The organism is Enterobacter sichuanensis, from assembly GCF_002939185.1.
In the GTDB taxonomy this organism is placed as follows: Bacteria; Pseudomonadota; Gammaproteobacteria; order Enterobacterales; family Enterobacteriaceae; genus Enterobacter; species Enterobacter sichuanensis.
Map to the genome: position 1 here is coordinate 1 of NZ_POVL01000029.1, position 54,035 is coordinate 54,035.

A 54,035-nucleotide genomic window follows, 5' to 3' on the forward strand; every position below is an offset into this window, starting at 1 on the left:
TTCTGTTGTGATAGCCTTATCCTGACAGGCGCATGAGAAAAGCGTTTGCCTGCATCTGCCAGATTATTTGTCAGTCTTGCCAGGTTAAAAAAAGAGCGGGGATACATCACATCCCCGTGATAACGACCCCATGCGATTAGTCAGCGGATCTATCGAGATGAATAGGTACATCGAACCCAACTGCAGTGAAAGCGTAAATATTTCCGCGAACGCGTAGATAAATTTCTCCGTTGGTAACCGTTCCAGTGGCTTTAGCATCGTCGGTAATCATGACAGGCTTGATGTCTGACAGGTGAGACATAAACTCTTCAGTGCTTTTTCTCGCATCATAGAGATAAAAGTGAAACGTATTTTTGGATAAAGAACTCGCTTCAACCTGGGTGATATAGAGAGTTAATTGATCGTTAACGCTAATCTTTTCCTGAATATTTTCATACACGGTGAAAAGATTACGGAACGGATACATGATAAACACCAGGAAAATGACAACCACTATCCCGGCTCGCCAGTTAAAAACCCGACCGTCGCGCATAATCTATTCCTGCCCTAATCCATAACTGATCGACTGGGTCATCGCCATATGCATAGGCACCCTGATATTTTGCAAATTCTACCGGATCGCTTGTGCCAGCAAGGATCTGCGCAGTACCAGCGCCCCGAAGCAGCACACCATCAGGGATGCCTGCAGCCGCGCCAACCGCACCGTAGTGGAAATTTCCAAAGTTGGCATATTCTGCACGGCCTTGCTTATAATCCCAGGGGCCATGGTTTCTAACCATCTGATAAAACCATACGTAAGTCATCAATGATGCACCGCCATGAAAACGAGCTATTACCATATGGCTTACAACGTCAACGCCCGGCGGTGAAAATGAAGCAATATCATACGGAGTAGAATACAAAGGAGTACGCATAATTAACGATCTACCCAGCTATCCGCGAACTGCAAGTTACCGTCGCAATACGTCCAGGTTATTTTATCGTAGCGTAGTTCCACGACTTCAAGATGATTGTGTTTTTCTTTTGTCGGGTCTTTAGTGTCATGCATCAATGGCGTAACAGAAACGACGTGAATATTATCGAGATGCATATTGTAATATTCGACTTCCTGCCCGGCATCATTAATGCGATACCACCTGAATTCTGCAGTTTTAAGGGTTTGGCCAGTGGCGACGGCTTTCATCAGGTAAGGAGAAGATGAGTCAATTTCTTTTTGAAAAACGATTGGTGCATGATTGCGTTTACTGGTGATTTTACCCGTTAATGGATCCGTTGGCAGGCGGAGGTTATGTGTAAAGCCAGTGACTTCAATACTTCCCTCACGGTTACGAATATCTACCGAGCCTGTGATTTTTGAGCCGCCATCGTCAGTTAAGAAAAGGTAAACAGGAATTGCCATAGTCTATTAATCTTCCATGTAATTTAATCCGGGAACATTCCTGGCACCAAATAATAACCATGCTAACTATCTGGTCAATTTGCTTAATGTTTCTGGTTGTAACTTATCCAGACTACGTTGACTGGATGGTTTGCTTAACCAAATCCATCCAGTCCTTTTCTCTGTAGGTGGTGTTGCTGCAGATTAAAAATCACCCTGCTGGCGCGCCACCAGCGTCAGAATGGAGTAGAGCGCCACCGCCTGCTGGTCCTGGTTGAAAATCTCAACCGCCCATTCCACCACGCCGGTGGGTTTTTCTTCTGCGGTACGCTGTTTCTTCAGCGTTTTACGTTTGCAGGTCAGACGTACCTGAATGGTATCGCCCGGTTTCACCGGCTCGATAAAGCGCAGGTTTTCCATACCGTAGTTGGCAATGACCGGCCCGACGCCGGCGTCGACAAACAGGCCTGCCGCGGCGGAGATCAGGAAGTAGCCGTGCACCACGCGCTCGCCAAATATCGACTCTGCCGCGCCGATCTTGTCCATATGGGCGTAGAAGTGGTCGCCGCTCAGGCAGGCAAAGTTCACGATGTCCGCTTCCGTCAGGGTACGACGCGGCGTCAGCAGGCTGTCGCCCGGCTGCAGCTCCTCGAAGTATTTGCGGAACGGATGCACGCGATCTTCCTGCACCGTTGCGCCGCGCACCCACTGTTTACCAATGGCGGCCAGCATGGTCGGACTGCCCTGGATCGCGGTGCGCTGCAGGTAGTGCTTCACCGCGCGCAGACCGCCAAGCTCTTCGCCGCCGCCCGCGCGGCCCGGACCGCCGTGAACCAGCTGCGGCAGCGGGGAGCCGTGGCCGGTAGACTCTTTTGCGGATTCCTCGTTAAGGATCTGAATACGGCCGTGGGCGCGCGCCGCACCGGCAATAAACTGGCGGGCAATGGCCGAATCGGCGGTAACCAGCGTTCCCGCCAGGCTGCCGCCGCCGGCGCGGGCAAGCTGCATCGCGTGCTGCGCATTGCGATATGGCATCAGAGTTGCAACCGGGCCGAAAGCCTCTGTCGCGTGGACCGCAGGGGTTTCATCCGGCTGCGGACAGAACAGCAGGGTCGGTGGGAAGAATGCGCCAGCGGCCTGCATATCCGCTTTTCCACCCAGACGGATCTGACAGCCAGCGGCGATCAGCTGATTCACCTTCTCCTGCACGTCCGTGCGCTGTTCAGCGTTGACCAGCGCGCCCATCTTCACCCCTTCCTGCGCCGGGTCGCCCACCACCACCTTTTCCAGCCGCGCAATCAGCGCCTGGCTGACGGCTTCAATCTGGTTTTGCGGGACGATAATGCGGCGGATTGCGGTACATTTTTGTCCGGCCTTGGCGGTCATCTCACGCACCACTTCCCGGATGAACAGGGCGAACTCCGGCTGTTCCGGGGTGACGTCTTCACCCAGCACGCAGCAGTTCAGGGAGTCGGCCTCCATGGTGAATGGAATTGAATTCGCCACAATATTGGGGTGCACGCGCAGGCTTTGTCCGGTGCTGGCGGAGCCGGTAAAGGTGACCACGTCCTGGCTGTCGAGCTGATTCAGCAGATCGCCCGCGCCGCCGCAGATCAGGCTAATGGCGCCGTCCGGCACCAGTCCGCTGTCCACGATGGATTTCACCATCGCCTGCGTGACCTGCGCGGTAGCGGTCGCGGGTTTGATAATGGCGGGCATGCCGGCAAGCCACGTCGGCGCCAGTTTTTCCAGCATCCCCCAGCAGGGGAAGTTAAAGGCGTTGATATGCACCGCCACGCCGGCCTTCGAGGTCAGAACGTGACGCGCCGCAAAACCACCTTCTTTTGACAGCGGGATCAGTTCATCCTCCGGCCACAGCGTGTCATCCGGCAGTTCACGGCTGCCCAGGCTGGCGTAAGTGAAGAGGGTGCCGATGCCGCCTTCAATATCGACCCAGCTGTCAGCTTTCGTCGCCCCGGTCTGGGCGGAGAGGGCATAAAACGTCTCTTTCTCACCAAGCAGGTGCTTTGCCACCGCCTTCAGCATGGCCGCACGTTCGATAAAGGTCATCCCGTGAAGTGCTTCGCCGCCGCGCTCAATTGCATAGCGTCGGGCGGCTGCCATATCCAGCCCTTCGCTGGTCACGCTCCACAGCGCTTCGCCACTGATGGCGTGATGAATAGTGCGTTCACGTCCCCGGCCAGACTGCCAGGTACCGGACAAGAAGCTGGCTAACTGCTGCATCGCTTATCTCCAAATGTTACGTAATTTCACTATTAATAGTTTGATCGTGAATCATAAAAATCAAGCTAAGTTTTAATGAATTGTTAACATTGTGATCCGGGATGACGAATCATTGCGCTCACAGCACAGTGATGAGAGGCGCTCAGGTAAAGCCTTGCGAGCGACATCACAAAACCAGGAAACAATTCTTGGGGTTATATTTAACCTTTGTGTAACTTTTAAAAAACAAAGTGATTCAATATTACGCTTTAATTTGCAAACTAACGAATCATAAAGGTGATGACGTGACGCAAGAACAACGGTTTGAGCAGCGCATAGCGCAGGAGACGGCGATTGAGCCTCAGGACTGGATGCCTGACGCCTACCGTAAGACGTTGATCCGCCAGATTGGTCAGCATGCGCACTCCGAAATTGTCGGCATGCTGCCGGAGGGGAACTGGATCACCCGCGCGCCGACGCTGCGTCGAAAGGCGATCCTGCTGGCGAAGGTGCAGGACGAAGCCGGACACGGGCTCTACCTCTACAGCGCAGCCGAAACGCTGGGCTGCGCGCGGGAAGATCTCTACCAGAAGATGCTCGACGGCAAGATGAAGTACTCCTCCATTTTTAACTATCCGACCCTGAGCTGGGCCGATATCGGCGTGATTGGCTGGCTGGTAGATGGTGCCGCCATCGTCAACCAGGTGGCGCTGTGCCGCACCTCTTACGGGCCCTATGCCCGGGCGATGGTGAAAATCTGTAAAGAAGAGAGCTTCCACCAGCGTCAGGGCTTTGAAGCCTGCATGGCGCTGGCGCAGGGGAGTGAGGCCCAGCGCCAGATGCTGCAGGACGCCATCAACCGCTTCTGGTGGCCGGCGCTGATGATGTTCGGGCCGAACGATGACAACTCGCCGAACAGCGCCCGCAGCCTGGCCTGGAAAATCAAACGTTTCGGTAATGACGAACTGCGCCAGCGCTTTGTCGACAACACGGTGCCGCAGGTGGAGATGCTGGGCATGACGGTGCCCGATCCCGATCTGCGCTTTGACGAAGAGAGCGGTCACTACCGTTTCGGCGAGATCGACTGGCAGGAGTTTGAAGAGGTCATTAACGGACGTGGGATCTGCAATCACGAACGCCTGGCGGCCAAGCGTAAAGCCTGGGAAGAGGGGGCATGGGTGCGGGAAGCCGCGCTGGCGCATGCTGAAAAACAACGCGCCCGTCAGGCCGCATAAGAGGAAATAACCATGAGCAATGTCTACTGGCCGCTGTACGAGGTGTTCGTACGCAGCAAACAAGGGTTGTCCCACCGTCACGTGGGCAGCCTGCATGCCGCCGACGACCGCATGGCGCTGGAAAATGCGCGCGATGCCTACACCCGGCGCAGTGAAGGATGCTCTATCTGGGTGGTTAAGGCGAGCGAGATTGTCGCCTCCCAGCCGGAAGAGAGCGGCGAGTTCTTCGACCCGGCGGAAAGCAAGGTTTACCGCCACCCGACGTTTTACACCCTCCCCGACGGCATCGAGCACATGTGAGGCAAAGAATGAATTCAGTGACTGCCTATGCCCTGCGTCTGGGCGACAACGGTCTGGTGCTCTCCCAGCGCCTGGGCGCCTGGTGTGGCCACGCCCCGGAGCTGGAAATTGACCTCGCGCTCGCCAATATCGGGCTTGACCTGCTGGGCCAGGCGCGCAATTTCCTGAGCTATGCCGCCGGGCTGGAAGGACAGGGCGATGAAGACACGCTGGCGTTTGGTCGTGACGAGCGTCAGTTCCGCAATCTTCTGCTGGTGGAACAGCCGAACGGCAGCTTCGCCGACACGATTGCCCGCCAGTATCTGATGGATGCCTGGAACGTCGCGCTGTACGAACGCCTGACCCAAAGCCGCGACAGCCAGCTTGCCGCCATCGCCGCCAAAGCGATTAAAGAGGCACGCTACCACCTGCGCTTTAGCCGCGGCTGGCTGGTGCGGCTGGGTGACGGCACCGAAACCTCCGCGCAAAAAATGCAGCAGGCCATCAACAACCTGTGGCGTTTTACGGCGGAGCTGTTTGAGGCGGATGACGTCGAGCTGGAATTGATTGACGCAGGCGTGGCGGTTGACCCGCGCACGCTGCGTCAGCCGTGGGAAAGCGAAGTCTTTGCCGGTCTGAATGAAGCCTGCCTGCGGGTGCCCGAAGAGGTGGCGTACCGCACCGGGGGCAAGAAAGGGCTGCATACCGAACATCTCGGTCCGATGCTGGCGGAAATGCAGTATCTCCAGCGCGCATATCCCGGTCAGCAGTGGTAAAGGAGAACGCTATGCAACGCCTCGTCGACATCGCGCCTGCGCAAATTCCGCAAATCTGGGCGCTGTTAAGCCAGATCCCGGACCCGGAAGTGCCGGTACTCACCATCACCGATTTAGGCATGGTGCGCAGCGTGAAGGCGCAGGGGGAAGGCTGGGTTATTGGCTTCACGCCCACCTACTCGGGGTGTCCGGCAACGGAACATCTGCTGGGGGCGATCCGCGACGCGATGACCGCCCATGGCTTTACCCCGGTGCATATCGTGCTCCAGCTTGAACCCGCCTGGACTACCGACTGGATGACCCCCGACGCGCGCGAGCGCCTGCGGGCATACGGTATCAGCCCGCCCGTGGGCCATAGCTGTCACGCGCACGCGCCGGCCGGGGTGAGCTGTCCGCGCTGCGCCAGCACCGACACCTCGCTTATCAGTGAATTTGGTTCGACGGCGTGCAAAGCGCTCTACCGATGCAATGCCTGCCGTGAGCCCTTCGACTATTTCAAATGTATTTGAGGCTGCCATGACAACGTTTCATTCATTAACAGTGGCAAAAGTGGAACCCGAAACCCGCGACGCGGTGACCATCACGTTCGCGGTGCCGCAGGCGCTGCAGGAAGCCTACCGCTTTCGTCCCGGCCAGCACCTGACCCTGAAAACGACGCTGGGCGGGGATGAGCTGCGCCGCTGCTACTCCATCTGCCGGAGTACCGCTCCGGGCGAGATCAGCGTGGCGGTTAAAGCCATCGAAGGCGGGCGCTTTTCCCGCTATGCCCGGGACGAGATCAAAGCGGGGATGGCGCTGGAGGTGATGGTTCCCCAGGGGCAGTTTGGCTACCAGCCCCAGGCAGAGCGCGAAGGGCACTATCTGGCGATTGCGGCAGGCTCCGGGATCACCCCGATGCTGGCCATTCTCTCCGCGACGCTTGCGACCGAACCGAACAGCCATTTCACGCTGATTTACGGCAACCGCAGCAGCCAGAGCATGATGTTCCGCCAGGCGCTGGCGGATCTGAAGGACAAATACCCGCAGCGGCTGCAGCTGGTCTCCATCTTCAGCCAGGAGCGGCTGGACAGCGACCTGCTTTATGGCCGCATCGACGGGGAAAAGCTTCAGGCGCTGGCAAAAAAACTGATCAACTTCCGCCAGTATGACGAAGCGTTTATCTGCGGCCCGTCAGCGATGATGGACGACACCGAAGCCGCGCTGAAGGCGCTGGGAATGCCGGATAAATCGATTCATCTTGAGCGCTTCAATACCGCCGGAATCACTGTTAAACGCGCGGTGCACGTGCAGGCAGAAGGCCAGAAAGTGACCGTGCGCCAGGACGGACGCGACCGTGAAATCACCCTGACGGCGGACGACGAAAGCATCCTTGATGCCGCCCTGCGTCAGGGGGCGGATCTCCCGTATGCCTGCAAGGGCGGCGTGTGCGCCACCTGTAAATGCAAAGTGCTGCGCGGGAAGGTGGACATGGCGACCAACTACAGCCTGGAGCCGGACGAGCTGGCCGCCGGGTATGTGCTGAGCTGCCAGTCGTTGCCGCTTACCGCTGATGTGATCGTGGATTTTGACGCGAAGGGGATGGCATGAGCGAACTGACTGTCACCCGTCATGGCCGCGTGCTGCAGCTGACGCTGAACCGTCCGGCGGCACGCAACGCCCTCAACAATGCGCTGTTAACGCAGCTTGCGGAGCAGCTTGAGGCCGCCGCAGCGGAGACCGGAGTCGCTGTCTGCGTGATTTACGGCAACGAGCGCTGCTTTGCCGCCGGGGCGGATCTCAGTGAAATGGTGGAGAAAGACCTGCCTGCCACCCTGAATGATATTCGCCCGCAGCTGTGGGCACGTATCAACGCTTTTCCTAAACCGCTGATCGCCGCCGTGAACGGCTTCGCGCTGGGAGCGGGCTGCGAGCTGGCGCTGCTGTGCGACGTGGTGATTGCCGGTGACAACGCCCGTTTTGGCCTGCCGGAAATCACGCTCGGCATTATGCCCGGTGCGGGCGGTACCCAGCGTCTTATCCGCTGCGTCGGTAAATCGCTGGCCAGCAAAATGGTGCTGACCGGCGAGAGCATTTCCGCAGAGCAGGCGCTGAGCGCCGGGCTGGTCAGCGACGTTTTCCCGGCCGCGCTGACGCTGGAGTATGCCCTGAAGCAGGCGAGCCTGATGGCGCGCCACTCGCCGCTGGCACTGCAGGCGGCGAAACAGGCGCTGCGCCAGTCTCAGGAGGTGCCGCTGCAGGCCGGGCTGGCCCAGGAGCGTCAGCTGTTTACGCTGCTCTCTGCCACTGAAGACCGCCGGGAAGGCATCGACGCCTTCTTACAAAAACGCACCCCCGACTTTAAAGGACGCTAATTGTGGAATTTATTCTCAGTCATGTAGAACAGGGCGTAATGACCCTTACGCTGAACCGTCCGGAGCGTCTGAACAGCTTTAATGACGTGATGCATCAGCAACTCGCAGAGTGCCTGAAACAGGCTGAGCGTGATGACACCGTTCGCTGCCTGCTGATCACCGGCGCCGGACGCGGTTTCTGTGCCGGTCAGGATCTGAATGACCGTAATGTCGACCCCAACGGCCCGGCGCCGGATCTGGGAATGTCCGTTGAAACCTTTTACAACCCGCTGGTTCGTCGCCTGGCAAAACTGCCGAAGCCGGTCATCTGCGCGGTCAACGGCGTGGCGGCCGGTGCCGGTGCCACGCTGGCGCTCGGGTGCGACATGGTGATTGCGGCGCGTTCCGCCAGTTTTGTGATGGCCTTCAGCAAGCTCGGGTTAGTCCCGGACTGCGGTGGCACCTGGCTGCTGCCGCGCGTGGCCGGACGTGCCCGTGCCATGGGGCTGGCGCTGCTCGGTGACAAGCTCAGCGCCGAACAGGCGCAGGCCTGGGGGATGATCTGGCAGGTGGTGGATGACGAACAGCTCTCCGCTACCGCGCAGCAGATGGCGTTGCACTTTGCGTCGCAGCCGACCTTCGGGCTGGGGCTGATCAAGCAGGCGATCAATGCCGCGGAAACCAACACCCTGGACGCTCAACTCGATCTCGAGCGCGACTATCAACGTCTGGCCGGGCGCAGAGACGACTATCGCGAGGGCGTCAGCGCCTTCCTGGCGAAGCGCGCGCCACACTTTACGGGGAAATAAGATGTTGAACATACGGACTGTCGCCGTGATTGGCAGCGGCACGATGGGGGCCGGCATCGCCGAGGTTGCTGCCAGCCACGGCCATCAGGTGCTGATTTACGACATCTCTGCCGATGCGATTTCACGCGCTATTGAGGGGATCCGCCAGCGTCTGGCTTCCCGGGTCACGCGCGGCAAACTCTCTGCGGACGCCAGCGGACAGATCCTCGCCCGGCTGCTCCCGGTCACTGATATCAGCGCGCTCTCTACGGCGGAGCTGGTGATAGAGGCCGCTTCTGAGCGTCTTGAGGTGAAAAAAGCACTGTTTGTCCGGCTGGCTGAGATCTGCCCGGCGCAGACGGTACTCACCAGCAACACCTCTTCCATTTCGATCACGGCAATCGCGGCGGATGTACACCACCCTGAACGCGTCGCGGGGCTGCATTTTTTTAACCCGGCACCGGTGATGAAGCTGGTGGAAGTGGTCAGCGGGCTGGCGACCTCCCCGGAAGTGGCCGACGCGCTGTGCGAGCTGGCGCTCAACTGGGGGAAACAGCCGGTTCGCTGCCAGTCAACGCCGGGGTTCATCGTCAACCGCGTCGCGCGTCCATTCTATTCCGAAGCCTGGCGCGCGCTGGAAGAACAGGTGGCAGCACCGGAGGTGATTGACGCTGCCCTGCGCGAAGGCGGCGGTTTCCCGATGGGGCCGCTGGAGCTGACCGACATGATTGGTCAGGACGTTAATTTTGCGGTGACCTGCTCGGTATTTAACGCCTTCTGGCAGGAGCGGCGTTTTCTGCCCTCGCTGGTGCAGCAGGAGCTGGTGCTGGCTGGAAGGCTGGGCAAAAAGAGCGGGAAAGGCGTTTACGACTGGCAGGGTGACAAACCCACCGTACAGTGGATTGAGACCGTAGATGACAGCTACAGCCCGATGCGCGTCGAGAAAAAACGTGACGGTGTCACAAAAATTGATGATGTGTATCTCATCGAAACGCAGGGGGAAACCGCGCAGGCGCTGGCGTTACGCCTGAGCGGCCCGGTGGTGGTGGTAGACCGCATTGAAGGCGACGTGGCGGTGATTGCGGCCGCCGCCAGTAACCCCCTGACCTCGACGCAAAAAGTTATCCGTTACCTGCAACAGCAGGGAAAACGGGTGGTGCAAATCGCCGATTATCCTGGCCTGTTGATCTGGCGCACGGTGGCGATGATTGCCAATGAAGCGCTGGATGCCCTGCAAAAAGGGGTGGCCAGCGAGAAGGATATCGATACCGCCATGCGTCTTGGCGTCAACTACCCGAGCGGCCCGATCGCCTGGGGGGAACGACTGGGCTGGCAGCGCCTGCTGACGCTGCTGGAGAACCTGCAGCGCCATTATGGTGAAGAACGCTATCGCCCCTGTTCACTGCTGCGCCAGCGCGCGCTTCTGGAGAGTAGCTATGAGTCATAACGCCTGGCACAACGCCCGCGCCATGTACGAACGGGATGCCTGCGCGCAGGCGATGGGGATGGATATTGTCGAGATGGACGAGGGCTACGCGGTGGTGACCATGACCATCACCCCGCAGATGCTCAACGGGCACAACACCTGCCATGGCGGACAGCTGTTTTCGCTGGCAGACACCGCCTTTGCCTACGCCTGCAACAGCCAGGGGCTGGCAGCGGTGGCCTCAGGCTGCTCGATTGATTTTCTGCGTCCGGGCTTTGCCGGGGACACGCTTACCGCCACCGCGCGGGTGAAGCATCAGGGCAAGCTGACGGGCGTGTATGACATTGAGATCCAAAATCAACAACAGAAAACCGTCGCCCTTTTTCGCGGGAAATCTCACCGCATCGGCGGCAGTGTGACAGGAGAGGCCTGATGGGTGATGCATTTATTTGTGATGGCGTTCGAACCCCGGTGGGGCGCTACGGCGGCGCGCTTTCCACGGTAAGGACCGACGATCTCGGTGCCGTGCCGCTGCGTGCGCTGCTGGCCCGCTACCCGCAGCTCGACCTCGAGCGGATAGATGATGTGATCTTCGGCTGCGCCAACCAGGCGGGGGAAGATAACCGCAACGTGGCGCGTATGTCGGCACTGCTGGCCGGGCTGCCGCAAACGGTCTCCGGGACCACCATCAACCGCCTGTGCGGCTCCGGGCTGGACGCGATTGGTTTTGCCGCACGCGCCATCAAAGCGGGTGACGGCGATCTGCTGATTGCGGGCGGCGTGGAGTCGATGTCCCGTGCGCCGTTTGTGATGGGCAAAGCCACCGCCGCGTTTCAGCGTCAGGCGGAGATCTTTGATACCACCATCGGCTGGCGATTTGTGAATCCGCTCATGCATCAGCACTTCGGAACGGACAGTATGCCGGAAACGGCAGAGAATGTAGCTGAACTGTTAAATATCAGTCGTGCCGATCAGGACGCTTTTGCGCTGCGCAGCCAGCAGCGTACCGCACAGGCGCAGCAGAACGGCATTCTGGCGCAGGAGATCGTGCCGGTGCAGGTAGCGGGTAAAAAGGGCGCGGTCACCGAATTCAGCGTGGATGAACATCCGCGTGCGGACACCACGCTTGAACAGCTGGCCGCACTGAAAACGCCGTTCCGTCAGAACGGGGTAGTCACGGCGGGCAATGCCTCCGGCGTCAACGACGGTGCGGCGGCGCTGATCGTTGCCAGCGAGCAGACGGCGCTGGCGCAGGGGTTAGTCCCGCGCACGCGGATCGTGGCGATGGCCACGGCCGGCGTGGCGCCACGCCTGATGGGATTAGGCCCGGTACCTGCCACCCGCAAGGTGCTGGAGCGCGCCGGACTCAGTATTAACGATATGGACGTTATCGAACTTAACGAAGCTTTCGCCTCCCAGGCGCTGGGCGTGCTGCGTCAACTGGGGCTGCCGGATGATGCCGCGCACGTTAACCCAAACGGTGGCGCGATTGCGCTTGGCCACCCGCTCGGCATGAGCGGCGCCAGGCTGGCGCTGGCAGCCAGCAATGAACTGCATCGACGCGGCGGGCGATACGCGCTGTGTACGATGTGCATCGGTGTGGGTCAGGGCATTGCCCTGATCCTTGAGCGTGTTTGATCAAATTTTCAATGTGAGTACCCTGCAATGACAACGACAAATACAACAAAGCTTGATCCGATTGAGACGGCCTCCATTGACGAGTTACAGGCGCTGCAGACCGAGCGTCTGAAATGGACGCTGCATCACGCCTATAACAACGTGCCGATGTACAAACGCAAGTTTGACGCCGCGGGCGTTCACCCTGACGATTTCAAAGAGCTGGCGGATATCCGTAAATTCCCGTGCACCACCAAGCAGGACCTGCGGGATAACTACCCATTCGATACTTTTGCCGTGCCGATGGAGCAGGTAGTGCGTATTCACGCCTCATCCGGTACCACCGGCAAACCGACGGTTGTCGGCTACACGCAAGGCGACATTGACAACTGGGCCAATCTGGTAGCCCGTTCCCTGCGCGCCGCGGGCGGCAGCGCGAAGGACAAAATTCACGTGGCGTATGGCTATGGCCTGTTTACCGGCGGGCTGGGGGCACACTATGGCGCCGAGCGCTTAGGGGCGACGGTGATCCCGATGTCCGGCGGCCAGACGGAGAAACAGGCGCAGCTGATCCGTGATTTCCAGCCGGATATGATCATGGTGACGCCCTCCTACTGCCTAAACCTGATTGAGGAGCTGGAGCGGCAGATGGGCGGCGATGCCAGCAGTTGTTCCCTGCGCGTGGGGGTCTTCGGCGCCGAGCCGTGGACCCAGGCGATGCGCCGCGAAATTGAGAAACGCTTAGGCATCACGGCGCTGGACATCTATGGCCTCTCGGAGGTCATGGGACCCGGGGTGGCGATGGAGTGTATCGAAACCGTTGACGGCCCGACCATCTGGGAAGATCACTTCTATCCGGAAATCGTCAACCCGAACGACGGCACACCGCTGGATGACGGCGAGCAGGGCGAACTGCTGTTCACCACGCTGACCAAAGAGGCGCTGCCGGTTATCCGCTATCGCACCCGCGACCTGACGCGTCTGCTGCCGGCGACGGCGCGCAGCATGCGCCGCATGGACCGCATCAGCGGCCGCAGTGACGATATGCTGATCATCCGCGGCGTTAACGTCTTCCCGTCACAGCTGGAAGAGGAGATTGTGAAGTTCGAACACCTCTCTCCGCACTACCAGCTGGAGGTCAACCGTCGCGGGCATCTTGATTCACTTTCCGTGAAGGTGGAGCTAAAAGAGAGCAGCCTGACGCTAACGCACGAGCAGCGTTGCCAGGTGTGTCACCAGCTGCGTCACCGCATTAAGTCGATGGTGGGGATTTCCACCGACGTGACGATCGTGAACTGCGGCAGTATCCCGCGCTCAGAGGGCAAAGCCTGCCGGGTGTTTGATTTGCGTAAAGTGGCAGCCAACGGTTAAATTTCCCTCACCCCAGCCCTCTCCCAAAGGGAGAGGGTGTATTAAGTTCCCTCTCCCTTTGGGAGAGGGTTAGGGTGAGGGTCGATGCCAGATTGGTATGCTATGATTCATCCAGGACAAAAATAACAACAGAATGAATCACATGAATAAACTCGACGCCTTTATCCAGCACGCGGTCAGCTCTGTTCCAGTCAGCGGGACATCCCTTATTTCCTCGTTATACGGTGACGCGCTTTCTCATCGCGGCGGTGAGATTTGGCTCGGTAGTCTGGCCGCCCTGCTGGAAGGTATGGGGTTTGGTGAACGCTTCGTGCGTACCGCGCTGTTCCGCCTCAACAAAGAGGGCTGGCTCGACGTCTCGCGCATCGGGAGGCGTAGCTTTTACCGCCTGAGTGATAAAGGGCTGCGCCTGACGCGTCGCGCGGAGAATAAGATCTACCGCGCGGAACTGCCCGCCTGGGATGGTAAATGGTTACTGCTGCTCTCCGAGGGGCTGGATAAAAACACCCTCGCCGACGTTAAAAAACAGCTTATCTGGCAGGGGTTTGGCACGCTGGCGCCGAGCCTGATGGCCTCGCCGTCGCAGCATCTGGCGGATGTGCAGTCCCTGCTACACGATGCCGGCGTGGCAGAAAATGTGATCTTCTTCGAAGCCCACTCGCCGCTGGCGCTCTCCCGCGCCGCGCTGCGTTCCCGGGTCGAAGAGTGCTGGCAGTTGACCGAGCAAAACGCGATGTACGAGACGTTTATCAGCTCGTTCCGCCCGCTGCTGCCGCTGCTGAAAGAGGCCGCGCCGGAAGAGCTGACGCCGGAACGCTGCTTCCAGATCCAGCTGTTACTGATCCACTTTTATCGTCGTGTGGTGCTGAAAGACCCGCTGCTGCCGGAGGAGTTACTGCCTGCGCACTGGGCCGGGCAAAGCGCCCGACAGCTCTGCATCAATATTTATCAGCGTGTGGCACCGGGGGCGCTGGCGTTTGTCAGCGAGAAGGGCGAAACCTCCGTCGGCGAACTGCCTGTGCCCGGCACGCTCTACTATCAACGCTTTGGCGGTTTGACAAGCGCATAAGGAGTGAGGATGCCAGTTTATCAAATTGACGGTCTGACGCCGGTGGTGCCGGACGAGAGCTATGTACACCCAACGGCGGTGCTGATTGGCGACGTGATTCTGGGCAAAGGTGTTTATGTCGGCCCTAATGCCAGCCTGCGCGGTGATTTCGGCCGTATCGTGGTGAAAGACGGGGCGAACATTCAGGATAACTGCGTCATGCACGGTTTCCCGGAGAAGGACACGGTGGTGGAAGAGGACGGGCATATTGGCCACAGTGCGATCCTTCACGGCTGTGTGATCCGCCGCAATGCGCTTGTGGGCATGAACGCGGTGGTGATGGACGGCGCCGTCATTGGCGAGAACAGCATCGTCGGCGCCGCGGCGTTCGTGAAGGCGAAAGCGGAGATGCCCGCCAACCATTTGATCATCGGCAGCCCGGCAAAGGCGATCCGCGAGCTGAGCGAGCAGGAGCTGGCCTGGAAGCAGCAGGGCACGCGGGAGTATCAGGTGCTGGTGGAACGCTGCAAGCTGACGATGCATCAGGTAGAGCCGCTGCGTGAGGTTGAGCCAGAGCGGAAACGGCTGACGTTTGATGAGAATTTACGGCCGAAGTCGTCGGTGTAAGGGGAGGTCCGCTTCGCGGCAGAAGCGGACGAAAGAGACTTATCTTGTGCTTAGCGCCAGTTTAGCCGCGAAGCACAAAAACAAGCCTCCTGTTGCCCTGTCCATAACCTTGATCACGCCACTTCTCTTCAGGATGCCTGACGCAAAATGCGTCGATAAAATAAGCGTCACTGACCATATCGTGCCGATTGTCACGTGGATACTGACCAGCAAAAACGTCCAGAGTAAAGGAGAGTGACCGGCAGGTATAAACTGAGGCAAAAAAGAGACATAGAAAATACCCATTTTGGGGTTGAGCACATTACCCATCATCCCTCTCATAAACCAGTTCCCATGAGAAGCATGGTTGCCGTCGCTGAGACCGAAAGACGATCGGGGACGTACCAGCAGCTGTAAGCCCAGCCAGCTTAAATAGGCTGCACCACAAATTTTCAGCACGGTGTAAGCCAGCTCAGAAACGGCCAGCAGAGCGCCAAGTCCCAAAGCGACCAGCGCTCCCCATATAAAACAGCCAGCATCGATGCCAAGCGCAGTGTGAATAGCTTTTCGTCCCCCTTCAGCACAGGCCGTTCGAAGAATCAGAGCCGTATCTAGGCCAGGCGTGAGAGTGAGCAGGAGTGCAGCGAAGGAGAAAGTGAGAAGTGAATCAGCAACAGTCATTTTCTTTACCCGAAAGATTGGATTTTACTCATACATCTGTCCCCAGGCAATCTATTGCTGAAATTTAACCGCTGGTTGAGTCGGTGAAGATGGTTTCTTAACCAGTCTTACATCGCAACGCGCTATTGTTATCAAGAAACGCTTCAGGGGGCCGATAATAATCTGTGGATTAAACGTAATTCCTGAAAATAAAAAATGGATGATTCCGATGAAAATGACTTATAAGCATGTCCAACAACCTTGTCAGCATGAAGGGTGTGGTATTGCTGTTATGGCCCGTTTACTTCAAAAAACTTATGAAGAAACGTTACACCTTGCAAGGGAAAAAGGTTTCTGTGATAAATATAAACGTGTCAATCTTGCGCAAATGAAACGATTTTTGCTTTATATCGGACTGGAGAATGTTTCGTTTATAAAACACGATGGGGTCAGTGAACCGAAAAATAACGGTATATTTCATGGCCGCTGGGATAATGTTACGACTGGGGCTCGCCACTGGATTGCCTGCTACGAAGGTGTGTATTTTGATCCTTTATTACCTCATCCCGTACCTCATTTACCTGAGGGGTTCCATGTGACGCAAATTTTCAATCATCCTTGAGTATTAACGGCTGAAAGACTCATTTTATTGGGACTTATATAACGGCGTATAGATAGTTTAATCCTCAATGTCGCTCTGTGGCTGTAAAGATCCGAATCACGTGCTATGTGGTAATGTTGAGGGTGAATACATTCCGCTTTGAGGTTGCCAGTATGACGCATTTTTATCAATTTTCAGCCACCCGCCTGGATGGCCGACCGGTCGCTATGGCCGACTACGAGGGTAAGGTGGTGCTGGTCGTGAATACGGCTAGCCTGTGCGGCTTTACGCCGCAGTACGCTGCTCTTGAAGCGTTATACAAGAAATACGCGTCTCAGGGATTTGTGGTGCTTGGCTTTCCCTGTAATCAGTTCGGTAAACAGGAACCCGGTGGCGCCGAAGACATCTCAAGAACCTGCCACATAAACTACGGTGTCAGTTTTCCGATATTCGAGAAAATAGAGGTCAATGGCGCCGCCGCGCACCCGCTGTTTCGTTACCTGAAAGAGGAATTGCCCGGCGTGCTGGGTGGGCGGATCAAGTGGAACTTTACGAAATTCCTGATTGGACGCAACGGTAAACCGCTCAAACGTTTTGCACCGATGACCACGCCCGAGAAAATGGAATCGGCGATTTGCGCCGCACTGACAGGCTAATTATTAGTAGTTGAGTAGCGACCACCAGTTACGAAAGAATAGGCCAACACTGTTGAGGTTTAAATGGATTTAGGGAGCAAGACGTGGGCGTGTCTGACACAATGAAGAAAATCGTGATGCTGGCCATTGTGGCGAGCCTGGCTGTGGGATGCGCGCCGTTACATCCTTCCGGATGCCATAAGACCACGGCAACGGGGTCTTGTGGTTCCGGACGCTGGGACGATCAGGATGAATGGGGGGCGCAGGCACGGGCGATCAAGGCGGCAATAGAAGACAAAATTGACGAGCCGCAAAAGTGGAAAGGGAAAAAATGCCGGTTGCATATTGAATTTGCTCAGGATGGCACGGCGTTAGCTATCTCAACCAGCGACGGCAATAAAGCCTGGTGCGAAGCGCTAAAATCAGCAGCCCAAAAAGCCACATTCCCGGCCTTCGACAATCCGGAAGTCTACAGAGATTTTCAAAAATCCGGCTTTGACATGCGAGGTTAGCGCAGAAAAGGCCCCATCAGGGGCCTGAACTGTATTAACAATCGACTGCGTTTCGCCTGGATTAGAAGCGATATTGCAGACCCGCTGTAATGGTATAGTTGTGGTTAGAAATACCCGCAGCGTCCCCACCAATAGAGCCGGACTGCCCGGTATTGGTATCAATAATCTGCGTACCGCCTTTACCTTCTTCGTAGCTGCTATAGGTAAATTCAGCAAATACTTTGGCATGCGGAGTGACATAATACCCGGCATCGACGGATGCGCCATAATAGCGGGAATCGCTAGTTTTCTCACGGAAGGTCAGATCGCGCATATAGTGCTCGTCGTTATCATGTGCACGGACCCAGTCACTGAATTTAAACAGGGCATTAAACTCAAAGTCATTAAATCGGTACTGTCCTGCAAGACCAATATATGGCATGGAGAAACGCTGGCTATAACCAATGCCGCGTTCGCCTGCCGGGAAGTTCCCTTTATAGGTGCCGTTATCGTAATTGTAAGTACCGCCAGTCGCCGTCCAGCTGAAGCGGGTTTCCTGATAACCTGCGGTAACGCCCGCTTTATAATTATCGCCCTGGAAGATCCAACCTTTTACGTTGAGATCGTATTCATTGGCATAGTTAACGTTCGTCGCTGGATGGCTCGAATGGTCTGTCCAGGAGGATTGTTTTGCATTCATCCAGTCATAGTCATCCATATGGCCAGAGCCTGATGCGAGGGATGTCCAGCCGCGAGCGTTCAGTGTCAAAAAGGAGTAAGCATCCCAGGAAATATCGCCTTTCAGAATGGCGACATTTTTAATTTTCCAGTCCAGTTGGCTAATTTTTCTTCCTGTCACTTCGTCATAAACCATCTCGTGAGATTTTCCGCTCAGCATCCCGGCAGAGGCTGAAACCGTTAAACTCTCTGGTGAAAAATCCGGAGTGACTTGTGCTGGTCCTGCATATACTGCCCCTGAAAACGCGGCCATCATCATTCCCGCAACGACTTTATTTGTCATTTTTATTTCCCTAAATCAAATTAATCAATGAGTTGCAGACAAATCTTAAAAGTCATACAAATAAGAATCAACTGCCAGTTTTGGTATTTTTTTTTCGTGTCTGAACTTAAGCGAAATATAATCTTGTGAATACAGGTGTTGTACCCGGCGAAAAGATCGGACACATTAATCTCGTGAGTAACCGCCCAACGGTTATTAGCTGAAAAAATAACGCGATGAATATTCGTCACTTAAAGGGAAATTATGTCCTTACCTCCGCTGTATGCCCTGCGCGCTTTTGAAGTAGCCGCGCGGCTGAACTCCTTCAGCAAAGCCGCTGAAGTGCTCAATATCACACCGGGCGCGGTCAGCAGGCATGTCCGGACGCTTGAAACGTGGTTTGACTGTGAGCTCTTTAAACGGCAGGGGCCGAGAGTCGAGGTCAGCGACGCCGGGCGTATCCTGGCAGGACAGCTTAGCGAAAGTTTCTCGAATATCGAGTGGGCCTGTCGCGCATTCCGAAGTGAAAATCATCTGTTGCGCCTTAAAGCGCCCAGCACCCTGACGATGCATTGGCTTCTGAATGTCCTCAAATCCTTTCGCGAGAACCATGCAAAACCTAAAGTTGAAATCGCCAGCGTCTGGATGGACTTTGACACCGTGGACTTCAGCCGCGAGCCGTATGATTGCGCGATCCTCCTCGGCAATGGCTACTTTGGCGAGTCAACGGAGAGTCGGTTGCTTTTCAGCGAATGGCTCATTCCGGTGTGTACGCCGTCTTTGCTGGAGTCTGCCCGGCACCAGCTTTCGCAGTGCTATCTTATCCATCCCTCTCCGGACAGACGGGACTGGAAACGCTGGCTGAAAAGGACCGGGTTATATCCGGGGCTCGACATGAGTGGCGGGATCGTGTTCGATACCCTGGAGCAGGGAAGTCTTGCCGCCATGCACGGGCATGGTATTGCGATGGCCGATCTTCGGCTCACGCTGGAAGCCCTGAAAAGCGGACTGCTTGCATTACCTTTCAGGGAAGCCATCGACACAGGCGACGGCTATTATCTTGTCTGGCCGAAAAATTCCCTCAGAACACACAGTATCGAACGCCTGCGGGACTGGCTTAACCTCCATACGCCGGTGGTTCCTGCTCTGGATATTGTCTGTCTGAACGTTGAATAGTCACCTTCGCCCGGCGGCGCTACGCTTGCACGGGCCTACAACAGAGTCCGGGTAAGCGCAGCGTCACCCGGCAAAAAAGGCGGCCACAGGCATAACATCAGGCGTAGGGAATATTTGCCATGTGTTTATATCTTTCCGGCAGCGCGCTGTTCAGATTAAGCAATTTATCGATAATATAAAGCGCAGGCGTACCTTTTTCGCGCTCAGCATCAATCAATGCTGAACGTAACAGATTGGCAGCCGTTGTTATTTTCTGGAAATAAGCCTCAGACTCAGGCGTCTGTACTTCACCTGATGTGGCGTAACGCACCCGGGGCCAGTCCGCGAAGTCAAGCAGCGGAAGGAGCCCATCTTCTTTTGGCAGATGCGCCGCGAGCAGCGCCTCGGCGTTACCCGGCGCGCTCTGGGCGAAAGAGAGCAGATGCAGTCGATGAATAAAGGGTGACAGCGCTTCGGAATGTTCTTTTTCTGCTGACAGTATTTTAATTAAGTCATGTAAGCTTTCAGCGATATTATTTTTATGCGGCGCGATAATTTTCATGACCGGGAGTAAAACATCGAGTGTCATAGGTGCTCCATACAGGCAGAGTGATATTTATAATTTTAAAGGGATGATGACCTGATGGTATTTAACGTGATTACGTTTGAAAAACGATAAATAGTGAGCGTCAGTGTGAGTTTTACTCAACATCTTATTTACCCCATCACGCTATACTTACGACCAGAAACCGAACGTATCGAATGAGGACGGTATGTCTACCGACAACTTATCCAAAATGGGCGCTGCAAAGGTACGCCTTTTGACGGATCAACATGGCAATCAGATAATTGAAAAAAGCCCTGTTAGTGATGTTGAATACTGCTTTTATGAGCGTGCGGCGGAGTCACTCAAGAGGGCTGTTGAATCACCTCGACTGTTGCACTCAGATCCTCATCAACACGTCCTGAGGCTCGAGTACGTTCCGCATAAGATCTCCCAGGATGAGGTTACTGCTGACGAAATATTGAGACGACTTTCACGCCTTCACGATTATCCTGCCGACCCCGCATGGATTTATCACCCCCATAGCTGGCCTGAGTCATCGCTTGAAAGATCGCTGTCTCTTCTGGAATTACCCGTCCGCATTGAGCGGCAGTTGCGTTATTTTCACCAGGCGGGCAGCGTTTTGTTTAATCAGGAATGTTTGATTTCAGGTGATACGAATGCGGGTAACTGGGGCAGAAGAGAAAACGGCGATGTGATCCTTTTTGACTGGGAAAGGTTCGGCACGGGCAGTCCGGCTATCGACCTTGCTCCGCTGGTGAAAGGGATGGGTACAAGACAAAGCATTTTGCAGCTTGCCGAACGCTACTGTTTATTTACTGCTCATTCCCTTGCAGACAGGTTAGCCAGAGAAATCACTATCGCCAAAGCATGGATTGTCACTGAAGTCGTGTTATTACTGCACGAAAGGAAAAAGCCTGATCTGAATATCTACCTTAACTGGTACAGGGATCATCTTCCCGGCTGGCTGGATGAGTCCGTCACCCTTCTTTGAGGCCATTTTCAGCCTCCAGGCCGATAACTCAGGCAGCGTTTTGTTTCACAAATGCCGTAGCCCACAGTCTGTTCAGAATGGTATAACGCCTTGCGGCACTCGGGGTGCCGTCAGCTGACCCCATTCACAAAGGTGTATATGAAACAAATTACTTTCAGCGATCTGCAGCAACAGAGCGAGCAGGCCGCCAATTCCCCTCGCTTACGTGCGCATCGTAATTTACACCCTGAACTGAGCGACCCGGTTCAGCGCCTGGCCATTGCCATGGAGCCTGGCACCTATGTTCGCCCGCATCGCCACCCGCATACCTTTGAATTACTGACAGCGCTAAGTGGCCGCTTTCTGGTGCTGAATTTTGATGACAACGGTAACGTGACTCAACGCGTGGTGTTGGGTGACGCGTGCAAGGTGCTGGAGATGGAGGCGGGCACCTGGCATGCCGTGCTGTCACTGGATAAAGGTGGCGTTATTTTTGAGGTTAAACACGGCGGATATCAGCCTGTTGCCGGGCCTGATTTTGCCCCATGGGCACCTGCTGAAAACGCACCCGGCACCGAAAAGCTGATGCAATGGTACGCGCAGGCGCAAGTGGGTGATGGGGGTTTTACCCTGTAAGGGTTCTCATCTGTGCCCGGCACGCGATGAGGTGCGCCGGGAAATTTCAATCACAGGCTGATATTAATCCGCAAGATTGAGTCCTTGCAGAAAATCCTCAACCTGAGCAGGTGTTGCCGTATCGGCCTGGTAGAGAATATCGAGCGTGACGTTCTTCAACCCGCAGAAGCCAAATACGCCTTCGATGATCTGCGTCTGAATCGCCGTCGAATAGCCGTGTTTATCAAATCCGGTGAGATCGCTGCCGCCAGTGGCAATCAGGCGGACGGGAACATCCCTTAAGTTGCCCACAATCCGGCCGTCGTCGGCTACCTTATACGCCCAGTTCAGGGTTAATACGCGATCGAACCAGCCTTTCAACAGCGCGGGAACTGACCACCAGTACACCGGGAAGACAAACACCAGCATATCCGCTCGCTCAACGCGCTGCTGCTCGCGCAGAATATCGTCGGGGAGGGCGCCGGGTTCGCCATGATAAAAATCCAGATCGGCGCGCGACATGGCCGGATTAAAACCTTCGGCATGCAGGTCAGCCCTTTCAACCTGCGTGCCTTGTTCGCGAAGCTGTCCGGCAATGCGATCGGCCAGTGAATGAGACAGCGAGTTTTCGACAGGGTGAGCCGTCACGATCAGCGCATTTTTGATGACATCTTTAGCAGACATAGCAACCTCAGCAGGGAATGAATTGCTGTCTATATTACTATTGGTAACTTATGTGTCAATCTGCCTGCTACGATCATTTTGTGCTTTTCGCGTAGGTCTCCAGCACGCCGGACATGGCGCCGCTGAGCATATCTTCCGCAACATTTCGGGCGAGCGCACCGCTCCCTGCGGCAGCGCTGAGCGCGTCCGCAGCACCCAAAATGGCCGTCAGCACTGCTTCCCCCTGAACACCTTTTAGCACAACAAAAGGAGAAAGCGCGGTGCGCAGGCAGTCGGCACACTCAGCCACGCACGCTTCCCGGAATGTCTGCAGCGCGTGAGAACCGGACAGCGCCGCGGCAATGGGGCCGGTTTCGGGGCCGGCGGTTATGGCGCAATCGATATAGGCGGCGCTGAAAAAGCGAATCGTCTTTTCCAGCGTTTTGCTGTCTACCGCCAGCGTTTCACGGAATTTTTTCAACTGCCGATCGCTGTAATCCTGGTACAGCGCCATCAACAGCCCTTCGCGATCGCCAAAGTGGTCGTAGGGGATCGGTTTTGTCACGTTGGCCCGTTCCGCCAGGTAACCCAGCGTCAGTGCCTCCGTGCCTTGCTGGCGGACAATTCCACGCGCCACTTCCAGCAGCTGCACGCGGCGGTCCTCTTTTCTTAAGCGCTTAACAACCATGTTTTCCTCGGGTCAGTTAATTACTGAGGGTAGTTTACACGTTTTCAGCAGGGGGCTGCACGCCTTGTTCCGCAGGGCGGATCCGGAACCAGATTGCATACATCGCCGGCAGGAAGACGAGCGTAATGATGGTTCCCCCCAACGTTCCGCCGATCAGCGTCCAGGCCAGCGTTCCCCAGAACACCGAATGCGTCAGGGGAATGAACGCCAGCACGGCAGCCATCGCGGTCAGTAATACCGGGCGCGCTCGCTGGACCGTCGCCTCAACCACCGCCTGGAACGGATCGAGGCCTGCCTTTTGGTTATGGTCGATTTGCCCGATCAGAATCAGAGTATTGCGCATAAGAATGCCTGACAGGGCGATCAGGCCCACCAGGGCGTTGATGCCAAACGGCTGATTAAACATCAGCAGGGTTGGGACCACGCCAATCAATCCCAGCGGCGCGGTAAGAAACACCATTACCATCGCCGAGAGCGAACGCACCTGCAAAATGATGATCAGCAGCGTCAGGGCAATCATGATCGGGAACAGCGGGAGCATGGCCTGTGTGGCTTTACCCGACTCCTCAATCGACCCCGCCATGTCGATGCGGTACCCGGCTGGCAGCGCATCAACAATTGGCTGGAGCTGCTTCATGATGGCAACCGACACATCCGGTGGCTGAAGCGTGTCGGCGATATCGCCCCGCACGGTAATGGTCGGAGTGCGATCGCGACGGCGCAGGATCGGATCTTCCATGCCGATCTCAATCTTGCCGATTTGGGACAGCGGAACACGCTGTCCCGCATTGCCGACCAGGGTGAAACCCTCAATTTTTGCCGGATCAAGGCGGATATCTCCCGCGGCGCGGCCCATCACCTCTACCGAACGGATATCTTCCCGTACGGCGGTAACAGGCACACCGGACAACAGAAACTGAAGCTGGCGGGCGACGTCACTGGACGTTAATCCCGTCGCCTGCAGGCGGTTCTGGTCGAGGGTGAAATGTAATACGGGCACGCGCGAGCCCCAGTCACTGTTGACGGTTCGCATCATCGGGCTTGCCTCCAGCACGGCTTTCACCTTATCAGCAATGCCACGCACGGTCGCGACATCCGGCCCTGAAACGCGCCAGGCCACCGGGAAGGGCGAGTATGGGCCAAACACCAGCTGGGTTACCCGCACGCGGGCTTCCGGCGCAAGGCCGCTGGCGACCGCCTCCCGAAGCCTGAACTTGAGCGCCTCGCGTGAGGTCTCGCTGTCCGTGAGGATCACGACTTTGGCAAAAGACGGATCGGGTAGCTCGGGGGCCATCGCCAGATAAAAACGAGGTGAACCCTGTCCAATATAGGCGGTAACGATTTTGGCTTCCGGCTGTTTGCTTAGCCAGGCTTCAATTTTTGCGGTGGCGGCGCTGGTCTGCGCAATCGAGGTACCGTAGGGCATCTGGACTTCAACCAGCACTTCCGGGCGATCGGAGGTTGGGAAAAATTGTTTTTTTACGAGCCCCATACCGAGCACGGCGAGGATAAAAATGGCGACGACCGAGCCGGCCACCCACCATTTTCTGGCGATAACGCGGCCAAGCAGCAGGCGAAAACGATTATAGCGAGACGTGTTATAGATGGCGGCATGGCCACCTTCCACGACCGGAATGTTTGGCAGGATCTTCACGCCCAGATACGGCGTGAACACCACGGCGACAAACCAGGACGCAATCAGGGCGAGGCCGACAATCCAGAACATGTTGCTGGTGTATTCCCCGGCGGTCGACTGGGCAAAGCCGTTCGGCATAAAGCCAATGGCCGTCACCAGCGTACCCGCCAGCATGGGCGCGGCGGTGTGGCTCCAGGCGTAGGCGGAGGCTTTGATTCTGTCGTAACCTTCCTCCATCTTCACCACCATCATTTCGATGGCGATAATGGCGTCATCAACCAGCAGGCCAAGCGCGAGGATCAGAGAGCCCAGCGTGACGCGGTCAAAGTTTATTCCTGCGGCCTCCATTACCACGAAGACCACCGCCAGCGTGAGCGGGACCGCCGCTGCCACCACCACGCCCACGCGCCAGCCCATACTGACAAAACAGACCACCATCACCACCAGCAGGGCGACGAAGAATTTGATCATAAACTCGTCGACCGACGAGCGGATATTCACGGACTGATCGGTGACTTTGGTCAGGGTCATGCCGAGCGGCAGGCCAGCATTAATTTTCGCCGCTTCTGCATCCAGCGCTTTACCCAGCGTCAGACCGTTCCAGCCTTCACGCATCACAATGCCCAGCAGAAGGGCGGGCTCATGCTGATTACGGATCAGCATCGTCGGGGGATCTTCGTAGCCCCGTTCAACCGTGGCCACATCGGACAGCTTGAGGGTCTTGCCCTGAGCCACAAAGGGGGTATCGCGGATCTTTTGCAATTCGTCGAAAGCACCGTCGAGGCGAATAAAAATCTGCGCGCCCCGGGTCTCAATGGAGCCAGCAGCGGCCAGGGCGTTCTGGCTGTTGAGCGCAGTGAAGATATCCTGGGTTGAGAGCCCCATCGTCGCCAGACGGTCATGCGAGAAGGAGATGTAAATCCGCTCAGCCTGTTCACCGATAATGTTCACCTTCTTCACGCCCGGGACGTGCAGGAGCTGCTGGCGCAGTCCTTCGGCATCACGTACCAGTTGCCGCTGCGGTTCGCCTTTCGCTTTCAGGGCAAAAAGGGCAAAGGTGACATCCGAGAATTCGTCATTGATCATCGGCCCGATGACGCCGGACGGGAGACGCCGGGTTTCGTCTCCCAGCTTCTTCCGCGCCTGGTAGAACTCGTCCTGCACCTCAGCGGGCGGCGTTTTGTCCTGCAATGACAACGTGATAAAGGCCATGCCGGGCCGGGTATAGGTTTCCGTGCGGTCATACCATTTGAGTTCCTGCAGGCGCTTTTCCAGCGGTTCGGCAACCTGATCCTGGATTTCCTGCGCGGTCGCACCCGGCCAGACGGTAATCACCGTCATCTGCTTCACCGTGAAAGGCGGATCTTCTGCGCGTCCAAGGCCAAAAAAGGCGTAAATACCGGCAATTGTTACGAGAACGATCAGAAACAGCGTGACTGAACGCTCGCGAACGGCGAGCGCTGACAGGTTGAAGCGGTTTTCGCTCATGGCGTGGTCTCCGCGAGGCCGGCATGACGTTGTTCGGCCAGCCTGACGGTCTCACCTTCATGCAGAAGATGGGCACCCAGCGCAACAATCTTCTCCCCGGGCTTCACGCCTCCCGTGACCTGCGCGGCATCGTCCCCCACGCTCTGCACCGTAACGGGCGTCCAGGTGACTTTTGCTGACCGATCGGAAATGCGCCAGACGCCGGGGCCGTTACCTGCATCGTAGAGGGAGGCCAGCGGAACCTGCATCACCTGGCCCTGCGCCTGGCGCTCGGCGAGCTGGAGCGTGACGGTTGCTCCCAGCGGCGCGTTTGCCAGGGTGCCTTCCAGGACATAGCGTGCTTCATAGGTGCGGGTGGTGGCGTCTGCGGAATCAGACAGCAGGCGCAGTGTTGCGCTGACCGGGTGTTTTTCATTGCCATACAGCGTGGCCTGCGCGGCGCTGCCGACGGCAGGACGCAGGGTCTCCGGGAACTGTACAAGCGCTTCGCGCTGTCCCGCTCTGGCAAGCCGGATCACCACCTGACCGGCGCTGACCACCTGACCCGGTTCGGCGAGGGTCTCCATCACCACGCCGTCTGAATCCGCCAGCAGTACGGCATAACCCGTGGCGTTTTGCGCCACGCTGGCCTGCGCCCGGGCAGCGCTGAGCTCAGCTCTGGCCGTATCCGCAGCGGCTTTGATCTGGTCATACTCCGCGGCGGACACGGCGCCAGAAGCCACAAGACCGCGATAGCGCGCCTCATCGCTGGACGCTTTCCGGGCGCGCGCCTGGGCGGCGTCCACCGCGCGCTGCTGTGCCTGGGCCTGTAATTTCAGATCCACCGGGTCAAGGCGCAGCAACGGCTGACCCTGTTTGACGGTCTGCCCGGTATCCACCAGACGTTCGAGGATTTTTCCCTGCACCCTGAAACCCAAATCGCTTTGCGTTCTCGCGACCACCACGCCCGTGAAGGCGCGGGCTGTGTCGCTGGCAAGTGCGACAGAGGCGGATCTGACAAGCGGCGGCTGAGTGCGCGGATCGTCACTCGAAGACGTATCGCCGCATGCCACCAGGGCGAACGGCAGGAGACAAACGGCAACGCGGGCTGAAGTGAGCCTGAGCATGGGAAACCTTTTAGACGTAACAGAACGGTATCCGCATTCTCTGACTAGTGACCAATATTGTCAATGGTCACAAATCAGGGGGCCAGGCTTCGTAAAATCAGTGAAGAGAGCAGCACTGCCGCAGTTGGGGCCGTTTCGAGGTTGTACTGCAGCTGTACCGGATTGATGTAAGGACACATCACCATGTGGATGGCCTGGGTGACCTCGTCCAGCGGCGTTTTTCTCTCGAACTCACCGTCCTGCCTGCCTTCGATGATGATGCTCTCAATCAGCTTCATCAGGCTTTCTGCATACCGTTCCGTTGAGGGCCACTGTTCGCGTGCGGCGACGGCGGCAATGTCGTAAAGCTTACGATCGTGGAAGAACAGCTCGCTGCCTGCTTCAGTTAGCGCTTTGAAAAGACGGCGCAGTTTTTCGCTGGCTGAGGGCGCGTCCTCGATGGCGGAAAGCACGGCCGCCATGATCAGTTCCAGGCGGTTAGCGCAGATCACTTCGCCAATTGCCTGTTTGGACTCAAAAAATTTATAAATGTAGGACTTAGAAAAACCGATAGATTTGGCCAGCTCGGCCACGGTGGTTTTTTCATAGCCGTAGTGGCCGAAGTGCTCAAAAGCCGCTTCGACGATTTGCTCTCTGACAGTGTGGTCAAGTGGACCACGTGATGATGGGGTAGGCATATTTTTAGTCATTATTTAAGCTTAGCGTGACAGGTTACGATTAACAACGAGTGACCATTTTGTATTTTGGTTACCTGTGTTTTCGTACCAGGTCATTCAGACGGGACGATGACCCGGTGAGGGGTAGTGTATCACCGTTTTTTGGCGTTATTGTTTTTTAAGCCAGTCGAGAAAAAACTGACTGAACGCTGTGACCTGAAGCGGCTGCAGGGTGCGCTGCGGGTAGACAAACTGCAGCCCGACGTCTTTGCGGTCGTATCGGCTAAAGCCGGTGAAGCTGTCGGCAAACAGCACCGTGAGTCTCCCTGTCTCAACGTCGTCTTTGACGTCCCACCACGATTTCCCCGCGATGCCCGCCCCGCTGAGTGCCCACTGACGAAGCAGCGCGCCGTCGTCACACACCATGGCAGGATCGACGCGAACGACCGTTTCCTTGCCCTCTGTCTCAAAGCGCCATTCGTTCATCACCACCCCCTGCGACTCAAGCGCCAGGCACCGGTGATGGGCTAACTCCGCAAACGTGGCCGGGACACCATGGGCGGTAAGATAGGCCCGGGAGGCGACCAGTACCCGATGATTGGGGCGAATATTTTTGACGACAAGGCTGCTGTCCGGGAGGTTGCCGAAGCGCACGCTCATATCGAGCCGGTTAGCGACCAGGTCCTCAACGTGCTCTCTTAACGAGATGAAAAATTTCACGTCGGGATGGTGGCGGGAAAACTCAACCACGGCGGGGCTAAGGTACTGCCTGCCAAAGTCAGAGGGGGCAGAAAGGCGAATATTACCGCTGAGCACACCTTCTTTTTGCGTCAGTAACGACTCGGCATGTTGAACCTCTTCCAGCACGCGCAGCGCGGCATGGTAAAACTCTTCGCCAGCACGGGTCAGGGTGATGGACCGCGTTGAGCGATGGAACAGGCGGGTCTGGTAGCGCTCTTCAATTGCCTTCAGCCTGGCCGTCATGGTGGCAGGGGAAAGCGACAGGCGTCGTCCGGCAGCGGAAAGGCCACCGGCCTCAGCGACTTCAACCAGCAGGGCCATGTCTTCGAGTTTTCCCATTATTCATCTTTTCCGAAAAGTGCATCTGATTTTAGCGTAATTATCAAAAGCAGATGCTGTCTGTAAAGTGGTTTCATCCAAAGCATAAGGGATGAAACATGAAACAGACCTCACTTTTTGAACGCTACAGGTTAGGTCCGCAGGACCTGAAAAATCGTATCGTCATGGCGCCGATGACCCGCGCACGTTCCCTTCAGCCGGGGAATATTCCCTCTGCACTGATGGCGGAATATTACCGGCAGCGGGCCAGCGCGGGCTTAATCATCACCGAAGCCACGCAGATCTCGCCTCAGGGTCAGGGATACTCCTGGACGCCCGGCATTCATACGCCGGAGCAGGTTTCAGGATGGCAACTCATCACGGGCGCCGTGCATCAGGCGGGCGGACTCATTTTTTCTCAGCTCTGGCACGTCGGGCGAATGTCCCACGCCAGTTTTCATCAGGACGGCCAGCCCGTCGCCCCGTCAGCGCTGGCGCCAGACGCGCAGGTATGGGTGGTGAATGAAAAGGGTGAAGGCCAAATGGTGGACTGCCCGCAACCGCGAGCGCTTTCGCGCAAGGACATTCGCAGCATCGTCGCGGACTATCGCCAGGCCGCGCTGAATGCCGTTCAGGCCGGATTTGATGGCGTGGAGGTTCACGGCGGTAACGGTTATTTAATCGACCAGTTCCTGCGCCAGACATCCAATATACGCACGGATGAGTACGGCGGCACGCTGGCGAATCGGATCCGCTTTGCTCAGGAAGTGTTAAGCGCCATTGCTGAGGCCATTGGTCACGAGCGAACGGGCATTCGTCTTTCGCCGTTTATCACCCAGCGCGGGATGAACGACCCGCAGGTCTCTGAAGCCATACTCGCGCTTGCGGCCTGGTGCGAACAACAAGGGATCGCGTTTATCCACCTGGCGGAAGCCGACTGGGACGATGCGCCGCAGATCCCCGAACAATTCCGTCAGTCACTTCGCGAGACCTTTAGCGGGACGCTGATCGTCGCGGGTAACTATGACCTTGCAAAAGCCGAAAAAATACTTGCTGCGGGCTATGCCGATTTAATTGCCTTCGGACGACCGTTTATTGCCAACCCGGATTTACCCCACCGGCTGGCGCACCGGTTACCGCTGGCAGAGGTGCGGGATCCCGCCACGCTGTTTGGTGGTGCCGGGACGGGATATACCGATTACCCACAATACAGGGTTAGCAAGTAACGTAAAAATGGTGAGAAAGAATATGAACGCTTTGAAAACTTTTCGTCCCGCCCTCGCGGCGCTTATTTTTGTTGGACTGTCGGGTGCCGCGTATTCGGCGCAGTCAGAATGGGTGAAACCACAGCAGCTTATTGTGGATAAGAGCCTGTCCCGGACGCAATTGACAACGAATGAAGCCGTTGCCAGAGAATATGCCACGTTCTGGAACACCGGAGAAGAATCCCTGGCGCGTGATGCTCTGGCAGCGAATTTTATTGATAAAACGCCGCCGGAAGGTCGTAAGCAGGGGCCGGAGGGCGCTATTTTAGCCTCGCGTGTGTTTCGCACGGCCGTGCCGGATTTACGCTGTGAGGTTGAGCAGATGATTATTTCCGGCGACCGCGTGGTCTCCCATTTGCATTTTTACGGCACATTCACCGGGACATTTGGCAAGCTGAAGGGGAAGGGGCAAAAAATAGATTTTATCGCCACGGATATCTATGAAATCCGCGAAGGTAAAATTGCCGCTAACTGGCATATTGAAGACAACCTGACGCTGATGAAACAGCTGGGCGCACTGTAATTCAACACTCCGGGGCAGCCCGGAGTGATGCGAAATCCTATAATCCCAGATCGCTCAGCGAGGGGTGATCGTCCGGGCGTCTGCCCAGCGGCCAGTGGAACAGCCGCTCTGATTCTTGTATCGGCATATCGTTTACGCAGGCAAAACGACGCTTCATCAGTCCGTCCGGTGCGAACTCCCAGTTTTCATTGCCGTACGAGCGGAACCAGTTGCCGGAATCATCATGCCATTCATAGGCATAGCGAACGGCGATGCGGTTATCCGTAAAAGCCCACAGCTCCTTAATCAGACGATAATCCAGCTCTTTTTTCCATTTCCGCGCCAGGAATGCCTGCGCCTCTTCACGGTTGTTGGTGGCGAACTCAGCGCGGTTGCGCCATTGGGTATCCAGCGTATAGGCCAGCGCGACTTTCGCCGGGTCGCGGCTGTTCCAGCCATCTTCTGCCAGTCTGACTTTTTCTGTCGCACTTTCACGGGTAAAGGGCGGTAAGGGAGGGCGTGTGTTCATGGCGATTACCTCAGTGAGTTATATGTAGACAGATCTGTCTACTTGCGGTAATCTATGCCTGTAAAATAACGCTGTCAACCCCCTTATGAGGCTGTGGAAAAATGAAAGCAGAAGCTGCAGGAAACGATAAAAAAATCAGCGTCAGGGATAAAATAATACTAACGGCGCACGATCTGTTTTATTCCACGGGCTTTAAAGCAACCGGCGTGGATACGCTTATCAAGCAGGCGAAAGTCACCAAGGTGACGTTTTATCGTCACTTTCCGAGTAAAAGTTTACTTATCCTTGCCTATTTGCAGTATCGGCATGAAATATGGATTGACTGGTTTGAAACCACGCTGCGCCGACATCTCGATGAAGGCGAAAAACCTGCTGATGCGATTTCTGCAACGCTATATGAATGGTTTGTTTCACCCGAGTTCCACGGCTGTGCGTTTATTAATGCCAGCGCGGAAGCCAAATCCGAAGATATTGAAAGCGAAATAAAAGCGATATGTCGCGATCATAAAATCGAAACAAAGAATATTATTGCGTCACTGACGAAGATCGCTGATGAGCACGTCGTCAATGAAATCATGCTGCTCATTGACGGTGCCATTATTCATGCGCAGATGGGCATGGGGACGGATGAGGTCATCACGTCGTTGAAGCGGGCGTTGGCAGGCTTACCAGGTGGCAAATGATGCTTAGAATTCGACAGGCCACCGTGGCCGATTCAACACTGTTAAGCGAGCTGGGATACCGCATTTATCCCGCCCATTTTCAGCATTTGTGGGTGTCAGGCGCAGAAATGAAGGATTTTCTGGACGCCGAGTACGCCCCTTCCGTCGTCGAGCAGAGCCTGACTGAGAGCCCTGTTTCCTGGTTTGTAGCCGAAACCGATCGCCCCGTGGGGTTCATGAAAGCGACCTGGGAGGCCACGATCCCAGAAACGGATAAACAGGGCGTGCTCCTTAACAAGCTCTACCTTGATCCTGCTGAAACCGGCAAGAACTATGGTCAGTTCATGTTCAACACCATTATCGACCTGGCCCGGAACAGGGGGAAAAACTATCTCTGGCTGGAGGTGCTTGAGCAGAATGCGGGCGCGTACCGGTTTTACCAAAAGCAGGGCATGCTCTGCATTAAGAACGTTCTTTTCGAAACCGCTTCTCAGCAGAGCATACTCAGAATTATGGGGATGTCTCTTTAGCACACGCATGCTCGTCCCGCTGTGCCAGCGACAGCGCGCTGGCGCTGGCGGGATCGAACAACGACAGGCTCTCAATCTGATTGAGTAAAATCACTTTGCGGAATGACATGGCGCTGCGGGGTTCCGAGTCGAGCGTGATGTCATGCTCCGCATACCACCTGCTGTAATTATTCTCGATGCGCAGGTTCATTGTCTTCGCGTCCCGGTACCCGCTCAACATCGGGATCAGCACGATGTTGGCCGTTTTTTCATATTCCAGCGTCGCGGTGTGGATCATCCCCACGTATATCCGCCTCGACCGCAGCGTGACCTGCGCCAGCTCGCCTTGCTCCATACACTGATAGAGCAATTGTTCGATCCCACTCGCCTGCGCAAGCCGTTTGTAGAGCTTTTTCCGGCTCTCGCCGTCCAGTCTGGCGCTGCCTGCCCAGTTAGAGCGGTAGAGGCAAAACAGGATGGCGAAGGCCAGCATCACCACCACCGGCGCCTGAATGCCTAAAAAACTCCAGTTCATAAAGTCGATTTGCCAGTCGGTGTATTTCGGAGAGGCAAAGTGAAAAGCGTTGTTGGCGGCGGAGAGGGCGAGCAGCAGCAGCCAGAGCAGCCCCGTGGCAATCACGCCTTGCAGAACGAAAATAGAGCCATAAAGCGCAACCAGAAAATAGACATCCCAGCCAAAGGAGCGTTTGATCTTAAAGCGGGTCGACAGGTCGCGGCTGGTGTACCAGTACCCGCAGACCATCAGCACCATAAATATCGCCGTTCCCATATCAGGCCCTCTTCAGCGCGTTGACGTGACGCAGAAAGTCCTGCCGCACCTCGTTGCTCTTGTAGTTCACCGAGGCGTTCCCGTCCTGGTCGATGATGATGCGATCGCCATCTTCGACAGCTTCAATAATTTCCTGCTGACTCATGACCTGAAGTAAGGATTCGGGGCTGGAGAAAAGTGAGAGAAAGAAGCGTTTCATGTCAGGCATCCTTATGAATTAAAAAGAATAAGCCTGGAAGATGGCCGGTGAGTTTGCCTTAAGGATTTCCTGAAAGTGAAAGCCGGATGGCGGCTACGTCTCACCCGGCCTACAAAGCTCTCAATTGAATGAAGGTTCATCTCATTGAAAGTATTAGAAAATAAAAAATAAATTTGCACAAACTTGGACAAATAACGTTAATTGTGTAAGTTTTAATTATGCGATTACGCCACGTTGTTTACAGCCAGGATGTGACCCATGAGCACTTTGCCCTCTGTCGTGAGTCGGTTTGTTGAGTACTACGCCGCACTGGATAGCCAGCCGCCCTCGGCGCTGGTGGGGCTTTATCACTCAAATGCGACGCTTATCGATCCCTTTGGCGAGCATGACGGGCTTTTCGCGCTTCAGCGCTACTTCACCCATCTGCTGGCCAACGTTGAGCATTGCCGCTTTACCATCGATGACCCACTGTGCGGCGAAAACCGGTTTGTGGTCACCTGGGTGATGCACTGGTCGCACCCGCGCATTGCCGGAGGAGAGCCGCTCGAACTGCCGGGGTGCTCAGTGGTGGAGACGGAAAACGATCTCATCACGCGCCAGCGGGATTACTACGATGCGGGAGAGATGATCTACGAACATCTTCCTCTGCTGGGCTGGGCGGTTCGCGGCGTCAAGCGCAGGGTGAAATCATGAAGACGGTGCTGATTACCGGCGCCAGCTCGGGCATAGGGGCTGGGCTTGCGAAATCCTTTGCCGCTGACGGCTACCACGTGATTGCCTGCGGACGCGATCCGGCGCGCCTGGAAGCGCTGCATCAGACCTGCCCCAATCTCACCGTTCGCCTGTTCGATATGACAGACAGGGACGCCTGTCGCCAGGCCCTCTCCGGTAGCTATGCCGATCTGGTTATTCTTTGCGCCGGTACCTGCGAATACCTCGACGGTGGCGTGGTGGATGCGGCCCTGGTGGAGCGGGTGATGGCAACCAATTTCCTTGGCCCGGTGAACTGCCTTGAGGCACTACAGCCGCAGCTGGTTGCCGGCAACCGCGTGGTGCTGGTGAGCTCAATGGCCCACTGGCTGCCTTTTCCCCGTGCCGAGGCCTATGGCGCCTCCAAAGCGGCGTTGAGCTGGTTTGCCGAGAGCCTGCGCCTGGACTGGGAGCCAAAAGGGATTGCCGTCACGGTTGTCTCGCCAGGCTTTGTTGATACGCCGCTGACGCGGAAAAACGATTTTGCCATGCCCGGCAGGGTGAGCGTTGACGAAGCGGTGAAGGCGATCCGTATCGGGCTGGCGGCAGGAAAAATGCATATCGCGTTTCCTGTCGGTTTTGGCCTCATTTTGCGGCTGCTCGCCGGGCTGCCTGCTTTTCTTCAGCGCACGCTGCTGCGCAGGATGGTGCGTTCATGAAGATTGCGATTATTGGCAGCGGCATTGCCGGGCTGACCTGCGCCTGGCGGCTGGCCGGACATCATCAGGTCACCCTGTTTGAAGCGGGAGCCGTGCCAGGAGGCCATACCGCAACCGTGGATGTGGCAACGCCTCAGGGCACCTGGGCCATCGATACCGGGTTTATCGTCTACAACGACCGCACCTATCCGCGCTTTATGGGCCTGCTCAGCGAGCTGGGCATCAGCGGGCAAAAAACGCAGATGAGCTTCTCGGTACACAATCCTGCGACCGGGCTTGAGTACAACGGCCATACCCTGACCTCGCTGTTTGCCCAGCGTCGAAACCTGGTGAATCCGAGATTCTGGCGGCTGCTGGGCGAGATCGTTCGCTTTAACCGTCTGGCGAAAGCGGCGCTGGAGGGCGAGGGGGATCCCAACGCTACGCTGCAGACGTTTCTGGACCAGCACGCTTTCACGGCGTTTTTTGCGCGCCACTATATTCTGCCGATGGGGGCCGCCATCTGGTCATCGTCGCTGCAGGAGATGAAGCGTTTCCCGCTGCCGCTCTTTTTACGTTTCTTCCAAAACCACGGGCTGCTGGATATCACCCATCGCCCGCAGTGGTACGTCGTCCCGGGGGGCTCGCGGGAGTATATCCGCGCCATGCTGGAAAAACGGGGTGACCGTCTGACGCTGCACCTGAACGCGCCGGTGCAGCGCGTGAGCCGCCATGAGCGCGGGGTCACTCTCCAGCTCGAAAACGGTAGCCATACCTTCGACCAGGTGATATTTGCCTGCCACTCTGCCCAGGCGCTGGCCATGCTTGACGACCCGACGCAGGCGGAGCGCGAGGTGCTGGGCGATATCGGCTGGCAGCGCAACGAGGTGGTATTACACAGCGACCCGCGCTGGCTGCCGGTGCGCAAGCGCGCGTGGGCCAGCTGGAACTACCGTCTCAGCGAGCAGGAGCAGGCCAGCGCCTGCGTCACCTACAACATGAACATCCTGCAGGGGCTGCCTGCGGACAGCCCGCTGTTCTGCGTCACCCTCAACCCGGAAAGGCCGGTGGACGAACGTTTCGTCTGGCAGCGTTTTGTGTATGAACATCCGCTGTTTAACCCGCAAAGCTGGCGGGCGCAGGCGCGCCGCGCAGAGATCAACGGTCAGCGGCGAAGCTGGTTCTGCGGGGCTTACTGGTACAACGGTTTTCATGAAGACGGTGTGCGCAGCGCGCTGGACGTGGTCAATGCGATAGCGGCCGGAGAGGGGAACTGAGATGAACAGCTGCCTTTATCACGGCGTGTTACGCCACCGCCGCCTTCAGCCGAAAACACATGAATTTCGCTACACCGTCTTTATGGCCTGGCTGGATCTGGATGAACTGCCGCTGCTGGCGTCCGTTGGCGTGCGGCGCAATCGCTTTGCCGCCGCCTCGTTCCATGACGCCGACTATCCGCTCGGCACGCCGCTTAAAGAGAACGTGCAGAGCAGGCTGGAGAGCCTGACCGGAGAACGTCCTGACGGGCGGGTTATGCTCCTGACCCAGCTGCGTTACTTCGGGTTTCATTTTAATCCGGTCAACTTTTACTACTGCTATGACGGCAAGGGGACGCTGCGCTGGGTACTGGTGGAGGTCCGTAATACGCCGTGGAATGAACGCCATTACTATGCCGTCAACGGACAGGATGCGCAGCCTACGGAAAAGGCGTTTCACGTCTCCCCGTTCAACCCGATGGACATGATCTACCACTGGCGCTTCAACACCCCGGACAACACGCTGCATATGCACATTGAAAATCATCAGGATACAAAGGTGTTTGACGCCACCCTGGTGCTGCGTCGGGAGCCGCTGACCCGCACGACGCTGCGCGCACTGCTGCTGCGCATCCCGCTCATGACCCTGAAAACCGTATTCGCCATTTACTGGCAGGCGCTGAGGCTGTGGCTCAAGCGCGTGCCGCTGTATAACCATCCCGTCAGCAGGAGTGAACGCTCATGACCGATCCCGTCTTTGCGCTTGAACCCGATATCCCGCGCAACGTCCGCATCGCGCGCTGGCTGCTTTTCAGGCTGTTAAGCGGCATCCGCGGCGGCTCACTCACCCTGCGTGAAGGGGCGCAGAGCTTCCATTTCGGCGAAACATCCTCCACGCTGCATGCCGACGTGCAGATCCTGACGCCCGGCGTCTACTGGCGTGTCTTAACGGGCGGCAGCCTTGCCGCGGCAGAAGCCTGGATGGACGGCGAATGGGAAACCGCGCAGCTTACGCCTCTTCTGCAAATCCTGGCTCTCAACGGCGAGGTTCTTGGCCGTCTGGAGAAAGGCTTTCGTCTGCTCGGCAGGCCGCTTGAGCGGCTACGCCACTGGACGCGGCGTAACTCCCGTGCCCAGGCGCGGGAAAATATTGCCGCCCATTACGATCTGGGCAACACCTTTTACAGCCATTTTCTGGATAAGGAGCTGCTTTATTCCAGCGCGCTGTTTACCGCGGATGAGCAGGATCTTACCGCGGCACAGCAGGCCAAAATGGCGCGCCTGTGTGAACAGCTGGCGCTGAGTCCGGGGGATCACCTGCTGGAAATTGGCACCGGCTGGGGGGCGATGGCGGAATACGCCGCCCGGCATTATGGCTGTCGGGTGACCACCACCACGCTTTCGCAGGAGCAATACGTCTGGGCAACCGAGCGGATTGCCCGTGCGGGGCTCCAGGACCGGGTCGAGGTGCTGCTCTGCGACTATCGCGACCTGACCGGGGAGTATGACAAGCTGGTCTCAATAGAGATGATTGAGGCCGTCGGGCAGCGCTATCTGCCCACGTTCTTCCGCACCTGTCAGGCGCGGCTGCGGCCGGGAGGACGGATGGCGATTCAGGCCATCACCATTCAGGATCAGCGCTATCGCGACTACAGCAAAAGCGTCGATTTTATCCAGCGCTACATTTTCCCCGGCGGCTTCCTGCCGAGCATTACTGCGATGAATGAGCTGATGACGCGCCACACCGACTTCGTGGTGCGCAACCTCTTCGACATGGGGCCTGACTACGCCCGCACGCTGGCCCACTGGCGGCAGCGTTTTGTCCATGCCTGGCAGGAGATTGAAAAGCTCGGCTTTGATGACCGGTTCCGCCGGATGTGGCTGTATTACTTTGGCTACTGCGAAGCCGGGTTTAACGCCCGCACCATCAGCGTGGTGCAGCTCACCGCCGAGCGCGTATGAGACGTTACCTTCAGGTTTTCCTGCTGGCCGTCGCGTTCGATCTTTACTGGGCGCTGGTGGTGCTCTTTCGCGAACAGGGCCTGATTCTGTGGCTCGCGCTGGCGATCCTGGCGTGTCTGCTATTGCCGTCGGTATACCGTCCTTACGCCATTGGGCTGGCGGCGGCGGGCAGTTTGCTGGACGCGCTCTGGGCACTGACCGGGCTCATTGACTTCGCGGGCGAGTCGCTGATGCCGCTATGGATGGTGGCATTGTGGCTGATGTTCGCCACCGTCTGGACGCAGCTGACGCGCACCACCACGTTGCCCGGCTGGCTGCTGACGCTGCTTGCCGCCGTGGGGGGGCCGGTGGCCTATCTGTTCGGCGAGCGGCTGGGCGCCATCACGTTTCTGGAGCCGACCGTTATCGTCGTCGGCTGGATGGTGCCGGGGTGGCTGGTGTTGATGCTGTTTTACCACCTGCTGATGGGGAGACAAAAATGAGAACTGCGGTACTGCTGCTTTGGCTCACGCTCGTCGCGCCCGCGGCCCTGGCGGCTGACTGGCTGGCCTGGCGTAAGGTAGGCGACGCCACGCTCACCTGGGGACCTTTGACCGTCTATACCTCCCAGTTGCGCACCCCGGACGGGCGTTACGGTCGGGAGAACCAGGATCAGGCTCTGATTATTACCTATGCGCGCGATATCGATCGCGATGAGCTGGTTGAAGCGACCCGCGACCAGTGGCAGGCGCAGGAGATCCTGCAACGGGAACCCCGAAGCGAAGCCTGGTTACAGATGCTGCGCTCTCTGTGGCCGGATGTCCGGCCGGGCGCACAGCTGGCGTTTGTGCTCGACGACGGGCAGGGGCAGTTCTGGTATCGCGCGTCAGCAGCGCAAAAAGCCTTTATTCCACTCGGACCACGTCAGTCAGAAGCCTTCAGCACCCGCTTTCTGGCCATCTGGCTGGGTCCCCGCACGCAATACCCTGAGCTGCGTCAGCAGTTAATCGGAGGCCAAAAATGAAACGTATCCTGACCCTGGCGCTGGCATTGACGATGCTGCTGGCAGGCTGTAGTACCGAGGTGGCCGAGTATCGCCAGCAGCAGCCGCGGCTGGATATCTTCCAGTACTTTCAGGGCAAAACCGAAGCGTGGGGGATGGTGCAGGATCGCAGCGGTAAACAGATCCGCCGCTTTCACGTGGAGATTGCCGGGGATGTTATCGGCGATACGCTGACCCTCAATGAACACTTTGTTTATGACGACGGTGAGAAGCAGCAGCGGGTATGGCATATCCGGCGCGTGGGGAACGATCGTTACGAGGGCACGGCGGGGGACATTGATGGTGTCGCCACGGGGCAGGCAGCGGGCAACGCCTTTAACTGGCATTACAGCATGAATGTAAAAGCCAAGGGGAGCACCTGGCAACTGACGTTTGACGACTGGATGTACCTGCAGGACGAGACCCATCTGTTTAATAAAACGGAGATGAAGAAATTTGGCGTCACCGTCGCCACGGTGACGCTGTTCTTTACCCGTAAGACATGAGTCTAGTCGCGGGCGCGGTGGGTTTTACTGCCCGAGTAAATGAACCAGAGCGCAATACCCAGGCAAACTACCGCCCCGAGACGACTTGTTGAAAACGGAATGGCGGGATTACCCAGCCAGCCAAAGTGATCAATCAGCATGCTCATCGCGAGCTGGCCGAAGATCACCGCCACCGTGGCGACGGCGGTGCCGATCCGCTGCACGGCCAGCACCATTATCACGATATAGGGCACGCCGAACATCGCGCCGAGGAGCTGCCATTTTGGCACGTCCAGCAGCGTAATGGCCTGCTTAGGCTCAACGAAGAAAATCAGCAGGGCGGTCACCAGCGCGCCGACGGAAAAGGTCAGAAACGCACTTTTAAATACGCCCACGCTGCTGCCGAGCTGTCCGTTGATTGCAGCCTGGATGCTCAGCGTCGCGCCGCCGCAGACGGCCAGAAGGATCATAATCAGTGTCATACGTTACCCCTGTGCGACCAGAACCAGTGCCGCAATGATGAAACCCAGCGCGATAATGCGTTTCGCGTTTATTCTCCTGTGCGGTGTCCCCAGCAGACCATAGTGGTCAATGATCAGGCTTTTAAAGACCTGACCGGCCAGAATGCCGATCATGGTCATGGCGATGCCGATGGCGGGTGTCGCAACGGTCAGAATGACCACATACACAGGGCCAAGCACGCCGCCGAGCAACTGCCAGCCGGGCTGAGCAAAAAACGACGGGCTATTGCGAGGGCTAAAAAACAACATCAACAGAAACGTTAGCGCGGCACCGACGCCAAAAATGCTGAACGTCGCCCATAAATCCCCAACTTCACTGCCCAGCGGACCGAGCAACCCCGCCTCAACGGACAGGCCCATCCCGCCGGCAATCACCAGTAAAATCAAAACAAACTGCATATCTTTCCTCCGTTTCAGGGGAAGAAGATTACGTCGCAAGCTTAGTGAGAAAAATGCCATAATGCAGTAAACACCTTTGCAAGGTATGCATTAATGGTCGACGCCAGTAACATCAACATCCGCGCGCTGCTGATCTTTATTGACGTGTATGAAGCGCAGAATTTCTCCGTCGTCGCGCGGCGCCACGGGATCTCGGCCTCGCAGATATCCCGCGTGATCCACCAGCTTGAAGATGCGCTGGGGCAGCAGCTTTTCTATCGCAATACGCGGGCCGTTATCCCCACGGAAAGCGGCCATCTTTTTATTCGCTATGCCCGCTCGATGGCGGAAAACCTGGAAGAGGCGCGACGGGAGCTGGACGCCCGCGCGGTGGAGCCGTCTGGCGTAATACGTATTAACGGACCGGTATTTTTCGGCCAGAAGCACATTGCACCGGGGCTTCCCGGTCTGGCGGAACGCTACCCCCGACTCAGCGTAGAGCTGACGCTGACCGATGATTTTATCGACCCGCACCGGGATGCTGCCGACGTGATCTTCCGCATTGGCGTGCTGACCGACTCCTCTTTTCGCGCCCGGGTGTTCGGTCAGCAGGTGTATCACCTGGCCGCATCGCCAGAATACCTGCGTAAACACGGTGCGCCGGACGGTCCCGACGAACTGACCCGGCATCACTGTCTTGTTTATCGCGGATCGTCGGGGCCTAACCGCTGGCTGTTTCGCAGGCCGGGCGAGGCGTGGATGCACTATCCCGTTACGCCACTGATGACCTCAAATAATGCGGAAGCGTTACTGGCGGCGGCGCTGGGCGGAATGGGGATTGTGTTGTTTCCGGACTGGCTGCTGAGCGAGCCCCTCCAGCGCGGCGAGCTGATCCCGCTTCTGCCCGCGCTGGAGTGCGCCATTAATACGGAACAACAGGCTATCGCGGCGATTTATCCTGATGCCCGACATCCGCCCCTGAACGTCAGGGCGGTGATTGATTATTACGTCGAGCGTTTTGGTTCGCCGCCGTACTGGCAAGCGTAAGGGGATTACGCGCCGAGCTCCTGGCGGATAATCTCTGCGCCGGCGCTGAGCGCTTTCAGCTTGCCGTTAGCAACCTGGCGGGAGAGAGGGGCCATGCCGCAGTTGGTGGAAGGGTAAAGCTTGTCGGCATCAACGAACTGCAGCGCTTTACGCAGCGTATCGGCCACTTCCTCCGGCGTTTCAACCGTGTTGGTTGCCACATCAATCGCGCCCACCATCACTTTTTTACCGCGGATCAGCTCCAGCAGATCCATCGGCACGCGAGAGTTGTGGCACTCCAGGGAGATGATGTCGATGTTAGAGGTCTGCAGCTTCGGGAAGGCCTCTTCGTACTGTCGCCATTCTGAACCCAGCGTCTTTTTCCAGTCGGTATTGGCTTTGATGCCGTAGCCGTAGCAGATGTGTACTGCGGTTTCGCATTTCAGCCCTTCGATGGCGCGTTCCAGCGCGGCGATGCCCCAGTCGTTGACCTCGTCAAAGAAGACGTTAAACGCCGGTTCGTCAAACTGGATGATATCGACGCCTGCGGCCTCTAACTCTCTCGCCTCCTGGTTGAGGATTTTGGCAAATTCCCAGGCCAGCTTTTCGCGGCTTTTGTAGTGCGCGTCGTAAAGGGTGTCGATCATGGTCATCGGCCCCGGCAGGGCCCATTTGATGGGCTTATCCGTGAGCTGGCGTAAGTATTTGGCATCGTCCACGAAGACCGGTTTCTGCCTGGCGACGGCAGAGACTACGGTCGGCACGCTGGCGTCATAGCGGTTACGAATGCGCACCGTCTGGCGGTTCTCAAAATCAACGCCGCTCAGGTGTTCAATAAAGGTGGTGACGAAGTGCTGGCGGGTCTGTTCCCCGTCGCTGACGATATCAATTCCCGCGCGGATCTGCTCATCCAGCGATAAGCGCAGCGCATCCTGTTTACCCGCCAGTAATTCCTGATCCTGTAATTTCCACGGTGACCAGAGCGTTTCAGGTTGCGCAAGCCAGGTCGGCTTAGGCAGGCTGCCAGCGGTGGACGTCGGGAGCAATGTTTTCATAATAAAAGACCTTTTTGGATGAATTAAAGCGTGTAGTTATCAGACCACTGCTCAAGAATATGTTTGTAAGGCTTAATAAAGTATTCTTCGGTAAACCGACCCTGTTCAATGGCCAGGCGGCTTCGCTCTTCACGGTCATACACAATTTTGGTTAATGAGTGATCCTGCTGGTTCAGATCCGGTCGATAGCACAGGCCCGCCGCCGAGTTGGCGTTATAGATCTCCGGGCGATAAATTTTCTGGAATGTTTCCATCGTGCTGATGGTGGCGATCAGTTCCAGATCGGTGTAATCATTCAGCAAATCTCCGGTAAAGAAGAATGCGAAAGGCGCCACGCTATTTTCCGGCATGAAATAGCGCACGCTCAGACCCATCTTCCCGAAGTACTGTTCCGTTAAGGATTCGCCCTCCGGCAGATACTCAATGCCCAGAATGGGGTGCTGGTTGCCCGTGCGGCGATAAGTATCCTTGCTGGAGACGCTCAGGCAGATCACCGGTGCTTTTCTGAAGTTCTCTTTGTATTCAGGTGAATTCACAAAGTGGCGGAAAATATTGCCGTGCAGTTCGCCAAACTTTGCCGGAATAGTGAAGTGTTGCTGGTTCTTGTTGTGTTCCAGCAACAGGACGCTGAAATCATAATCCCGCACGTAAGACGAGAAGTTATTGCCGACAATCCCTGGAATACGCAGGTTGAGTTTTTTGTCGATAATATACGTTTGCAATATCTCAATGGCCGGGAACGGTTTTTCCGCGCCGATATTCAGGTCGACAGAGATGATTTCCAGTTCAACCGCGTAGCGATCGGCGTTGGGGTTATCCCAGCGCGCCAGGGCGTTGAAGCGGTTGTTGATCATCACCAGCGTATTGCGCAGATTTTCCTGACGCTTTTCCCCGCGCGCCAGGTTGGCAAAGTTGGTGGTGGTACGCGTGTTTTCTGACGGGTTGTAATTCTCATCGAAGCAACTGCGCTTAAGGGTATATGTGAAAGCTTTGCTCATGTGGTTATGCATCCTAAGTTCATGTTGCCAAGAAGTTACCGATGCATAATTTATGCCTGAGCCCGCGGCACAGGGGAAGTGACTTAATTTCAACGCAACATGAGGGAAGTTCATGATGCTGATCACATATTCTGATCGTGTCAGGTCATCATGATTTTTTTAGCGAAACAGATGGCTTCTTGCCTGCCGATGTAGGGGCCATAGTTGTCGATCGCACGGTAGCCATTGCGCTCATAGAAGTTCACAGCACGCCTGTTCACTTTCCGGGTTTCAAGCCAGATTTCACCGTAGCCTAAACGTTGCGCAGAGGCTTCAAGGAAAGCCAGTAAAGCCTGACCAATTCCGGGTTCGCTTCTGTCTGAATACATGCGCTTTAGCTCGGCAACCTGTTCGGTAAGCGGGCGCAATGCCGCACATCCTACGGCATCACCTGTTGCATTTCTGGCGATAACCCACACAGCGCGTTCACCCTTCATTGAGTCAACTGCAAAATGACGCGTACCGCTATCCCCGGTGATCGTTGCCAGTTCTGATGACAAATTTTCAATCAAAAGCAGGGATTCACAGGCATGCAGGTCTGCGGTGTTAATCGTTATCATGGGATGGTTCCATTGCGGATTGTTTACAGCCGTTAAATTATCAGACAGTTAGGGTGACTTGTCCTATGTTTTACTTATGTTTCGGCACGCGCGTAATGACGTTATAATCCCCAAAATTTCCAACCGGTTTAGAAACAATCATGACAAAACTCACCTTACAAGAGCAGATGCTGAAAGCAGGCCTGGTCAGCAGCAAGAAAGCGGCAAAAGTTCAGCGCACGGCCAAGAAATCACGCGTTCAGGCGCGTGAGGCCCGGGAAGCGGTCGAAGAGAATAAGAAAGCGCAGATCGAGCGTGACAAGCTGCTGAGCGAGCAGCAGAAGCAGGCCGTGCTGGCGAAAGAGTTCAAAGCGCAGGTGAAGCAACTGATTGAGATGAACCGTATCACCGTGGCGAAAGGCAATATCACCTTTAACTTTACCGACGGTAATGTGATCAAAAAGCTCGAAGTTGATAAGCAGACGCAGACTCTACTGATCAACGGCCGTCTGGCGATTGCCCGGCTGGTCATCAACGCCAGCGGCGACTGTGAATACGCGATTATTCCGGCGGTGGTGGCCGATAAAATTGCCCAGCGCGATGCCGACAGCATCGTGTTAAACAGCGCGCTCAGTCAGGACGAGCAGGACGAAGACGATCCGTACGCGGACTTCAAAATCCCGGACGATTTGATGTGGTAAATCACCGTCAGAACGGGGCGGCGTGACGGGCGTTAACCGGCTCACCGCTCACGGGATGAATAAAATTCAGAACGCTTGCATGCAGCATTAGCCGCGGTACCGTTTCGGTGCCCGGCACGTCAAGCCCGCCATACAGATCGCACCCCAGAATTGGGTGCCCCAGTTGCTGGCAGTGAATACGCAACTGATGGGTGCGCCCGGTCTCCGGGGTCAGCGTTACCCGCGTTAACGGTACGCCCGTCTCCTGATAAAAACGTTCTACTACCCGGTAGCGGGAGCGGGCCGGTTTTCCGGTTGTAGCGCAGATCGACATTAACGGGAACAGCGCCGGGTCTTTGGCAATGGGCGCGTCTATGACTCCCTCATCGTTTTCCAGATGTCCGCAAAGCAGGGCGCTGTAACCTTTCTCCACGCTGCGCTGGCTAAACTGCTGGCAGAGCGCAGCGTTAATGGACTTATTGCGCGCAACCACCATCAGCCCGGACGTGCCGAAATCCAGACGATGCACCAGCGTGCAGCCGGGGAAGGTCTGAACCAGACGATAGTGTACAGAATCGCGGTTTTGCGGATTTTTGCCCGAGAGGCTGAGCAGACCGGAAGGCTTATTGATCAGCAGCAGATGTTTATCCTGCCAGAGGATCGCAATGTCGTCGTGACACGGTGGGGCAATAAAAGAATCAATAATCGCAGACATCAGGCCGCCGGGCTGGAGAGTGGGAGCGGATGATAACGAAATGCGGGGGAAAAGAAAAACCCTCCCACCGGGCGGTGAGAGGGGGAAATCTTAAGCGGCAACCAGGCTGTCGATTGCGGCTTTCGCGTCGGTCTGCGCTTTGGTCGCCACTTCAGGACCGTAAGCGATACCTTCAGCGAACACGAAGTTCACGTCAGTGATGCCGATGAAGCCCAGGAACAGGCTCATGTACGGCGCTACCAGGTCGGTTGGGGTATCTTTGTGGATACCGCCACGGCTGGTCAGCACGATAGCGCGTTTACCTTTCACCAGACCTTCCGGGCCATTCTCGGTGTAACGGAAGGTTACGCCAGCGCGGGCCACCAGGTCGAAGTAGTTCTTCAGCTGGGTCGGGATGTTGAAGTTGTACATTGGGGCGTTGATCACGATAACGTCGTGCGCCTGCAGCTCAGCAATCAGCTCGTCTGACAGGGCCAGGGCTTCCTGCTGACGCGGGCTCAGCGGTGCGTCGCTTGGGCGCAGTGCGCCAACCAGCTCGCCATCCAGCACAGGAATCGGGTTTGCTGCCAGGTCACGCACGGTGATTTCGTCAGCGGAATGCTGTTCACGCCACTGTTCAACGAAGTAATCAGACAGCTGACCAGACTGAGAGTACCCTGCCAGAATACTGGATTTCAAAACTAATACTTTGCTCATGGGTGATTCCTGTTGTTGCATTTGATTGAAGGGGGTTGCCCCGTTGCTTGTTGACACTCTATTCACAATCCTGCCACAGAGATAGCGCAATATATCGAAGTCTATGTTCGAATTTTTTGAATAAGGCGCGAAAGGCGTCAATGTGGTACTCTAAAGCAATCATTAAAAAGAGAGTTTATCAGGGCGTGTACTGCCCTTTAACGCTATGACAGAACAACAAAAATTCACCTTCCCGATGCTCCTGCAACAACTCGATTCTCTGACGCTGCGCGACAAACAGCGCTTCGCCAGGCGTCTGCACGGCGTGAAGAAGGTTAAAAATCCTGATGCACAACAGGCCATTTACCAGGAGATGGCGAAAGAGATTGAACAGGCAGCAGGGAAAGTTGTGCTGCGCGAAGCCGCGCGTCCGGCGATTACCTACCCGGAAAACCTGCCCGTCAGCCAGAAAAAACAGGACATTCTTGAGGCCGTGCGCGACCATCAGGTGGTGATTGTCGCAGGCGAAACCGGTTCGGGAAAAACCACCCAGCTGCCGAAAATCTGTATGGAGCTTGGCCGCGGGATCAAAGGCCTGATTGGCCACACCCAGCCGCGTCGTCTGGCGGCGCGTACCGTCGCGAACCGTATTGCAGAAGAGCTGCAGACGGAGCCGGGCGGCTGCATCGGCTACAAGGTGCGCTTCAGCGATCATGTCAGCGATAACACCATGGTCAAGCTGATGACCGACGGTATTCTGCTGGCGGAAATTCAGCAGGATCGCCTGCTGATGCAGTACGACACCATCATTATCGATGAAGCGCACGAGCGCAGCCTGAACATCGACTTCCTGCTCGGTTATCTGAAAGAGCTGCTGCCGCGTCGCCCGGACCTGAAAGTTATCATTACTTCCGCGACCATTGACCCGGAACGCTTCTCGAAGCACTTCAACAATGCACCGATTATCGAGGTGTCAGGACGCACTTATCCCGTGGAAGTGCGCTATCGCCCGATCGTCGAAGAGGCGGATGATACCGAGCGCGACCAGCTGCAGGCTATTTTTGATGCCGTTGACGAGCTGGGCAACGAAAGCGCGGGGGATATCCTGATCTTCATGAGCGGTGAGCGCGAAATCCGCGATACCGCCGACGCCCTCAGCAAGCGCGACTTGCGCCACACGGAGATCCTGCCGCTATACGCGCGTCTGTCGAACAGCGAGCAGAATCGCGTCTTCCAGCCGCACAGCGGACGCCGCATCGTCCTGGCAACCAACGTGGCGGAAACCTCGCTCACCGTGCCGGGGATTAAATACGTTATCGATCCGGGTACGGCGCGCATCAGCCGCTACAGCTACCGCACCAAAGTCCAGCGCCTGCCGATTGAGCCCGTCTCCCAGGCCTCCGCCAATCAGCGTAAAGGCCGCTGCGGGCGTGTGTCGGAAGGGATCTGTATTCGCCTCTATTCCGAAGACGATTTCCTGTCGCGCCCGGAGTTTACCGACCCGGAAATTCTGCGCACCAACCTGGCGTCCGTTATCCTGCAGATGACTGCCCTGGGGCTGGGCGATATCGCGGCGTTTCCGTTCGTCGAAGCGCCGGACAAACGCAACATTCAGGACGGCGTACGTCTGCTGGAAGAGCTCGGGGCGATCACCACCGACGAGCAGGCGACGGTCTACAAGCTGACGCCGCTGGGCCGCCAGCTCAGCCAGTTGCCGGTCGACCCGCGCCTGGCGCGTATGGTGCTGGAAGCGCAGAAACACGGCTGCGTGCGCGAGGCGATGATCATTACCTCGGCGCTCTCCATTCAGGATCCGCGCGAGCGTCCGATGGACAAACAGCAGGCCTCTGACGAAAAACACCGCCGCTTCCACGATAAAGAGTCCGATTTCCTCGCCTTCGTGAACCTGTGGAACTACCTCGGCGAGCAGCAGAAAGCGCTCTCCTCGAACCAGTTCCGTCGCCAGTGTCGCGTGGATTTCCTCAACTACCTGCGCGTGCGCGAGTGGCAGGATATCTACACCCAGCTTCGCCAGGTGGTGAAAGAGCTGGGGATCCCGGTCAACAGCGAACCGGCGGCGTACCGCGAAATCCATATCGCGCTGCTGACCGGCCTGCTGTCCCACATTGGGATGAAAGACGCCGAGAAGCAGGAGTATACCGGCGCGCGTAACGCCCGTTTCGCCATCTTCCCGGGTTCCGGCCTGTTCAAGAAGCCGCCGAAGTGGACCATGGTCGCGGAGCTGGTGGAAACCAGCCGCCTGTGGGGACGCATTGCCGCGCGTATCGATCCAGAATGGGTTGAGCCGGTGGCGCAGCACCTGCTGAAGCGTTCGTACAGCGAGCCGCACTGGGAGCGCGCGCAGGGGGCGGTGATGGCGACCGAGAAAGTGACCGTTTATGGTCTGCCGGTGGTGGCCGCGCGTAAGGTCAACTACAGCCAGATCGATCCGGCGCTGTGCCGCGAGCTGTTTATCCGCCATGCGCTGGTGGAGGGCGACTGGCAGACGCGCCACGCGTTCTTCCGTGAAAACCTCAAGCTGCGCGCCGAAGTAGAAGAGCTGGAGCATAAATCCCGCCGCCGCGACATTCTGGTGGATGATGAAGCGCTGTTCGAGTTTTACGACCAGCGCATCAGCCACGACGTCATCTCCGCCCGCCACTTCGACAGCTGGTGGAAGAAGGCCAGCAAAGAGACGCCGGACCTGCTCAACTTCGAAAAGAGCATGCTGATTAAAGAGGGGGCGGAGTCGGTCAGCAAACTCGACTACCCGAACTTCTGGCACCAGGGCAACCTCAAGCTGCGTCTTACCTATCAGTTTGAGCCGGGGGCAGACGCGGACGGCGTGACCGTCCACATTCCGCTGCCGCTGTTAAACCAGGTGGATGAGAGCGGGTTTGAATGGCAGATCCCTGGACTGCGTCGCGAGCTGGTGATTGCGCTGATCAAATCCCTGCCGAAACCGGTGCGCCGCAATTTTGTGCCTGCGCCAAACTACGCGGAAGCATTTTTAGGCCGCGTTACGCCGCTGGAGCTGCCGCTGCTGGATGCGCTGGAGCGTGAGTTCCGCCGCATGACCGGAACCACCATTGACCGCGAAGACTGGAACTGGGATCAGGTGCCCGATCACCTGAAAATCAGCTTCCGCGTGGTGGACGACAAAAACAAAAAGCTGCTGGAAGGGCGTTCGCTCGGCGAACTGAAAGAGGCGCTGAAAGGCAAAGTTCAGGAGACGCTCTCTGCGGTGGCGGATGACGGCATTGAGCAGAGCGGGCTGCATATCTGGAGCTTTGGTCAGCTTCCGGAAAGCTACGAGCAGAAGCGCGGTAACTACAAAGTGAAGGCCTGGCCGGCGCTGGTGGACGAGCGCGACAGCGTGGCGATCAAGCTTTTTGATAACCCGCAGGAACAGCAGCAGATGATGTGGCGCGGGCTGCGTCGCCTGCTTCTGCTGAACATCCCGTCGCCGATCAAGTATCTGCACGAGAAGCTGCCGAACAAAGCCAAGCTGGGGCTGTACTTTAACCCGTACGGTAAAGTGCTGGATCTGATTGACGACTGCATCTCCTGCGGCGTGGACAAACTTATCCACGAGGCGGGCGGCCCGGTCTGGACAGAAGAGGGCTTTGCCCAGCTTCATGAAAAGGTGCGTGCGGAGCTGAACGACACCGTGGTGGACATCGCGAAGCAGGTGGAGCAGATCCTCACCACCGTGTTCAATATCAACAAGCGCCTGAAAGGGCGCGTGGATATGACCATGGCGCTGGGGCTGTCGGACGTGAAGGCGCAGATGGCGGGGCTGGTGTATCGCGGATTTGTTACCGGCAACGGCTTCAACCGTCTCGGCGATACGCTGCGTTATCTGCAGGCGATTGAAAAACGTCTGGAGAAAATGGCCATCGACCCGCATCGCGACCGCGCCCAGATGCTGAAAGTGGAGAGCGTCCAGCAGGCGTGGCAGCAGTGGCTGAACAAGCTGCCGCCTGCGCGCCGCGACGATGAAGACGTTCAGGGGATCCGCTGGATGATTGAGGAGCTGCGCGTCAGCTTCTTTGCCCAGCAGCTAGGTACGCCGTATCCGATTTCGGATAAGCGTATTCTGCAGGCGATGGAGCAGATCTCCGGTTAAACCGGTTTCTCCCTCTCCCTGTGGGAGAGGGCTGGGGTGAGGGCATCAGGCCTCACCCGTTCACAATCGCCAGCGTAAACCCATCCCACCCCTTAACTCCCACCGTTTGCAGCGCGGTGGCGGTTAAGCGCGGGTTATCTCCAGTCATCTCGATAAACCGACGCACGCCCTGCACCCGCGCGTCGTCGCTTTGCCCGTTAATCACTTCGCCCTCGCGCACCACGTTATCGCCGATGATCAACGTACCCGGACGGGAGTAGTGCAGCGCCCATTCAAGATAGCCGGGATTGTTTGGCTTATCGGCATCAATAAAGATCAGGTCGAACGGCGGAATGTCACCGAACTTTTCAAGAGAGTTCAGGGCCGGGCCTTCAATCAATTCAATGCGTTCGTTCAGCCCCGCGAGGTTGATATTCTGGCGCGCAACGTCGGCATGCGTAGGATCGGCCTCAAGCGTAATCAGCTTTCCGTCCGGCGGCAGCGCGCGTGCCATCCAGATAGAGCTGTAAGCCCCCAGTGTACCGATCTCCAGAACACGCCGCGCCTGCGTCATGCGCACGAACAGCGCCAGCAGTTGACCCTGATTGGCCGCTACATCATGTTCGGGGAGTCCGGCGCGTTTGTTATTTTCCAGGACCTGATTAAGGATGTCATCTTCAGGAATAAGCGACGAAATCATGAAATTATCGACTGCAGACCACTGTTGTTGCATACATTGACTCCTTGCGGGTAATCGCCGGGTGACGGCTGCGCCTTACCCGGCCTACGGGACGAAATCCAGGCCCGGTAAGCGCAGTGCCACCGGGCAGGTCTTCAGGCACTGACCCAGCCGCCGCCCAGCGCACTGTACAAATCAATCTGCGCCAGCAGCAGATTATTTTTCACCTGCACGACGCTGGTCTGCACCGAGAACAGCGTGCGCTGCGCGTCCAGCACGTCGAGATAGGATGAATAGCCGTTGCGATAGCGGTTCTGCGCAATGCGCAGGGTCTCCCGGGCGACATCCTGCTGGGCAAGCAGTTCCGTCAGCTGTTCCTGATAGCGCGTAATGGCATCAAGGCTGTTGTTCACTTCGGCAAACGCGTTTCGCACGGTTTTCTCATAGGCGTACAACGCCTGGTTACGCTGGGACTGTGAAATATCCACCTGCGCATTCAGCGCCTGGCGGTTCAGGAGCGGCGCGAGAATGCTTCCCCCTGCGCTCCAGAGCTGCAGCGGGTTATCCAGCAGGCCGGAAAGCGTGCGATCCTGTATCGATCCGCTTGCGGTGAGATTGATCGACGGCAGCAGGCTGGCGCGCGACGCGGCAAGCGAGGCATCCGCTGCCACCAGCTGTCGTTCGGCCTGGACGATATCCGGGCGGCGGTTCAGCAGCGCAGAAGGCAGCTGTGACGGCAATTTCAGCGGTGTCAGCGCCGCAAAGCTTTCGCTGCGCGCCACGTCGCCCGGGTTACTTCCCAGCAGCAAGCTCAGGGCATTCTCCTGCTGTGCAATCTGATGCTGCAGCACCGGAACCTGCGCCCGGGTTGAACGGAGTTCGGAATCCGATTGCATCAGCTCCAGGCGCGAGCTGTAGCCCGTTTCAAACTGACGCTTCGCGAGGTTAAATGCCTCTTCGCGTGATTTCAGCGTGGACTCGGTTACCCGCAGCTGTTCGTCAAGGGCGAGCAGGGTGACATACCCGGATGCCACGGACGACGCGACGGTTAAATCCGCGGCGCCAGCGGCGGCTTTTTGCGCCTCCAGCGAGGCTTCGGCAGCACGAGACGTGCTGCGGTTGACGCCCCAGATATCCACGTCATAGCTCGCCGTCAGGCTCCCTCTGTACAGCGTGCCGTAAACCGGCAGCCCGGTCGCGGCGGACTGCGAACGGGCGCGTGTCCCGGTTATGCCGGCATCGAGCGAGGGAAACAGGCTGCCGTCGGCAGCATAGACCCGCGCCTGATACTCGTTTATCCGTTCGCGGGCGATCAGGACATCGCTGTTATGCCCAAGCGCCTGGTCCACATAGCGGTTCAGGTGGTTATCATGAAAATTGCGCCACCAGAGCTGCTCCGTCGGGCTGGCAGGGCCGGAGACAGTGCGCCATTGCGTGGGGATGTGCAGCGTCGGCTGAGCCGGTTTGACATCAACGGACTGGCATCCGGCCAGCATGACCGCCACCACCAGCGCGGCTATCGGGCGAAGGATCATTACTTCGCCTCCCGCGTATCAATGGTCACCTGTACCGACATGCCCGGACGCAGCAGCGCGGAATCTTCTGGCTTACCGAGCACCTCAATGCGCACCGGAATACGCTGGGCAATTTTGACAAAGTTCCCGGTGGCGTTATCCGGCGTGATGGCGCTGAATTCTACGCCGGTTGCCGGAGAGATACTCTCCACGCGACCCTGATAGGCTTTGTTATTGAGGGCATCGACGGTGAATTTCACCGGCTGGCCGACGCGCAGCTCCGCGAGCTGGGTCTCTTTAATATTGGCGATGACCCAGTGCTGCGGCGGCACCAGGGTGGTGAGGTGGGTCCCGGCAGTCACGTAGGCACCGAGACGCACGGCGATCTGACCAAGCTGGCCGTCGCGCGGGGCCACAATACGCGTGTTTTGCAGATCGATCTGCGCCAGCTCCAGCGCCGCTTTGGCATTTTCAACATCCGCTTCCAGCGCACCGCGGTTCACAATCACCGTCTGTAGATCCTGACGCGACATCTCAAGCGCGGCTTTCGCCTGGTCGATATCCGCGCTGCCCTGGGCGGCGCTGGCCAACGCCGCGTCGCGTTCACGAATGGAAAGCGAACCGTCAGCCGTCAGCTCTTTCACCCGCTTTAAATCCGCCTGGGTTTTCAGGCTCTGGGCGCGGGCATTTTTCAGCGCGGCGTCATTTTTGGCGATGACGGCCTCAGCGCTTTTACGCTGCTGCAGATTGTTATTCAGGGCGGCAATTTTCATCGCCAGCTGGGCCTCGGCCTGATGCACCCGCTGACGATAAATACGGTCATCAATCTGCAGCAGCAGGTCGCCTTTTTTGACCTGTACAAAGTCCTGAACGTGCACCTCAGTGATATAACCGTTCACCTGCGGGCTGATAAACGTCGTCTGGCCGCGCACGTAAGCGTTGTCGGTAAACTGGGCATGGCGGGTGAATGGCGGAAGCTGCCACGCGTAAAGGATCACCAGCACGCCGACGATACCGATGGCGGCGGCAGTGAAAACGGAAACAATGCGCACATTTTTGCGGGTGTTGGCCTGCTCTTTGGCGGCATCCTGCTGACTCATAAATTCTCCAGAAATATTTCAATTATTTGTTGCCGGTGGCGTTCTTAAGCGCCATACGGGCAGTGATGCGCAGGCGCAGCAAGCGCCATAAAATCCAGACCAGCGTGGCGGCAGCGATACTGGCGGTCAGAAGATAAGTATCGTTGTAGGCCAGAATATTCGCTTCCAGGCTGGTGACCGTTTGCAGCTGCGTTATCGCCTGGGTGCCCAGCAGCGCGCTGTCGCCAATCAGGCTTTTGTACATCTGGGTATAAAGCTGGATCCGCTCGTTGACCAGCGGGTTGAGCGTGGTGAGCTGGTCCGCCAGCAGGCTGGAGTGGTACTTCTCGCGCCAGGTCTGGAAGGTACCGAGAATAGCGGAGCCCAGCAGAC

General features: G+C 57.1%; 61 protein-coding genes (1 of these 61 running past the window's edge). 34 read left to right on the forward strand and 27 right to left on the reverse strand.

Annotated features, from left to right (window positions below; all coding sequences use genetic code 11):
- Positions 1-136: 136 nt before the first annotated feature.
- The 4 genes from C5687_RS13835 to paaZ form a co-directional block, all read right to left on the reverse strand.
- The gene (locus C5687_RS13835; RefSeq protein WP_104557132.1) at positions 137-532 is read right to left on the reverse strand and encodes a hypothetical protein; all 396 of its coding nucleotides are present in this window, start codon (positions 530-532) and stop codon (positions 137-139) included.
- Entirely contained in the window at positions 510-914 is a 405-nt protein-coding gene (locus C5687_RS13840) for a polymorphic toxin type 44 domain-containing protein (protein WP_238380480.1), read from the reverse strand. The genes C5687_RS13835 and C5687_RS13840 overlap by 23 nt, the downstream gene beginning before the upstream one ends.
- 2 nt (positions 915-916) lie before the next feature.
- Complete coding sequence (locus C5687_RS13845) at positions 917-1,399, reverse strand: Hcp family type VI secretion system effector (RefSeq protein ID WP_094917514.1); 483 nt, start codon at positions 1,397-1,399, stop codon at positions 917-919.
- Between the two features lie 183 nt (positions 1,400-1,582).
- Entirely contained in the window at positions 1,583-3,622 is a 2,040-nt protein-coding gene (paaZ, locus tag C5687_RS13850) for a phenylacetic acid degradation bifunctional protein PaaZ (protein ID WP_104557133.1), read from the reverse strand.
- Positions 3,623-3,906: 284 nt separating this feature from the next.
- Between paaZ and paaA the strand changes: the two genes are divergently transcribed.
- From paaA to paaY, 13 genes are all read left to right on the forward strand, one after another.
- Positions 3,907-4,836 carry a 1,2-phenylacetyl-CoA epoxidase subunit PaaA gene (gene paaA, locus C5687_RS13855; protein ID WP_047958490.1) on the forward strand — a complete coding sequence of 310 codons (930 nt, stop codon included), beginning with the start codon at positions 3,907-3,909 and terminating at the stop codon, positions 4,834-4,836.
- Between the two features lie 12 nt (positions 4,837-4,848).
- Entirely contained in the window at positions 4,849-5,136 is a 288-nt protein-coding gene (gene paaB / locus C5687_RS13860; RefSeq protein ID WP_025757972.1) for a 1,2-phenylacetyl-CoA epoxidase subunit PaaB, read from the forward strand.
- Positions 5,137-5,144: 8 nt separating this feature from the next.
- The gene (paaC, locus tag C5687_RS13865) at positions 5,145-5,891 is read left to right on the forward strand and encodes a 1,2-phenylacetyl-CoA epoxidase subunit PaaC (protein WP_104557134.1); all 747 of its coding nucleotides are present in this window, start codon (positions 5,145-5,147) and stop codon (positions 5,889-5,891) included.
- Between the two features lie 11 nt (positions 5,892-5,902).
- Complete coding sequence (gene paaD / locus C5687_RS13870; RefSeq protein WP_047958492.1) at positions 5,903-6,400, forward strand: 1,2-phenylacetyl-CoA epoxidase subunit PaaD; 498 nt, start codon at positions 5,903-5,905, stop codon at positions 6,398-6,400.
- A 7-nt stretch (positions 6,401-6,407) separates the two neighbouring features.
- On the forward strand, positions 6,408-7,478 hold the full coding sequence (gene paaE / locus C5687_RS13875) for a 1,2-phenylacetyl-CoA epoxidase subunit PaaE (RefSeq protein WP_104557135.1): 1,071 nt from the start codon (positions 6,408-6,410) through the stop codon (positions 7,476-7,478).
- Positions 7,475-8,242, forward strand: a complete 768-nt coding sequence (gene paaF, locus C5687_RS13880; RefSeq protein ID WP_104557136.1) for a 2,3-dehydroadipyl-CoA hydratase PaaF — start codon at positions 7,475-7,477, stop codon at positions 8,240-8,242. Before paaE ends, paaF begins: the two co-directional genes overlap by 4 nt.
- Positions 8,242-9,030, forward strand: coding sequence for a 2-(1,2-epoxy-1,2-dihydrophenyl)acetyl-CoA isomerase PaaG (gene paaG / locus C5687_RS13885; protein WP_104557137.1), 789 nt, complete (start codon positions 8,242-8,244; stop codon positions 9,028-9,030). Before paaF ends, paaG begins: the two co-directional genes overlap by 1 nt.
- A 1-nt stretch (position 9,031) precedes the next feature.
- Complete coding sequence (gene paaH / locus C5687_RS13890) at positions 9,032-10,456, forward strand: 3-hydroxyacyl-CoA dehydrogenase PaaH (protein ID WP_104557138.1); 1,425 nt, start codon at positions 9,032-9,034, stop codon at positions 10,454-10,456.
- Entirely contained in the window at positions 10,446-10,868 is a 423-nt protein-coding gene (gene paaI / locus C5687_RS13895) for a hydroxyphenylacetyl-CoA thioesterase PaaI (protein ID WP_045286536.1), read from the forward strand. The genes paaH and paaI overlap by 11 nt, the downstream gene beginning before the upstream one ends.
- Positions 10,868-12,073: a 3-oxoadipyl-CoA thiolase gene (gene pcaF, locus C5687_RS13900; RefSeq protein WP_104557139.1), complete on the forward strand. Its 1,206-nt coding sequence runs from the start codon at positions 10,868-10,870 to the stop codon at positions 12,071-12,073. The genes paaI and pcaF overlap by 1 nt, the downstream gene beginning before the upstream one ends.
- Positions 12,074-12,100: 27 nt before the next feature.
- Positions 12,101-13,423 (forward strand): phenylacetate--CoA ligase PaaK, encoded by a 1,323-nt coding sequence (gene paaK, locus C5687_RS13905; protein ID WP_025757962.1) that lies wholly within the window; start codon positions 12,101-12,103, stop codon positions 13,421-13,423.
- Positions 13,424-13,556: 133 nt separating this feature from the next.
- Entirely contained in the window at positions 13,557-14,492 is a 936-nt protein-coding gene (gene paaX, locus C5687_RS13910) for a phenylacetic acid degradation operon negative regulatory protein PaaX (protein WP_025757961.1), read from the forward strand.
- 9 nt (positions 14,493-14,501) lie between these two features.
- A complete protein-coding gene (paaY, locus tag C5687_RS13915) occupies positions 14,502-15,098 on the forward strand; it encodes a phenylacetic acid degradation protein PaaY (RefSeq protein WP_104557140.1) in 597 nt (198 codons plus the stop codon).
- Positions 15,099-15,137: 39 nt separating this feature from the next.
- On the opposite strand, the gene C5687_RS13920 is transcribed toward paaY, so the two are convergent.
- Entirely contained in the window at positions 15,138-15,758 is a 621-nt protein-coding gene (locus tag C5687_RS13920) for a LysE family translocator (RefSeq protein ID WP_047958500.1), read from the reverse strand.
- 208 nt (positions 15,759-15,966) lie between these two features.
- Between C5687_RS13920 and C5687_RS24610 the strand changes: the two genes are divergently transcribed.
- The 3 genes from C5687_RS24610 to C5687_RS13935 all read left to right on the forward strand — a co-directional run bounded on the left by C5687_RS24610 (position 15,967) and on the right by C5687_RS13935 (position 17,485).
- A complete protein-coding gene (locus tag C5687_RS24610; protein ID WP_146086281.1) occupies positions 15,967-16,359 on the forward strand; it encodes a hypothetical protein in 393 nt (130 codons plus the stop codon).
- Between the two features lie 152 nt (positions 16,360-16,511).
- Positions 16,512-16,994, forward strand: a complete 483-nt coding sequence (locus tag C5687_RS13930) for a glutathione peroxidase (protein ID WP_104557142.1) — start codon at positions 16,512-16,514, stop codon at positions 16,992-16,994.
- Positions 16,995-17,095: 101 nt separating this feature from the next.
- Positions 17,096-17,485 carry a cell envelope integrity TolA C-terminal domain-containing protein gene (locus tag C5687_RS13935; RefSeq protein ID WP_104557170.1) on the forward strand — a complete coding sequence of 130 codons (390 nt, stop codon included), beginning with the start codon at positions 17,096-17,098 and terminating at the stop codon, positions 17,483-17,485.
- Positions 17,486-17,546: 61 nt separating this feature from the next.
- On the opposite strand, the gene C5687_RS13940 is transcribed toward C5687_RS13935, so the two are convergent.
- On the reverse strand, positions 17,547-18,485 hold the full coding sequence (locus tag C5687_RS13940) for an omptin family outer membrane protease (RefSeq protein ID WP_059385332.1): 939 nt from the start codon (positions 18,483-18,485) through the stop codon (positions 17,547-17,549).
- 243 nt (positions 18,486-18,728) lie between these two features.
- Here C5687_RS13940 and C5687_RS13945 point away from each other — a divergent pair, with 243 nt between their 5' ends.
- Entirely contained in the window at positions 18,729-19,640 is a 912-nt protein-coding gene (locus C5687_RS13945) for a LysR substrate-binding domain-containing protein (RefSeq protein WP_104557143.1), read from the forward strand.
- 97 nt (positions 19,641-19,737) lie between these two features.
- On the opposite strand, the gene C5687_RS13950 is transcribed toward C5687_RS13945, so the two are convergent.
- Positions 19,738-20,208: a hypothetical protein gene (locus C5687_RS13950; RefSeq protein ID WP_104557144.1), complete on the reverse strand. Its 471-nt coding sequence runs from the start codon at positions 20,206-20,208 to the stop codon at positions 19,738-19,740.
- 184 nt (positions 20,209-20,392) lie between these two features.
- On the opposite strand from C5687_RS13950, the gene C5687_RS13955 reads away from it, so the two are divergent.
- On the forward strand, positions 20,393-21,178 hold the full coding sequence (locus tag C5687_RS13955; RefSeq protein ID WP_104557145.1) for a phosphotransferase family protein: 786 nt from the start codon (positions 20,393-20,395) through the stop codon (positions 21,176-21,178).
- Between the two features lie 138 nt (positions 21,179-21,316).
- Positions 21,317-21,793 (forward strand): WbuC family cupin fold metalloprotein, encoded by a 477-nt coding sequence (locus tag C5687_RS13960; protein ID WP_094917483.1) that lies wholly within the window; start codon positions 21,317-21,319, stop codon positions 21,791-21,793.
- A 63-nt stretch (positions 21,794-21,856) separates the two neighbouring features.
- On the opposite strand, the gene C5687_RS13965 is transcribed toward C5687_RS13960, so the two are convergent.
- From C5687_RS13965 to C5687_RS13990, 6 genes are all read right to left on the reverse strand, one after another.
- Entirely contained in the window at positions 21,857-22,456 is a 600-nt protein-coding gene (locus C5687_RS13965; protein WP_104557146.1) for an NAD(P)H-dependent oxidoreductase, read from the reverse strand.
- A gap of 73 nt (positions 22,457-22,529) precedes the next feature.
- Positions 22,530-23,123 (reverse strand): TetR/AcrR family transcriptional regulator, encoded by a 594-nt coding sequence (locus C5687_RS13970; RefSeq protein ID WP_045284311.1) that lies wholly within the window; start codon positions 23,121-23,123, stop codon positions 22,530-22,532.
- Positions 23,124-23,157: 34 nt separating this feature from the next.
- Positions 23,158-26,247, reverse strand: coding sequence for an efflux RND transporter permease subunit (locus C5687_RS13975; RefSeq protein WP_104557147.1), 3,090 nt, complete (start codon positions 26,245-26,247; stop codon positions 23,158-23,160).
- A complete protein-coding gene (locus C5687_RS13980) occupies positions 26,244-27,353 on the reverse strand; it encodes an efflux RND transporter periplasmic adaptor subunit (RefSeq protein WP_104557148.1) in 1,110 nt (369 codons plus the stop codon). Before C5687_RS13980 ends, C5687_RS13975 begins: the two co-directional genes overlap by 4 nt.
- Before the next feature lie 74 nt (positions 27,354-27,427).
- Positions 27,428-28,042, reverse strand: coding sequence for a TetR/AcrR family transcriptional regulator (locus C5687_RS13985; RefSeq protein WP_095451367.1), 615 nt, complete (start codon positions 28,040-28,042; stop codon positions 27,428-27,430).
- A gap of 135 nt (positions 28,043-28,177) precedes the next feature.
- Positions 28,178-29,089, reverse strand: coding sequence for a LysR family transcriptional regulator (locus C5687_RS13990; protein ID WP_095440722.1), 912 nt, complete (start codon positions 29,087-29,089; stop codon positions 28,178-28,180).
- Positions 29,090-29,187: 98 nt separating this feature from the next.
- Here C5687_RS13990 and C5687_RS13995 point away from each other — a divergent pair, with 98 nt between their 5' ends.
- Together C5687_RS13995 and C5687_RS14000 are read left to right on the forward strand one after the other, a co-directional pair.
- Entirely contained in the window at positions 29,188-30,294 is a 1,107-nt protein-coding gene (locus C5687_RS13995) for an alkene reductase (RefSeq protein ID WP_104557149.1), read from the forward strand.
- Positions 30,295-30,316: 22 nt separating this feature from the next.
- A complete protein-coding gene (locus C5687_RS14000) occupies positions 30,317-30,856 on the forward strand; it encodes an ester cyclase (protein WP_238380481.1) in 540 nt (179 codons plus the stop codon).
- A gap of 37 nt (positions 30,857-30,893) precedes the next feature.
- Here the strand turns inward: C5687_RS14000 and C5687_RS14005 are convergent, their stop codons facing one another.
- The gene (locus C5687_RS14005) at positions 30,894-31,364 is read right to left on the reverse strand and encodes a nuclear transport factor 2 family protein (RefSeq protein ID WP_104557151.1); all 471 of its coding nucleotides are present in this window, start codon (positions 31,362-31,364) and stop codon (positions 30,894-30,896) included.
- Positions 31,365-31,465: 101 nt separating this feature from the next.
- Between C5687_RS14005 and C5687_RS14010 the strand changes: the two genes are divergently transcribed.
- Both C5687_RS14010 and C5687_RS14015 read left to right on the forward strand, forming a co-directional pair.
- Positions 31,466-32,047 carry a TetR/AcrR family transcriptional regulator gene (locus C5687_RS14010; protein WP_104557152.1) on the forward strand — a complete coding sequence of 194 codons (582 nt, stop codon included), beginning with the start codon at positions 31,466-31,468 and terminating at the stop codon, positions 32,045-32,047.
- Positions 32,044-32,556: a GNAT family N-acetyltransferase gene (locus tag C5687_RS14015; RefSeq protein WP_104557153.1), complete on the forward strand. Its 513-nt coding sequence runs from the start codon at positions 32,044-32,046 to the stop codon at positions 32,554-32,556. The genes C5687_RS14010 and C5687_RS14015 overlap by 4 nt, the downstream gene beginning before the upstream one ends.
- Here C5687_RS14015 and C5687_RS14020 read toward each other — a convergent pair.
- Together C5687_RS14020 and C5687_RS14025 are read right to left on the reverse strand one after the other, a co-directional pair.
- The gene (locus tag C5687_RS14020; RefSeq protein WP_025757931.1) at positions 32,537-33,325 is read right to left on the reverse strand and encodes a hypothetical protein; all 789 of its coding nucleotides are present in this window, start codon (positions 33,323-33,325) and stop codon (positions 32,537-32,539) included. The genes C5687_RS14015 and C5687_RS14020 overlap by 20 nt on opposite strands.
- Before the next feature lies 1 nt (position 33,326).
- Positions 33,327-33,524 (reverse strand): hypothetical protein, encoded by a 198-nt coding sequence (locus C5687_RS14025; RefSeq protein WP_008502331.1) that lies wholly within the window; start codon positions 33,522-33,524, stop codon positions 33,327-33,329.
- Positions 33,525-33,782: 258 nt separating this feature from the next.
- On the opposite strand from C5687_RS14025, the gene C5687_RS14030 reads away from it, so the two are divergent.
- Genes C5687_RS14030 through C5687_RS14065 form a run of 8 tightly spaced genes read left to right on the forward strand, consistent with a single transcriptional unit; the run spans position 33,783 to position 39,657 of the window.
- The gene (locus tag C5687_RS14030; RefSeq protein WP_025757930.1) at positions 33,783-34,217 is read left to right on the forward strand and encodes a nuclear transport factor 2 family protein; all 435 of its coding nucleotides are present in this window, start codon (positions 33,783-33,785) and stop codon (positions 34,215-34,217) included.
- Positions 34,214-34,933: an SDR family NAD(P)-dependent oxidoreductase gene (locus C5687_RS14035; RefSeq protein WP_104557154.1), complete on the forward strand. Its 720-nt coding sequence runs from the start codon at positions 34,214-34,216 to the stop codon at positions 34,931-34,933. The genes C5687_RS14030 and C5687_RS14035 overlap by 4 nt, the downstream gene beginning before the upstream one ends.
- Entirely contained in the window at positions 34,930-36,189 is a 1,260-nt protein-coding gene (locus C5687_RS14040) for an NAD(P)/FAD-dependent oxidoreductase (RefSeq protein WP_095451361.1), read from the forward strand. Before C5687_RS14035 ends, C5687_RS14040 begins: the two co-directional genes overlap by 4 nt.
- A gap of 1 nt (position 36,190) precedes the next feature.
- Positions 36,191-36,913, forward strand: coding sequence for a DUF1365 domain-containing protein (locus C5687_RS14045; protein ID WP_059385348.1), 723 nt, complete (start codon positions 36,191-36,193; stop codon positions 36,911-36,913).
- Positions 36,910-38,130 carry an SAM-dependent methyltransferase gene (locus C5687_RS14050; RefSeq protein ID WP_104557155.1) on the forward strand — a complete coding sequence of 407 codons (1,221 nt, stop codon included), beginning with the start codon at positions 36,910-36,912 and terminating at the stop codon, positions 38,128-38,130. The genes C5687_RS14045 and C5687_RS14050 overlap by 4 nt, the downstream gene beginning before the upstream one ends.
- On the forward strand, positions 38,127-38,612 hold the full coding sequence (locus C5687_RS14055) for a DUF2878 domain-containing protein (RefSeq protein WP_047958521.1): 486 nt from the start codon (positions 38,127-38,129) through the stop codon (positions 38,610-38,612). Before C5687_RS14050 ends, C5687_RS14055 begins: the two co-directional genes overlap by 4 nt.
- On the forward strand, positions 38,609-39,133 hold the full coding sequence (locus C5687_RS14060) for a chalcone isomerase family protein (RefSeq protein ID WP_104557156.1): 525 nt from the start codon (positions 38,609-38,611) through the stop codon (positions 39,131-39,133). The genes C5687_RS14055 and C5687_RS14060 overlap by 4 nt, the downstream gene beginning before the upstream one ends.
- Positions 39,130-39,657, forward strand: coding sequence for a DUF3833 domain-containing protein (locus tag C5687_RS14065; protein WP_104557157.1), 528 nt, complete (start codon positions 39,130-39,132; stop codon positions 39,655-39,657). The genes C5687_RS14060 and C5687_RS14065 overlap by 4 nt, the downstream gene beginning before the upstream one ends.
- A gap of 2 nt (positions 39,658-39,659) precedes the next feature.
- Here the strand turns inward: C5687_RS14065 and C5687_RS14070 are convergent, their stop codons facing one another.
- Together C5687_RS14070 and C5687_RS14075 are read right to left on the reverse strand one after the other, a co-directional pair.
- Entirely contained in the window at positions 39,660-40,118 is a 459-nt protein-coding gene (locus C5687_RS14070) for a DMT family transporter (protein WP_095449679.1), read from the reverse strand.
- A 3-nt stretch (positions 40,119-40,121) separates the two neighbouring features.
- Positions 40,122-40,556, reverse strand: a complete 435-nt coding sequence (locus C5687_RS14075; protein ID WP_045284328.1) for a DMT family transporter — start codon at positions 40,554-40,556, stop codon at positions 40,122-40,124.
- 93 nt (positions 40,557-40,649) lie between these two features.
- Between C5687_RS14075 and C5687_RS14080 the strand changes: the two genes are divergently transcribed.
- Positions 40,650-41,582, forward strand: a complete 933-nt coding sequence (locus tag C5687_RS14080) for a LysR family transcriptional regulator (RefSeq protein WP_104557158.1) — start codon at positions 40,650-40,652, stop codon at positions 41,580-41,582.
- A 5-nt stretch (positions 41,583-41,587) separates the two neighbouring features.
- On the opposite strand, the gene C5687_RS14085 is transcribed toward C5687_RS14080, so the two are convergent.
- From C5687_RS14085 to C5687_RS14095, 3 genes are all read right to left on the reverse strand, one after another.
- Positions 41,588-42,616: a methionine synthase gene (locus tag C5687_RS14085; protein WP_021241377.1), complete on the reverse strand. Its 1,029-nt coding sequence runs from the start codon at positions 42,614-42,616 to the stop codon at positions 41,588-41,590.
- Between the two features lie 23 nt (positions 42,617-42,639).
- Positions 42,640-43,614: a DUF1852 domain-containing protein gene (locus C5687_RS14090; protein WP_104557171.1), complete on the reverse strand. Its 975-nt coding sequence runs from the start codon at positions 43,612-43,614 to the stop codon at positions 42,640-42,642.
- A 140-nt stretch (positions 43,615-43,754) separates the two neighbouring features.
- On the reverse strand, positions 43,755-44,213 hold the full coding sequence (locus tag C5687_RS14095) for a GNAT family N-acetyltransferase (protein WP_104557159.1): 459 nt from the start codon (positions 44,211-44,213) through the stop codon (positions 43,755-43,757).
- Between the two features lie 140 nt (positions 44,214-44,353).
- Between C5687_RS14095 and C5687_RS14100 the strand changes: the two genes are divergently transcribed.
- Entirely contained in the window at positions 44,354-44,893 is a 540-nt protein-coding gene (locus C5687_RS14100) for a DUF2058 domain-containing protein (RefSeq protein WP_104557160.1), read from the forward strand.
- 7 nt (positions 44,894-44,900) lie between these two features.
- Here C5687_RS14100 and C5687_RS14105 read toward each other — a convergent pair whose 3' ends face one another.
- Positions 44,901-45,587 (reverse strand): RluA family pseudouridine synthase, encoded by a 687-nt coding sequence (locus C5687_RS14105; protein WP_104557161.1) that lies wholly within the window; start codon positions 45,585-45,587, stop codon positions 44,901-44,903.
- 90 nt (positions 45,588-45,677) lie between these two features.
- Positions 45,678-46,283: an FMN-dependent NADH-azoreductase gene (gene azoR, locus C5687_RS14110; RefSeq protein WP_025757907.1), complete on the reverse strand. Its 606-nt coding sequence runs from the start codon at positions 46,281-46,283 to the stop codon at positions 45,678-45,680.
- A 205-nt stretch (positions 46,284-46,488) separates the two neighbouring features.
- On the opposite strand from azoR, the gene hrpA reads away from it, so the two are divergent.
- Entirely contained in the window at positions 46,489-50,391 is a 3,903-nt protein-coding gene (gene hrpA, locus C5687_RS14115) for an ATP-dependent RNA helicase HrpA (RefSeq protein WP_104557162.1), read from the forward strand.
- Positions 50,392-50,443: 52 nt separating this feature from the next.
- Here the strand turns inward: hrpA and C5687_RS14120 are convergent, their stop codons facing one another.
- The 4 genes from C5687_RS14120 to C5687_RS14135 form a co-directional block, all read right to left on the reverse strand.
- Positions 50,444-51,103: an O-methyltransferase gene (locus C5687_RS14120; RefSeq protein ID WP_059386596.1), complete on the reverse strand. Its 660-nt coding sequence runs from the start codon at positions 51,101-51,103 to the stop codon at positions 50,444-50,446.
- Positions 51,104-51,204: 101 nt separating this feature from the next.
- On the reverse strand, positions 51,205-52,584 hold the full coding sequence (locus C5687_RS14125; RefSeq protein WP_104557163.1) for an efflux transporter outer membrane subunit: 1,380 nt from the start codon (positions 52,582-52,584) through the stop codon (positions 51,205-51,207).
- Entirely contained in the window at positions 52,584-53,663 is a 1,080-nt protein-coding gene (locus tag C5687_RS14130) for an HlyD family secretion protein (RefSeq protein WP_025759962.1), read from the reverse strand. The genes C5687_RS14125 and C5687_RS14130 overlap by 1 nt, the downstream gene beginning before the upstream one ends.
- A gap of 22 nt (positions 53,664-53,685) precedes the next feature.
- Positions 53,686-54,035, reverse strand: the final stretch of a protein-coding gene (locus C5687_RS14135) for an MFS transporter (protein WP_059386593.1). 1,303 nt of this gene lie beyond the right edge of the window; only the last 350 of its 1,653 coding nucleotides appear in the window; its start codon lies off the right edge, out of view; the stop codon is at positions 53,686-53,688.

What these genes read in the sequence shown, in the direction of transcription:
- C5687_RS14020 (WP_025757931.1), bottom strand. Translation starts at nt 33,325, where the DNA reads ATGGGAACGGCGATATTTATGGTGCTGATGGTCTGCGGGTACTGGTAC.
- paaY (WP_104557140.1), top strand. Translation starts at nt 14,502, where the DNA reads ATGCCAGTTTATCAAATTGACGGTCTGACGCCGGTGGTGCCGGACGAG.
- pcaF (WP_104557139.1), top strand. Translation starts at nt 10,868, where the DNA reads ATGGGTGATGCATTTATTTGTGATGGCGTTCGAACCCCGGTGGGGCGC.
- C5687_RS14095 (WP_104557159.1), bottom strand. Translation starts at nt 44,213, where the DNA reads ATGATAACGATTAACACCGCAGACCTGCATGCCTGTGAATCCCTGCTT.
- paaE (WP_104557135.1), top strand. Translation starts at nt 6,408, where the DNA reads ATGACAACGTTTCATTCATTAACAGTGGCAAAAGTGGAACCCGAAACC.
- C5687_RS14045 (WP_059385348.1), top strand. Translation starts at nt 36,191, where the DNA reads ATGAACAGCTGCCTTTATCACGGCGTGTTACGCCACCGCCGCCTTCAG.
- C5687_RS13940 (WP_059385332.1), bottom strand. Translation starts at nt 18,485, where the DNA reads ATGACAAATAAAGTCGTTGCGGGAATGATGATGGCCGCGTTTTCAGGG.
- C5687_RS14000 (WP_238380481.1), top strand. Translation starts at nt 30,317, where the DNA reads ATGAACGCTTTGAAAACTTTTCGTCCCGCCCTCGCGGCGCTTATTTTT.
- C5687_RS13960 (WP_094917483.1), top strand. Translation starts at nt 21,317, where the DNA reads ATGAAACAAATTACTTTCAGCGATCTGCAGCAACAGAGCGAGCAGGCC.
- paaD (WP_047958492.1), top strand. Translation starts at nt 5,903, where the DNA reads ATGCAACGCCTCGTCGACATCGCGCCTGCGCAAATTCCGCAAATCTGG.
- C5687_RS13920 (WP_047958500.1), bottom strand. Translation starts at nt 15,758, where the DNA reads ATGACTGTTGCTGATTCACTTCTCACTTTCTCCTTCGCTGCACTCCTG.
- paaB (WP_025757972.1), top strand. Translation starts at nt 4,849, where the DNA reads ATGAGCAATGTCTACTGGCCGCTGTACGAGGTGTTCGTACGCAGCAAA.
- C5687_RS14125 (WP_104557163.1), bottom strand. Translation starts at nt 52,584, where the DNA reads ATGATCCTTCGCCCGATAGCCGCGCTGGTGGTGGCGGTCATGCTGGCC.
- paaX (WP_025757961.1), top strand. Translation starts at nt 13,557, where the DNA reads ATGAATCACATGAATAAACTCGACGCCTTTATCCAGCACGCGGTCAGC.
- C5687_RS14090 (WP_104557171.1), bottom strand. Translation starts at nt 43,614, where the DNA reads ATGAGCAAAGCTTTCACATATACCCTTAAGCGCAGTTGCTTCGATGAG.
- C5687_RS14015 (WP_104557153.1), top strand. Translation starts at nt 32,044, where the DNA reads ATGATGCTTAGAATTCGACAGGCCACCGTGGCCGATTCAACACTGTTA.
- C5687_RS13985 (WP_095451367.1), bottom strand. Translation starts at nt 28,042, where the DNA reads ATGACTAAAAATATGCCTACCCCATCATCACGTGGTCCACTTGACCAC.
- C5687_RS14080 (WP_104557158.1), top strand. Translation starts at nt 40,650, where the DNA reads ATGGTCGACGCCAGTAACATCAACATCCGCGCGCTGCTGATCTTTATT.
- paaC (WP_104557134.1), top strand. Translation starts at nt 5,145, where the DNA reads ATGAATTCAGTGACTGCCTATGCCCTGCGTCTGGGCGACAACGGTCTG.
- C5687_RS14100 (WP_104557160.1), top strand. Translation starts at nt 44,354, where the DNA reads ATGACAAAACTCACCTTACAAGAGCAGATGCTGAAAGCAGGCCTGGTC.
- C5687_RS13980 (WP_104557148.1), bottom strand. Translation starts at nt 27,353, where the DNA reads ATGCTCAGGCTCACTTCAGCCCGCGTTGCCGTTTGTCTCCTGCCGTTC.
- C5687_RS13935 (WP_104557170.1), top strand. Translation starts at nt 17,096, where the DNA reads ATGAAGAAAATCGTGATGCTGGCCATTGTGGCGAGCCTGGCTGTGGGA.
- paaZ (WP_104557133.1), bottom strand. Translation starts at nt 3,622, where the DNA reads ATGCAGCAGTTAGCCAGCTTCTTGTCCGGTACCTGGCAGTCTGGCCGG.
- C5687_RS13945 (WP_104557143.1), top strand. Translation starts at nt 18,729, where the DNA reads ATGTCCTTACCTCCGCTGTATGCCCTGCGCGCTTTTGAAGTAGCCGCG.
- azoR (WP_025757907.1), bottom strand. Translation starts at nt 46,283, where the DNA reads ATGAGCAAAGTATTAGTTTTGAAATCCAGTATTCTGGCAGGGTACTCT.
- C5687_RS14060 (WP_104557156.1), top strand. Translation starts at nt 38,609, where the DNA reads ATGAGAACTGCGGTACTGCTGCTTTGGCTCACGCTCGTCGCGCCCGCG.
- C5687_RS14050 (WP_104557155.1), top strand. Translation starts at nt 36,910, where the DNA reads ATGACCGATCCCGTCTTTGCGCTTGAACCCGATATCCCGCGCAACGTC.
- C5687_RS14030 (WP_025757930.1), top strand. Translation starts at nt 33,783, where the DNA reads ATGAGCACTTTGCCCTCTGTCGTGAGTCGGTTTGTTGAGTACTACGCC.
- C5687_RS14075 (WP_045284328.1), bottom strand. Translation starts at nt 40,556, where the DNA reads ATGCAGTTTGTTTTGATTTTACTGGTGATTGCCGGCGGGATGGGCCTG.
- C5687_RS14010 (WP_104557152.1), top strand. Translation starts at nt 31,466, where the DNA reads ATGAAAGCAGAAGCTGCAGGAAACGATAAAAAAATCAGCGTCAGGGAT.
- paaK (WP_025757962.1), top strand. Translation starts at nt 12,101, where the DNA reads ATGACAACGACAAATACAACAAAGCTTGATCCGATTGAGACGGCCTCC.
- C5687_RS13845 (WP_094917514.1), bottom strand. Translation starts at nt 1,399, where the DNA reads ATGGCAATTCCTGTTTACCTTTTCTTAACTGACGATGGCGGCTCAAAA.
- C5687_RS14005 (WP_104557151.1), bottom strand. Translation starts at nt 31,364, where the DNA reads ATGAACACACGCCCTCCCTTACCGCCCTTTACCCGTGAAAGTGCGACA.
- C5687_RS24610 (WP_146086281.1), top strand. Translation starts at nt 15,967, where the DNA reads ATGAAAATGACTTATAAGCATGTCCAACAACCTTGTCAGCATGAAGGG.
- C5687_RS13975 (WP_104557147.1), bottom strand. Translation starts at nt 26,247, where the DNA reads ATGAGCGAAAACCGCTTCAACCTGTCAGCGCTCGCCGTTCGCGAGCGT.
- C5687_RS14085 (WP_021241377.1), bottom strand. Translation starts at nt 42,616, where the DNA reads ATGAAAACATTGCTCCCGACGTCCACCGCTGGCAGCCTGCCTAAGCCG.
- C5687_RS13835 (WP_104557132.1), bottom strand. Translation starts at nt 532, where the DNA reads ATGCGCGACGGTCGGGTTTTTAACTGGCGAGCCGGGATAGTGGTTGTC.
- C5687_RS14065 (WP_104557157.1), top strand. Translation starts at nt 39,130, where the DNA reads ATGAAACGTATCCTGACCCTGGCGCTGGCATTGACGATGCTGCTGGCA.
- C5687_RS14070 (WP_095449679.1), bottom strand. Translation starts at nt 40,118, where the DNA reads ATGACACTGATTATGATCCTTCTGGCCGTCTGCGGCGGCGCGACGCTG.
- C5687_RS13990 (WP_095440722.1), bottom strand. Translation starts at nt 29,089, where the DNA reads ATGGGAAAACTCGAAGACATGGCCCTGCTGGTTGAAGTCGCTGAGGCC.
- C5687_RS13970 (WP_045284311.1), bottom strand. Translation starts at nt 23,123, where the DNA reads ATGGTTGTTAAGCGCTTAAGAAAAGAGGACCGCCGCGTGCAGCTGCTG.
- C5687_RS14055 (WP_047958521.1), top strand. Translation starts at nt 38,127, where the DNA reads ATGAGACGTTACCTTCAGGTTTTCCTGCTGGCCGTCGCGTTCGATCTT.
- hrpA (WP_104557162.1), top strand. Translation starts at nt 46,489, where the DNA reads ATGACAGAACAACAAAAATTCACCTTCCCGATGCTCCTGCAACAACTC.
- C5687_RS13955 (WP_104557145.1), top strand. Translation starts at nt 20,393, where the DNA reads ATGTCTACCGACAACTTATCCAAAATGGGCGCTGCAAAGGTACGCCTT.
- C5687_RS13930 (WP_104557142.1), top strand. Translation starts at nt 16,512, where the DNA reads ATGACGCATTTTTATCAATTTTCAGCCACCCGCCTGGATGGCCGACCG.
- paaF (WP_104557136.1), top strand. Translation starts at nt 7,475, where the DNA reads ATGAGCGAACTGACTGTCACCCGTCATGGCCGCGTGCTGCAGCTGACG.
- C5687_RS13965 (WP_104557146.1), bottom strand. Translation starts at nt 22,456, where the DNA reads ATGTCTGCTAAAGATGTCATCAAAAATGCGCTGATCGTGACGGCTCAC.
- paaH (WP_104557138.1), top strand. Translation starts at nt 9,032, where the DNA reads ATGTTGAACATACGGACTGTCGCCGTGATTGGCAGCGGCACGATGGGG.
- C5687_RS14130 (WP_025759962.1), bottom strand. Translation starts at nt 53,663, where the DNA reads ATGAGTCAGCAGGATGCCGCCAAAGAGCAGGCCAACACCCGCAAAAAT.
- C5687_RS14120 (WP_059386596.1), bottom strand. Translation starts at nt 51,103, where the DNA reads ATGCAACAACAGTGGTCTGCAGTCGATAATTTCATGATTTCGTCGCTT.
- C5687_RS13950 (WP_104557144.1), bottom strand. Translation starts at nt 20,208, where the DNA reads ATGACACTCGATGTTTTACTCCCGGTCATGAAAATTATCGCGCCGCAT.
- C5687_RS14040 (WP_095451361.1), top strand. Translation starts at nt 34,930, where the DNA reads ATGAAGATTGCGATTATTGGCAGCGGCATTGCCGGGCTGACCTGCGCC.
- C5687_RS14105 (WP_104557161.1), bottom strand. Translation starts at nt 45,587, where the DNA reads ATGTCTGCGATTATTGATTCTTTTATTGCCCCACCGTGTCACGACGAC.
- C5687_RS13995 (WP_104557149.1), top strand. Translation starts at nt 29,188, where the DNA reads ATGAAACAGACCTCACTTTTTGAACGCTACAGGTTAGGTCCGCAGGAC.
- C5687_RS14035 (WP_104557154.1), top strand. Translation starts at nt 34,214, where the DNA reads ATGAAGACGGTGCTGATTACCGGCGCCAGCTCGGGCATAGGGGCTGGG.
- C5687_RS14025 (WP_008502331.1), bottom strand. Translation starts at nt 33,524, where the DNA reads ATGAAACGCTTCTTTCTCTCACTTTTCTCCAGCCCCGAATCCTTACTT.
- paaI (WP_045286536.1), top strand. Translation starts at nt 10,446, where the DNA reads ATGAGTCATAACGCCTGGCACAACGCCCGCGCCATGTACGAACGGGAT.
- C5687_RS13840 (WP_238380480.1), bottom strand. Translation starts at nt 914, where the DNA reads ATGCGTACTCCTTTGTATTCTACTCCGTATGATATTGCTTCATTTTCA.